Origin of the sequence: Alkalimonas amylolytica, assembly GCF_900107845.1 — a bacterium.
GTDB lineage: Bacteria > Pseudomonadota > Gammaproteobacteria > Enterobacterales > Alteromonadaceae > Alkalimonas > Alkalimonas amylolytica.
On sequence record NZ_FNRM01000013.1, the window covers coordinates 1 to 56,157 of the forward strand.

57 protein-coding genes, 2 rRNA genes and 1 pseudogene (1 of these 60 only partly in view) are annotated in these 56,157 nt (G+C 53.0%); 37 read left to right on the top strand and 23 right to left on the bottom strand.

Going from position 1 to position 56,157, the window contains the following annotated elements:
* Both BLW37_RS17225 and rrf read left to right on the top strand, forming a co-directional pair.
* Positions 1-165: ribosomal RNA gene (locus tag BLW37_RS17225) — 23S ribosomal RNA — on the top strand; the annotation flags it as partial.
* Between the two features lie 74 nt (positions 166-239).
* Positions 240-354 (top strand): 5S ribosomal RNA (rrf, locus tag BLW37_RS17230).
* 72 nt (positions 355-426) lie between these two features.
* On the opposite strand, the gene BLW37_RS17235 is transcribed toward rrf, so the two are convergent.
* A complete protein-coding gene (locus tag BLW37_RS17235) occupies positions 427-1,356 on the bottom strand; it encodes a 1-aminocyclopropane-1-carboxylate deaminase/D-cysteine desulfhydrase (protein ID WP_091345130.1) in 930 nt (309 codons plus the stop codon).
* 90 nt (positions 1,357-1,446) lie between these two features.
* Here BLW37_RS17235 and BLW37_RS17240 point away from each other — a divergent pair, with 90 nt between their 5' ends.
* The 26 genes from BLW37_RS17240 to BLW37_RS17365 all read left to right on the top strand — a co-directional run bounded on the left by BLW37_RS17240 (position 1,447) and on the right by BLW37_RS17365 (position 29,674).
* Positions 1,447-2,403, top strand: a complete 957-nt coding sequence (locus tag BLW37_RS17240) for a hypothetical protein (protein WP_091345132.1) — start codon at positions 1,447-1,449, stop codon at positions 2,401-2,403.
* Positions 2,387-2,980, top strand: a complete 594-nt coding sequence (locus BLW37_RS17245) for a hypothetical protein (protein ID WP_091345134.1) — start codon at positions 2,387-2,389, stop codon at positions 2,978-2,980. Before BLW37_RS17240 ends, BLW37_RS17245 begins: the two co-directional genes overlap by 17 nt.
* Complete coding sequence (locus tag BLW37_RS17250; protein WP_091345136.1) at positions 2,977-3,615, top strand: hypothetical protein; 639 nt, start codon at positions 2,977-2,979, stop codon at positions 3,613-3,615. The genes BLW37_RS17245 and BLW37_RS17250 overlap by 4 nt, the downstream gene beginning before the upstream one ends.
* Positions 3,593-3,901: a hypothetical protein gene (locus BLW37_RS17255; protein WP_091345139.1), complete on the top strand. Its 309-nt coding sequence runs from the start codon at positions 3,593-3,595 to the stop codon at positions 3,899-3,901. Before BLW37_RS17250 ends, BLW37_RS17255 begins: the two co-directional genes overlap by 23 nt.
* A complete protein-coding gene (gene mshL / locus BLW37_RS17260; protein WP_245785769.1) occupies positions 3,891-5,558 on the top strand; it encodes a pilus (MSHA type) biogenesis protein MshL in 1,668 nt (555 codons plus the stop codon). Before BLW37_RS17255 ends, mshL begins: the two co-directional genes overlap by 11 nt.
* 9 nt (positions 5,559-5,567) lie before the next feature.
* Entirely contained in the window at positions 5,568-6,461 is an 894-nt protein-coding gene (locus BLW37_RS17265) for an ExeA family protein (RefSeq protein WP_091345142.1), read from the top strand.
* Positions 6,458-7,552 carry a tetratricopeptide repeat protein gene (locus tag BLW37_RS17270; RefSeq protein ID WP_091345143.1) on the top strand — a complete coding sequence of 365 codons (1,095 nt, stop codon included), beginning with the start codon at positions 6,458-6,460 and terminating at the stop codon, positions 7,550-7,552. The genes BLW37_RS17265 and BLW37_RS17270 overlap by 4 nt, the downstream gene beginning before the upstream one ends.
* Before the next feature lie 3 nt (positions 7,553-7,555).
* Positions 7,556-9,289, top strand: coding sequence for a GspE/PulE family protein (locus BLW37_RS17275; protein ID WP_091345145.1), 1,734 nt, complete (start codon positions 7,556-7,558; stop codon positions 9,287-9,289).
* On the top strand, positions 9,282-10,505 hold the full coding sequence (locus tag BLW37_RS17280) for a type II secretion system F family protein (protein WP_091345147.1): 1,224 nt from the start codon (positions 9,282-9,284) through the stop codon (positions 10,503-10,505). The genes BLW37_RS17275 and BLW37_RS17280 overlap by 8 nt, the downstream gene beginning before the upstream one ends.
* A gap of 70 nt (positions 10,506-10,575) precedes the next feature.
* On the top strand, positions 10,576-11,130 hold the full coding sequence (locus BLW37_RS17285) for a type II secretion system protein (RefSeq protein ID WP_091345149.1): 555 nt from the start codon (positions 10,576-10,578) through the stop codon (positions 11,128-11,130).
* Between the two features lie 19 nt (positions 11,131-11,149).
* Positions 11,150-11,626: a prepilin-type N-terminal cleavage/methylation domain-containing protein gene (locus BLW37_RS18970; RefSeq protein ID WP_091345150.1), complete on the top strand. Its 477-nt coding sequence runs from the start codon at positions 11,150-11,152 to the stop codon at positions 11,624-11,626.
* Between the two features lie 13 nt (positions 11,627-11,639).
* Positions 11,640-12,098, top strand: coding sequence for a type II secretion system protein (locus tag BLW37_RS17295; protein ID WP_091345152.1), 459 nt, complete (start codon positions 11,640-11,642; stop codon positions 12,096-12,098).
* Positions 12,092-12,634, top strand: coding sequence for a type IV pilus modification PilV family protein (locus BLW37_RS17300; protein WP_091345154.1), 543 nt, complete (start codon positions 12,092-12,094; stop codon positions 12,632-12,634). The genes BLW37_RS17295 and BLW37_RS17300 overlap by 7 nt, the downstream gene beginning before the upstream one ends.
* Positions 12,634-13,434 (top strand): PilW family protein, encoded by an 801-nt coding sequence (locus BLW37_RS17305; RefSeq protein WP_091345157.1) that lies wholly within the window; start codon positions 12,634-12,636, stop codon positions 13,432-13,434. Before BLW37_RS17300 ends, BLW37_RS17305 begins: the two co-directional genes overlap by 1 nt.
* Positions 13,424-13,873, top strand: a complete 450-nt coding sequence (locus BLW37_RS17310) for a hypothetical protein (protein WP_091345160.1) — start codon at positions 13,424-13,426, stop codon at positions 13,871-13,873. The genes BLW37_RS17305 and BLW37_RS17310 overlap by 11 nt, the downstream gene beginning before the upstream one ends.
* The gene (locus BLW37_RS17315; RefSeq protein ID WP_091345162.1) at positions 13,873-17,916 is read left to right on the top strand and encodes a DUF6701 domain-containing protein; all 4,044 of its coding nucleotides are present in this window, start codon (positions 13,873-13,875) and stop codon (positions 17,914-17,916) included. The genes BLW37_RS17310 and BLW37_RS17315 overlap by 1 nt, the downstream gene beginning before the upstream one ends.
* 206 nt (positions 17,917-18,122) lie before the next feature.
* The gene (locus BLW37_RS17320; RefSeq protein ID WP_091345165.1) at positions 18,123-19,166 is read left to right on the top strand and encodes a rod shape-determining protein; all 1,044 of its coding nucleotides are present in this window, start codon (positions 18,123-18,125) and stop codon (positions 19,164-19,166) included.
* 42 nt (positions 19,167-19,208) lie between these two features.
* Positions 19,209-20,057: a rod shape-determining protein MreC gene (gene mreC, locus BLW37_RS17325; protein ID WP_091345168.1), complete on the top strand. Its 849-nt coding sequence runs from the start codon at positions 19,209-19,211 to the stop codon at positions 20,055-20,057.
* Positions 20,057-20,539: a rod shape-determining protein MreD gene (gene mreD, locus BLW37_RS17330; protein ID WP_091345170.1), complete on the top strand. Its 483-nt coding sequence runs from the start codon at positions 20,057-20,059 to the stop codon at positions 20,537-20,539. Before mreC ends, mreD begins: the two co-directional genes overlap by 1 nt.
* A 10-nt stretch (positions 20,540-20,549) precedes the next feature.
* Entirely contained in the window at positions 20,550-21,122 is a 573-nt protein-coding gene (locus tag BLW37_RS17335) for a Maf family protein (protein WP_091345172.1), read from the top strand.
* On the top strand, positions 21,119-22,582 hold the full coding sequence (rng, locus tag BLW37_RS17340; protein WP_091345174.1) for a ribonuclease G: 1,464 nt from the start codon (positions 21,119-21,121) through the stop codon (positions 22,580-22,582). Before BLW37_RS17335 ends, rng begins: the two co-directional genes overlap by 4 nt.
* Positions 22,582-24,525: a YhdP family phospholipid transporter gene (locus BLW37_RS17345; RefSeq protein ID WP_091345176.1), complete on the top strand. Its 1,944-nt coding sequence runs from the start codon at positions 22,582-22,584 to the stop codon at positions 24,523-24,525. Before rng ends, BLW37_RS17345 begins: the two co-directional genes overlap by 1 nt.
* 11 nt (positions 24,526-24,536) lie before the next feature.
* A complete protein-coding gene (locus tag BLW37_RS17350) occupies positions 24,537-26,264 on the top strand; it encodes a YhdP family phospholipid transporter (protein ID WP_091345179.1) in 1,728 nt (575 codons plus the stop codon).
* On the top strand, positions 26,242-27,090 hold the full coding sequence (locus BLW37_RS17355) for a carbon-nitrogen hydrolase family protein (RefSeq protein WP_245785770.1): 849 nt from the start codon (positions 26,242-26,244) through the stop codon (positions 27,088-27,090). The genes BLW37_RS17350 and BLW37_RS17355 overlap by 23 nt, the downstream gene beginning before the upstream one ends.
* A complete protein-coding gene (tldD, locus tag BLW37_RS17360; protein ID WP_091345181.1) occupies positions 27,087-28,526 on the top strand; it encodes a metalloprotease TldD in 1,440 nt (479 codons plus the stop codon). Before BLW37_RS17355 ends, tldD begins: the two co-directional genes overlap by 4 nt.
* Positions 28,527-28,678: 152 nt before the next feature.
* Complete coding sequence (locus BLW37_RS17365) at positions 28,679-29,674, top strand: branched-chain amino acid aminotransferase (protein ID WP_091345183.1); 996 nt, start codon at positions 28,679-28,681, stop codon at positions 29,672-29,674.
* Between the two features lie 159 nt (positions 29,675-29,833).
* Here BLW37_RS17365 and BLW37_RS17370 read toward each other — a convergent pair whose 3' ends face one another.
* The 4 genes from BLW37_RS17370 to yjgA all read right to left on the bottom strand — a co-directional run bounded on the left by BLW37_RS17370 (position 29,834) and on the right by yjgA (position 33,869).
* Entirely contained in the window at positions 29,834-31,102 is a 1,269-nt protein-coding gene (locus tag BLW37_RS17370; RefSeq protein WP_091345185.1) for a hypothetical protein, read from the bottom strand.
* A gap of 37 nt (positions 31,103-31,139) precedes the next feature.
* Positions 31,140-32,711 (bottom strand): PH domain-containing protein, encoded by a 1,572-nt coding sequence (locus BLW37_RS17375; protein ID WP_091345187.1) that lies wholly within the window; start codon positions 32,709-32,711, stop codon positions 31,140-31,142.
* The gene (locus tag BLW37_RS17380) at positions 32,704-33,246 is read right to left on the bottom strand and encodes a PH domain-containing protein (protein WP_091345189.1); all 543 of its coding nucleotides are present in this window, start codon (positions 33,244-33,246) and stop codon (positions 32,704-32,706) included. The genes BLW37_RS17375 and BLW37_RS17380 overlap by 8 nt, the downstream gene beginning before the upstream one ends.
* 89 nt (positions 33,247-33,335) lie before the next feature.
* Entirely contained in the window at positions 33,336-33,869 is a 534-nt protein-coding gene (gene yjgA / locus BLW37_RS17385) for a ribosome biogenesis factor YjgA (protein ID WP_171907668.1), read from the bottom strand.
* Between the two features lie 106 nt (positions 33,870-33,975).
* Between yjgA and pmbA the strand changes: the two genes are divergently transcribed.
* On the top strand, positions 33,976-35,334 hold the full coding sequence (pmbA, locus tag BLW37_RS17390) for a metalloprotease PmbA (RefSeq protein WP_091345193.1): 1,359 nt from the start codon (positions 33,976-33,978) through the stop codon (positions 35,332-35,334).
* Positions 35,335-35,397: 63 nt separating this feature from the next.
* On the opposite strand, the gene BLW37_RS17395 is transcribed toward pmbA, so the two are convergent.
* From BLW37_RS17395 to BLW37_RS17415, 5 genes are all read right to left on the bottom strand, one after another.
* Positions 35,398-35,958: a CBS domain-containing protein gene (locus BLW37_RS17395; protein WP_091345195.1), complete on the bottom strand. Its 561-nt coding sequence runs from the start codon at positions 35,956-35,958 to the stop codon at positions 35,398-35,400.
* An 82-nt stretch (positions 35,959-36,040) separates the two neighbouring features.
* The gene (locus BLW37_RS17400; RefSeq protein WP_091345197.1) at positions 36,041-36,355 is read right to left on the bottom strand and encodes a hypothetical protein; all 315 of its coding nucleotides are present in this window, start codon (positions 36,353-36,355) and stop codon (positions 36,041-36,043) included.
* 163 nt (positions 36,356-36,518) lie between these two features.
* Complete coding sequence (locus BLW37_RS17405) at positions 36,519-36,659, bottom strand: DUF3149 domain-containing protein (protein ID WP_091345199.1); 141 nt, start codon at positions 36,657-36,659, stop codon at positions 36,519-36,521.
* A 94-nt stretch (positions 36,660-36,753) separates the two neighbouring features.
* On the bottom strand, positions 36,754-37,206 hold the full coding sequence (locus BLW37_RS17410) for a TIGR02444 family protein (RefSeq protein WP_171907669.1): 453 nt from the start codon (positions 37,204-37,206) through the stop codon (positions 36,754-36,756).
* A complete protein-coding gene (locus tag BLW37_RS17415; protein WP_091345202.1) occupies positions 37,199-39,100 on the bottom strand; it encodes an ATP-binding cassette domain-containing protein in 1,902 nt (633 codons plus the stop codon). The genes BLW37_RS17410 and BLW37_RS17415 overlap by 8 nt, the downstream gene beginning before the upstream one ends.
* Before the next feature lie 110 nt (positions 39,101-39,210).
* Here BLW37_RS17415 and BLW37_RS17420 point away from each other — a divergent pair, with 110 nt between their 5' ends.
* A complete protein-coding gene (locus BLW37_RS17420) occupies positions 39,211-39,417 on the top strand; it encodes a YheV family putative zinc ribbon protein (protein ID WP_091345251.1) in 207 nt (68 codons plus the stop codon).
* A gap of 15 nt (positions 39,418-39,432) precedes the next feature.
* Here BLW37_RS17420 and BLW37_RS17425 read toward each other — a convergent pair whose 3' ends face one another.
* Complete coding sequence (locus BLW37_RS17425; protein WP_091345253.1) at positions 39,433-39,660, bottom strand: SlyX family protein; 228 nt, start codon at positions 39,658-39,660, stop codon at positions 39,433-39,435.
* A gap of 46 nt (positions 39,661-39,706) precedes the next feature.
* A pseudogene (locus BLW37_RS19035) lies at positions 39,707-40,704 on the bottom strand (WD40 repeat domain-containing protein).
* 80 nt (positions 40,705-40,784) lie between these two features.
* Between BLW37_RS19035 and fkpA the strand changes: the two are divergent.
* Positions 40,785-41,522 carry an FKBP-type peptidyl-prolyl cis-trans isomerase gene (gene fkpA, locus BLW37_RS17435; RefSeq protein WP_091345204.1) on the top strand — a complete coding sequence of 246 codons (738 nt, stop codon included), beginning with the start codon at positions 40,785-40,787 and terminating at the stop codon, positions 41,520-41,522.
* 68 nt (positions 41,523-41,590) lie between these two features.
* On the opposite strand, the gene rsd is transcribed toward fkpA, so the two are convergent.
* On the bottom strand, positions 41,591-42,076 hold the full coding sequence (gene rsd, locus BLW37_RS17440) for a sigma D regulator (RefSeq protein ID WP_091345205.1): 486 nt from the start codon (positions 42,074-42,076) through the stop codon (positions 41,591-41,593).
* A gap of 163 nt (positions 42,077-42,239) precedes the next feature.
* Here rsd and nudC point away from each other — a divergent pair, with 163 nt between their 5' ends.
* Positions 42,240-43,055, top strand: a complete 816-nt coding sequence (gene nudC, locus BLW37_RS17445) for an NAD(+) diphosphatase (protein ID WP_091345207.1) — start codon at positions 42,240-42,242, stop codon at positions 43,053-43,055.
* 234 nt (positions 43,056-43,289) lie between these two features.
* Positions 43,290-44,363 carry a uroporphyrinogen decarboxylase gene (hemE, locus tag BLW37_RS17450; protein ID WP_091345209.1) on the top strand — a complete coding sequence of 358 codons (1,074 nt, stop codon included), beginning with the start codon at positions 43,290-43,292 and terminating at the stop codon, positions 44,361-44,363.
* Between the two features lie 61 nt (positions 44,364-44,424).
* On the opposite strand, the gene sthA is transcribed toward hemE, so the two are convergent.
* Positions 44,425-45,846, bottom strand: coding sequence for a Si-specific NAD(P)(+) transhydrogenase (gene sthA, locus BLW37_RS17455; RefSeq protein WP_091345210.1), 1,422 nt, complete (start codon positions 45,844-45,846; stop codon positions 44,425-44,427).
* Between the two features lie 304 nt (positions 45,847-46,150).
* On the opposite strand from sthA, the gene BLW37_RS17460 reads away from it, so the two are divergent.
* The 3 genes from BLW37_RS17460 (at position 46,151) to BLW37_RS17470 (ending at position 48,966) form a co-directional block, all read left to right on the top strand.
* Positions 46,151-47,440 carry an erythromycin esterase family protein gene (locus tag BLW37_RS17460; protein ID WP_171907670.1) on the top strand — a complete coding sequence of 430 codons (1,290 nt, stop codon included), beginning with the start codon at positions 46,151-46,153 and terminating at the stop codon, positions 47,438-47,440.
* 26 nt (positions 47,441-47,466) lie between these two features.
* Positions 47,467-48,309, top strand: a complete 843-nt coding sequence (locus BLW37_RS17465; RefSeq protein ID WP_091345213.1) for a LytR/AlgR family response regulator transcription factor — start codon at positions 47,467-47,469, stop codon at positions 48,307-48,309.
* Between the two features lie 108 nt (positions 48,310-48,417).
* On the top strand, positions 48,418-48,966 hold the full coding sequence (locus tag BLW37_RS17470) for a cytochrome b (RefSeq protein ID WP_091345215.1): 549 nt from the start codon (positions 48,418-48,420) through the stop codon (positions 48,964-48,966).
* A gap of 235 nt (positions 48,967-49,201) precedes the next feature.
* Here the strand turns inward: BLW37_RS17470 and BLW37_RS17475 are convergent, their stop codons facing one another.
* The gene (locus BLW37_RS17475) at positions 49,202-49,990 is read right to left on the bottom strand and encodes a TonB family protein (RefSeq protein ID WP_171907671.1); all 789 of its coding nucleotides are present in this window, start codon (positions 49,988-49,990) and stop codon (positions 49,202-49,204) included.
* On the bottom strand, positions 49,990-50,265 hold the full coding sequence (locus BLW37_RS17480; RefSeq protein ID WP_091345218.1) for a hypothetical protein: 276 nt from the start codon (positions 50,263-50,265) through the stop codon (positions 49,990-49,992). Before BLW37_RS17480 ends, BLW37_RS17475 begins: the two co-directional genes overlap by 1 nt.
* A 235-nt stretch (positions 50,266-50,500) precedes the next feature.
* Here BLW37_RS17480 and BLW37_RS17485 point away from each other — a divergent pair, with 235 nt between their 5' ends.
* A complete protein-coding gene (locus BLW37_RS17485; protein WP_091345255.1) occupies positions 50,501-51,262 on the top strand; it encodes an SDR family NAD(P)-dependent oxidoreductase in 762 nt (253 codons plus the stop codon).
* A gap of 18 nt (positions 51,263-51,280) precedes the next feature.
* On the opposite strand, the gene BLW37_RS17490 is transcribed toward BLW37_RS17485, so the two are convergent.
* From BLW37_RS17490 to leuC, 7 genes are all read right to left on the bottom strand, one after another.
* Complete coding sequence (locus BLW37_RS17490; RefSeq protein ID WP_091345219.1) at positions 51,281-52,456, bottom strand: serine hydrolase domain-containing protein; 1,176 nt, start codon at positions 52,454-52,456, stop codon at positions 51,281-51,283.
* Between the two features lie 2 nt (positions 52,457-52,458).
* On the bottom strand, positions 52,459-52,731 hold the full coding sequence (locus BLW37_RS17495) for a hypothetical protein (RefSeq protein WP_091345221.1): 273 nt from the start codon (positions 52,729-52,731) through the stop codon (positions 52,459-52,461).
* A 2-nt stretch (positions 52,732-52,733) separates the two neighbouring features.
* Positions 52,734-53,054: a heavy metal-binding domain-containing protein gene (locus BLW37_RS17500; protein WP_091345223.1), complete on the bottom strand. Its 321-nt coding sequence runs from the start codon at positions 53,052-53,054 to the stop codon at positions 52,734-52,736.
* A gap of 147 nt (positions 53,055-53,201) precedes the next feature.
* Entirely contained in the window at positions 53,202-54,125 is a 924-nt protein-coding gene (locus BLW37_RS17505; RefSeq protein WP_171907672.1) for an alpha/beta hydrolase, read from the bottom strand.
* 113 nt (positions 54,126-54,238) lie between these two features.
* The gene (locus BLW37_RS17510) at positions 54,239-54,733 is read right to left on the bottom strand and encodes an energy transducer TonB (RefSeq protein WP_091345227.1); all 495 of its coding nucleotides are present in this window, start codon (positions 54,731-54,733) and stop codon (positions 54,239-54,241) included.
* Between the two features lie 207 nt (positions 54,734-54,940).
* Positions 54,941-55,555 (bottom strand): 3-isopropylmalate dehydratase small subunit, encoded by a 615-nt coding sequence (gene leuD / locus BLW37_RS17515; RefSeq protein ID WP_091345229.1) that lies wholly within the window; start codon positions 55,553-55,555, stop codon positions 54,941-54,943.
* Positions 55,552-56,157: the 3' end of a 3-isopropylmalate dehydratase large subunit gene (gene leuC / locus BLW37_RS17520; RefSeq protein ID WP_091345231.1), read on the bottom strand. The gene runs 801 nt beyond the window's last position; the window shows 606 of its 1,407 coding nt (coding positions 802-1,407); the start codon falls outside the window, past its right edge; it ends in the stop codon at positions 55,552-55,554. The genes leuD and leuC overlap by 4 nt, the downstream gene beginning before the upstream one ends.

The following is a 56,157-nucleotide window of genomic DNA, read 5'->3' on the forward strand; positions in this document are numbered from 1 at the left end:
AACCGCTGAAAGCATCTAAGCGGGAAGCCGGCCACAAGATGAGTTATCCCTCAGACTTTAAGTCTGCTAAAGGGTCGTTGGAGACCACAACGTTGATAGGCAGGGTGTGGAAGCGTGGCGACACGTTAAGCTAACCTGTACTAATTGCCCGAGAGGCTTAACCATACAACGCCCAAGTGGCTTGTATGCACGCTATCGAAATCAGCTTGCTAGTTAAAGACAGACAAAACCAGTTTACGCCTGGTGGCAATAGCGCTGTGGAACCACCTGACTCCATTCCGAACTCAGAAGTGAAACGCAGCTGCGACGATGGTAGTGTGGCATTCGCCATGCGAGAGTAGTACACCGCCAGGCACCCATTCCATAGAAAAGCCCTACTCGCAAGAGTGGGGCTTTTTTATTGACCGTGATTTGTGGTGGCTTATTTCAGTCTGAAGCTGTTAGTGCCTTATAATCCGCTTCGGCGATTAAACCCCGGTAGCGTAGCCCCGCCAAGCCTTGTAAGCCGCCAGTATGAAAGAATGTTAAGGTGCTGCCTCTAGGGAAGATGCCGGCAGCAATCAACTGATAGAGCGCCGACATGGCTTTGCCAGTATAGACCGGCTCAAGCGTGATCTGGTGGCGTTGCCGAAAATCCAGACAAAACTGCAGCAGCTTTGCATCAAAACGGCCATACCCCTTGCCGGTATAACCAGTTATCAGCTGCCAGTTGTTTGCTTGCTGGCAAAAATGCTTCACCTTCTGCTGCAAGGTCACATCCTTGACTACCGCAATGCCTACCACTTGCGCATTTGGGTTGCCAAGGGCAAGCCCAGCGATAGTGCCACCGCTGCCGCTTGCCGAGACAATAAACTGGCTGTTGCCATCCGGGGTGCTTGTTAAATTAAGCTCACTGACACCTTGCACGCCAAGCTCTGAACTGCCGCCTTCCGGCACAATCACGAAATCAGGGTATTGTTGCTGCAGCTGTGCTAACCAGTCGGGGTGGTTGCGTAAGCGATATTCAGTTCGGCTAAGGGGCAGCAGTTGCATGCCTGAAGCATGGCATTGTTGCAGAGTTGGGTTCTCAGTATCCAGCTGGTCGGTACGTACCAGGCCAATTGAAGCCATACTCAGTTGTTCACAAGCAATGGCAGTAGCAGCCAGGTGATTGGAAAAAGCGCCTCCAAAAGTGAGAATACCCTTTTGGCCTTGTTTCTGAGCCATTTTAAGCGGATAGTGAAGCTTCAGTTGCTTATTGCCTGATAGTGCATCGAATGGTTGGGCAGCCTGGTATAACCACAGCCGCAGTTGATGCCGATCAAATAAAGGATCACAGATTTGTTGCCAGTTATTTGCTGGCTTCTTGTTCATCATGCTAAGCTAAACCAGACAGTTACCTGAATACAATGACAACAATAATAGGGTCGCTCATTATAGCGGCTTTGCAAACAGGTTATAGCGTTTATGTGGGCATCGCTACGAAAGCTTTTCGATAAACAGACGCATCAGCAGGCCGTTGCTGCTCTGCATTGGCAGGACGATGGCTGTAGTATTATCGTGCTGACAAAACAAGGTGACTCCATGAAGTGCACCTTTCGGCGTACTCTGAATTTTCAGGGAGCAGACTGGAGTAAGCCACTGGAACAGTGCTTAAAAGAACTGCCAATGGTGACTGATGTTGTGTTGGTATTGGCACCGGAGTTTTATCAGTTGGTGCAAGTGGATAAACCGCAAGTACCCGAAGCAGAGTTAAAAGCAGCCTTACGTTGGCAGTTAAAAGAGCTGGTTAGCTTAGAACTGGATGATATGCAGTTCGATTACCTGGACTTACCAAGCTCACATCAGCAACAAGCTGCGCGCTTGCAGATGGTTGTCAGTAGTCAGGATTTATTGCAACAACTGGTTGGCAGTTTGCACCGGGCCAGGCTTCCTATCACGACTATCCTGCCGGAGGAGTGGCTGTTAAAAGATCTTATTCCTGCCCAGCCTCAACCGACTCTGGTGCTCTCGCATCGCAGTGGCCAAGATGTTGCTATGATGATTGTACGGGGGGAGCAGGTTTGTTTTTCCCGTCGTATCCGTGGCATACAACAGCTGGAGCAGCTGAGCCTTGATGCTTTGCATCAAGGCTATCTGGATACACTAGGGCTAGAGGTGCAACGCTCTGTGGATTATTTTGAAGGCCAGATGAAGCAAGCACCTGTCAGGCACATGTTTCTGGCACTGGATACCGAACTGCAAGAGGATATTGCTGGTTTTTTCCGCGAACTGGGTTTTGCCAAAGTCGAGTTATTGGATTTTGGTCAGTGGCTTCCTGACGTGCCGCTAACGCAACAGGCGCAATTTGCAGTGCCCTTAGCTGCCGCTATGGGTTCTGAAGTATTCGCTCTGCAGGAGGCCAGGCTTGAAAACGCAAGTTAATCTGTTTGATCCATCCTTGCTCCCGGTTGCAGAGCAGTGGAGTCTGCCACAGCTTAGTCTGCTGCTTGGTAGCTGTGGAGTGGTATTGCTGCTGCTGTTTGGGAGTATTAGTTATCAGCAACAACAGATCAACAGCCGATTACAACAAGCACAGCAGCAATTGACACAGCAGCTGCAGCAACAGGAACAGTTTCAGCAATTACTGCAGCAACGAACTGCCTCCACAGAATTACTGCAAACCCAGGCAGCATTGCAAGCACGTATCCAGCGTACCGAGCGTATCAATTTGCTATTGCAACAACAGCAGCAACCCCAAGTCCATTTTTCTGAGGTGATGGTGCATTTGCAAACGGCCGATGCACCTGAGCTGTGGCTCAGTGAGTTTCAGTTGAAGCAGCAGCGCAGTAACTTTACTGGTTATGCTTTACGTTCTGCTGAAGTGCCGGGTTGGCTGTCCCGTCTGGCTTTGCACCCTTACTTTAAAGGGCAGCGCTTTCAACGACTGACCCTGGAACACACGGATGATGCCGGACTTTTGTTGTTTCAGGTAGAGGGTAAGCCGGGGAGTACACCATGAACTGGCAGCAATTAAAGAATAAATTTCAACAGCTGCAACTGCGTGAACGTCGCCTGCTTTTTTTGGCTAGTCTGGGTTTGTTGATTTGGTTGATGGTTATTGCCATGCTGGAACCTGCATGGTTGTCACTGCAGCAGCAAAAGACACAGCTGGCCAGTGTCAATGAGCAAGTACGGCAAACGGAACTCGGTATTGCCGCTCTACAAAATGAGCTTGGGCGGGACATCAATCAGCAGCATAGGGAACGGATACAGCGGCAGGAGCAGCGTTTGAGCCAGTTAGAGCAGCAGTTGGCAGAGCGAACCACCCACTTTGTCGGAGCCGATAAAATGCTGTCCATGTTGCAAAGTCTGTTACTACAGGATAGTCGGGTTCGTTTGATGTCATTAAATAGCATGACACCGCAGGTAGTGGCCTATGACGAAGCGCAAATTCCACTGCTGTTTGAGCACAGTATCCAGCTGGTGGTACAGGGTAACTTTCAGAACCTGACGGAACTAATCAGTAGCCTGGAGCAGTTACCATGGCAGCTGGGTTGGCGCAGCTTGCATTATCGGGTGATCGACCATCCTGCGGCTGAACTTTCGATTGACCTTGTCACGGTGGGGGATCATGCGGATTTTATTCAGCTTTAGTGTGCTGCTGTTGGGAAGTTTTGCCGTTTGTGCGGACCCTACCAGGCCTGCCAGGGGAGTATCGAGTGCTGCGCAGCAACAAGCGACTACCAGTCTGCAGTTGCATTTGATCCGCTGGCAGGAGTCTGATTCGCTGGTGGTGATTGATGGTCAACTTCTTAAAACTGGCGATGTGATTCATGGCTATGTGCTGCAAGCCATTCATTCTGATCATGTGGTGTTGGCACGGGCAGATGAGCAACTTCAACTATTTCTATTCCAAAAGATGACGCACAATGACGAATAAACCCTATTTCAAGCAGTTAACATTGAGCTGTGCCGTTGCATTGGTACTAAGTGGTTGTCAGGGGATGCAGGTTGGGCACCAGGCGCAGCAAGCGAAGGCCGAGCTCGAACAAGCCGCTGCAGCGCGTCAGCAGCCTGCAAGTGCTGAGCCGCGGGCTAGTGTGCCGCCTTCGGTAACGCAGGATTTGTTAAATACTGCCAACGCTCTGCCGGAGCCTGTAGTGATGCAGCCACGCTTTAATGTGGCGGCGACCCAAGTGGAGCTGGCAGATTTCTTTGCTTCACTGGTAGCCGATACGGACTACAGCATCGCAGTGCATCCTGAAGTGCAAGGGCGTATCAGTTTGAAGCTACGTCAGGTGACACTGCCTGAGGCTTTAGCAGTGGTGCAGGATCTATATGGTTTTGATATTCGCCGCCATGGCCGGGTGTATCAGGTGATGCCAGCTGGGCTCAGAACGGAAACCATCGCGCTGAACTACCTGATGTTAAAGCGCAGTGGCTTTTCGGCCATTTCGGTAAACTCTGGCGGAGTGTCGCAAGACATGCGCAGTGGCAACCAGCAAGCAGGGCGCTTTGGCCAGCAAACGGGTGCGCTGGCACAAAATCAAATGTTGGGCAGTCAACAAGGCATGCAACAGCAGTTTAGTGGCAGTAACATTCATAGTGAGAGTGAAACTGATTTTTGGAAAGATTTGCAAAGCGGCCTGCAGCAGATGTTGGGCTCTGGCCCGGAGCGGATGGTGGTCGTTAGCCCTCAGGCAGGCTTGGTTACGGTACGAGGCATGCCGGATGAAATCGCCGCCGTGCGAACTTTCCTCGGGGTTGCCGAACAGCATCTGCAACGTCAGGTGATTCTGGAAGCCCGTATCATTGAAGTGACCTTGAGCGATGAATACCAACAAGGTATCAATTGGAGCAATGCGCTGGCGTCTGTGCGTTCTACCGACTTTAATTTTACCACCAGCGGCGTCACTCCGGGCAACCCAACCAGTGCAGCTTTGGGCGGTGTTACCGCGATTTCATTTAGCAATGCTGATTTTAATGGCGTGATCAATCTGCTGGAAACTCAGGGGAGTGCTCAGGTGCTATCCAGCCCAAGGGTAACTGCTATCAACAACCAGAAAGCGGTGATAAAAGTAGGCCAGGATGAGTACTATGTGACCAATATCAGCAGCGATACCACTGCCACGGTTGGGGGGACTATCAGCACTCCATCGATTGAGTTGCAACCCTTCTTCTCAGGGATCGCGCTTGATGTAACCCCACAGATTGATCAGCACGGTCAGGTCATTTTGCATGTACACCCTTCGGTCACTGAAACCGCAGAGCAAATCAAAACCATTCGGCTTAGCAATGAAGAAGTAGTGCTGCCACTGGCCAGAAGCAATATTCGAGAGTCAGATACCATTATCCGGGCCCGCAGTGGTGAGATTGTGGTGATTGGAGGATTGATGCAGTCGGTCAGTACCGATATGGTATCTCGTACCCCAATACTGGGTGCCATTCCATTCCTCGGGCAACTTTTTACCAGTAAGAATACGTTGGAGCAAAAAAAAGAGCTGGTGATTTTATTGCGGCCTGTGGTGGTGGAACCGGAGCAATGGCAGCCACATATTCAGCAGTCGGCCGACAGTCTGAATCGCTGGTACCCATAGAGGCTATGCATGTACCTTCAGCACTTTGCCCTGACGCAGTTGCCATTTAGCCTTACACCCAACACGGCGTTTTATGTAGGCCTGGCACCGCATCAGCAGGCTTTTGAAGTGTTGCAGACGGCTTTGGCTGCCGGGGAAGGCTTTATCAAGATAAGTGGTGAGGTCGGTACTGGTAAAACCCTGTTATGCCGCAAGTTGTTGCATACGGCACCGGCCCACTGGCGTCTGGCTTACTTGCCTGATCCGGCGTTATCACCCATGGAACTCCGTTGGGCCCTGGCTGCAGAACTTGGCTTGCAGTATTCCGGCAATATCGATCAACAGCAATTGCATCAGCTGCTGCAACGGCATTTGTTGTTACTGGCCGCCAGAGAGCTGCAGGTGATCCTGGTGATTGATGAGGCCCAGGCACTGCCTGATGAAACCTTGGAAGCTTTACGTTTACTGACCAACCTGGAAACAGAACAACGTAAATTATTGCAAGTGGTGCTGTTCGCTCAGCCTGAGCTGGATCTGCGACTAGCCAAGCATCAATTTCGTCAGCTGCGCCAACGCATTAGCTTTTCCTACCGCCTGAGGCCGATGACCGTTGCTGAAGTTGCTGCCTATGTGCAGACACGATTAAGTATTGCGGGGAATCCACAACTTCGTTTTAGTCCCTTTGCGCTCAATCGACTGGCAAGTGGTAGTCGAGGTATTCCCCGGCTGGTGAATGTGTTGGCGCATAAGGCCATGATGCTGGCGTATGGGCGAGGTCAACAGCAGATCAGCTGGTGGCATGTCCGCGCTGCAGCAAAAGATACGGAAGATGTACAAGCAGAACCTGCTTTCATTTGGTTGTCTGCTGCGCTGATGGTTGTTGTTATTTTTGGGATGTTATTTTGGCAGTGGGGTCCTTTATGAGTGTGATCAATCAGATGCTCAAGGATCTGGATCAGCGCAAAGCCGGGGTGGGGTCCGCCCAATCCTTACCGCCACCGGTCGTAGCAGTGCGGCATCGCTTGCCACTGCGGCTGTTGATTGGCCTGGCGGGCATCGTTATTGCTCTGGCACTGTGGTGGTTTGGGCCCGGTATCAGCAGCAAGCCAATGACACCTGGTTTGTTGTCGCAGGCCGAGCTACCTGCAGACGCTTTGCAGCAGCTGCCGACGGAAGGGTTAGGAAAACCGCAGCTCAATGAGACAGATTCGAAGCAACAGTTTGTCACCGAGCAGCGTTCAGAGCTTCCCTATGCAACAGAGCTGCCAGAGTTGACCTCAGATCCAACACAAACAATAAATCCGGAGCTCGAGATCGTGGTGGCAGAACAAGCGCCTCAGTCTGAACCGTCTAAGCCGGTGCAAGCTGCCATGACCAGCGGTGAGAGCGGTGAGGCCAGCGAACCGGCGTTGCCTCAGCTAAGAGTAGAGCGAGTGGCGCTAAGTCCCGTTGAGCAGCAACAACGTCTGAGTCAGCAAGCCCGGCAAGCAGAGCAGGCGGGCCGCGCTTCAGAAGCCCGTGCGTACTGGCAGCAACTGCAAGCTATGGCGCCGCAGCAATCCGAGGCCTATGTGGCGCTGGCCAGGATGGCGCAGCAGGGCGGTCATGAAGCCGGCAGCCAGTATTGGCTGCAATTAGGGTTAGAGCAAGGGGCTGATGTTCATCAGCTGGTTCCACTGCTGGCGGCTAGTTATGCCCGGCAGCAGTTGTGGCAACCCGTATTGCAAGTGCTTGAGCTACTGCCTGAAACGGGGTTGCGCCCAGCAGAGCTCGCCATGCGGGCGGCCGCCTGGCAACAGCTGGGCCAGTATCAGGCTGCTTTGACTGCTTTTGAGCAACTTGGTCAGTTGGAGCCACATCAAGGTCGCTGGTGGTTAGGGATGGCCATAAGCTCCGATGCTCTGGGGCAACGGCAACAAGCAGCCCTTCAGTTTCAACGCAGCTTGCAATTCGGGGAGGATCTTACCCCAGCAAGCAAAGATTATATCCGGCAACGGTTACAGGAGCTTAACTAGGCGATGGCTAAACCTAAACTGAAAATGCGGCTGGGTGATTTGCTGGTGCATGAGCAGATGATTACCGAGCAGCAGCTTGAGCAGGCTCTTGCAGAGCAGCGTTTGACCGGCCGCAAGTTGGGTGCCACGCTGATTGATCTCAACCTGCTGCAGGAAGATGAGCTGCTGCATTTTTTAGCGCAGCAGTTAAATGTACCATTTCTCGACTTAAGTCAGCAGCGATTGGATCCTAAGGTAGCGCAACTGTTGCCCGAAGTGCATGCCCGCCGTTCCAGAGCTTTGGTATTGGAGGCCAATGAGCAGCATGCCCTATTGGGCATGAGCGACCCGGCTGATCTTTCAATCTTAGACCAGCTTGCCCCCATGCTGGCCCCGCGGCAAATTCAGATCGCCGTGGTGCGTGAAAGTCAGTTGATGGAGGCCTTTAACAACCTGTATCGCCGCACCAAAGAGATTGAAAGCTTTGCCACGCAGTTAAAAGAAGAGTATGCCGAAACCGGAGAGTTTGATTTTAATGCGCTGAACCTGGATACAGAGTCCGATACCACCATTGTCAAACTGTTGCAGTCGGTGTTTGAAGATGCGATTCAGGTCCGGGCTTCGGATATTCATATAGAGCCGGATGAAAAACTAATTCGCATTCGTCAGCGCGTGGATGGGGTCTTGCAGGAAAGCACCCTGAATGAAGTCAGTATTGCGTCAGCATTGGTGCTGCGACTAAAGCTGATGGCCAATTTGGATATCTCGGAAAAACGTCTGCCGCAGGATGGCCGTTTTCAGATCCAGGTGAAAGGCCATAAGATTGATGTGCGCCTGTCTACCATGCCGGTGCAATACGGCGAGTCAGTGGTAATGCGGCTGTTGGACCAAACCGCTGGCTTGCTGTCGCTGGAGCAAACCGGCATGCCGGCTGACTTCATCCGTAAGTTGCGTCAGTTAATAAAAAGCCCGCACGGCATGATCTTGGTGACTGGCCCTACTGGCTCAGGCAAAACGACTACCCTGTATGGCTTGCTTAGTGAGCTGAACCAGGAAGGCAGTAAAATAATCACCGTGGAGGATCCGGTCGAATACCGCATTTCCCGCATCAATCAGGTGCAGGTGAATTTCAAGATTGGTCTGGGTTTTAGTGAGGTGCTAAGAACTACCTTGCGGCAAGACCCAGATATTATTATGGTCGGGGAAATGCGCGATCAGGAAACTGCTGAAATGGGACTGCGCGGAGCTTTGACCGGTCACCTGGTGCTCTCTACCCTTCACACCAATGATGCAGTGACCAGTACCTTACGATTAGTGGACATGGGAGCCGCGCCTTATCTGGTGGCCAGCTCACTGCGGGCAATTCTGGCACAACGGTTGGTGCGGCGGATTTGTGACAATTGCAAGGAGCCCTATCAACCCGATGAGCTGGAGCAAAACTGGCTACGGCATAGTAAGGCGAACCCTGCGGCTCAGTATTGGCATGGCAAGGGCTGTCAGTCCTGTCATCACACAGGATTCAAAGGTCGGGTTGGCGTGTTTGAGTTGTTGATCCTAACCAAGCCACTGGCCGATGCGCTCAGGCGAGGCGATAACGAAGGCTTTGTCTCGCTGGCTTATCGCAGTGAGCATTTTCGTAGCCTGGGTCAGATGGCACTGGATTATGCCCAGCAGGGCGTCACCACACTGGATGAAGTGATCCGGGTCTCTGAATACCTCGATACCGAGGCTGGTGCTATGGGTAAGGCGCATGGCTGAGTTTCGTTATCAGGCCCGTGACAGTCAGGGCAGAGCAGTACAGGGGCAGATTGAGGCTGGCTCCGAAGGTGGCGTGGCCGATATGCTGCGTCAGCGCCAGCTGATCCCGGTAGCCATCGAAGCGGTGCCACAACAAGCAACCACAGAGATACGTTGGCTGCAGTTGAGCCGGGGCATCAGTTTGACTGAACTGACCATGTTTTGTCGGCAGATGTATGCCTTAATGAAAGCTGGCATACCAATGATTCGTGCTATCGAAGGGCTGGCCAACAGTACCAGCTCTTCTCGTCTGCAGCAGGTCCTGCACGAACTCGAGGGGGAGCTGGAGAAAGGCCGCACATTATCCGTCGCGATGTCAGCTCATCCCAAGGTATTCACTCGTTTGGTGGTCAGTATTGTGCATGTGGGTGAAAATACCGGTCGATTGGATGAGGCTTTTTTACAGTTGTCCGAATACCTGGAGCAAGAGCAGGAAACCAGAAAACAAATCAAACAAGCGACCCGTTACCCAACCTTTGTTCTGATTGCGTTGGCGGTGGCTATGGTGATCCTGAATCTACTGGTGATCCCACAGTTTGCCTCAATGTTTGCCCGTTTTAATGCTGAGCTGCCCTGGTCCACCCAGGTCCTGTTGGCAACGTCTTCATTTTTCCAGAATTACGGCTGGCTGTTGTTGCTGACTTTACTGTTAGCGGGTGGGGTGTTGCGCTATAGCATTGAAACCGACAAAGGCCGGGTGCGCTGGGGGCATTTCAAACTGCGGGTCCCTTTGGTTGGCGATATCATCAACCGGGCTACGCTGGGGCGTTATGCTCGTAGCTTTGGCTTGATGTTAAAAGCAGGCGTGCCGATGACCACAGCCCTTAGCCTGGTGGCAGAAGCGGTGGATAATGCGTACCTTGGCGATAAAATTCGCGAGATGCGCCGCAAAATTGAACGCGGTGAAAGCCTGTATCGGGTCAGCGCCCAAAGCCAGATGTTCACCCCTTTGGTGATGCAGATGGTGGCTGTGGGGGAGGAAACCGGTCAGGTGGATGAGATGCTGGCCGAGGTCGCCAGCTTTTACGAACGTGAAGTCGCCTACGATTTAAAAACCCTGACAGCGCGAATCGAACCCATATTAATTACCATTGTGGCTGTGATGGTATTGATTTTGGCACTGGGGATTTTTACGCCGATGTGGGATATGCTCAGCGCCTACCGGGGAGGGAACTAGCACAGTCGAAAAAGCGTGTAATTTTAACAAGTCGCTCTATACTAAAACAAAGCAACTCAGGAGATTGACGATGAAAAAGCAAGCAGGTTTTACTCTGATAGAACTGGTGATAGTGGTCATCATCTTAGGTTTACTGGCCGCCACTGCGCTGCCACGATTTTTAAATATTACCGAACAAGCAGAAGAGGCTGCGGTTGAAGGCATTGCCGGTGGCTTTGCATCTGCCGTAGGGTTAGTGAGAGCTCAGTGGGAAGTCGCGGGCCGGCCGGTTGATAATGTGGGCGCCAATATTACGTCAGTCAACGTTGATGGTGCTGTGGTGGGGATCAATACCGAAGGTGCCGTCCGTGGTTATCCGACCGGTGAACCCGTGACCAACACCAATGTCAGTGCCATGAGTGCGGATCGTTGTCTGCAGACACTGAATCTGATTTTGCAAAATCCACCGTCGGCCAATACGACCTTTGCAACGTCGAATACCTTATTTGTTCGCTACGAAGCACCGAGCTGCTTCTACCATCAGACTACTGGTCTGGGAGCAGCGCCAACAGATACCACTGCCAGCAATGGCTTTAGTTACAACCCGGCGAGCGGGCAAATCAGTATCTTTTTAAATAAACCATAAGGGTTCGAAGAGGCCATCTATGCAAAAGCAACAAGGTTTTACATTGGTAGAATTGATCATTGTGATCGTAATTCTTGGCATTCTCGCTGTGACGGCAGCCCCGCGGTTTTTAAACATCTCAGGGGATGCACGCGCCAGTACGTTAAATGCTGTGAAGGGCTCTTTGGAGTCAGCATCTGCGTTGGTCTATGGTAAAGCCATTATTGCCGGCGTTCAAAACCAAGATGAAGGTGAGGTAACTGATCCTGCAGGGACTATTGCTACCGCTTATGGTTACCCGGCAGCGACCACAGCAGTGATGGCGATTATTCTGGATCTGGATGACAGCGAGTGGACGGTGGCTGCAGTGCCTGCTTCCGATCCAGCGAGTATTGCCATTACTCCAGCAGGAACTGTGTATACAGCGACAGCTGCTGATGCCTGTCAGGTTCTTTATACTGAGTCGGATGCACCTGTCACTAAACCCACCATTGTTGTGCAAGCTGCTGGTTGCTAGTTAAGGAGCCAGTATGATCAGGCAGTACGTGTCACTCAAAGGCTTTACCCTGGTAGAGCTGATTGTGGTGATGGTGCTGCTTGGTATCCTAAGTGTGACCTTGCTGCCCCGCTTTTTAAGCGGGGCAGGTACGTCCGAGTACCATTATCGTGACCAGGCTCTGGCACTACTTCGACGTGTGCAGATCCAGGCTATGCAGTGCACCGATGCGACTTTTTGTCCGGGCAGCGTTCTACAGCTAAGCAGTTCTGCCATCGGTACCAGTGCAGATTGTCGTAACGATGCCACTCACCTTTGTATTGCCAGTCGCGATGTTGTCACTTTGTCTGCCAACTTCAGCCAGTTAAGCTTTGATGCCCTGGGGCGCCCGCAAGGGTGTGCGGCTGCCACACCTGCCTGCACGCTGACCATCACTGGTAGTAATAGCCTGCAGATTTGCCTTGAAAGTGAGGGGTATATCCGGCCATGTTAAGCAGCTGTCAGCGAGGAGTGACCCTGATCGAGCTGGTGATTGGCATCACGGTGTTAGCGGTGGCGTTGACGCTTATCACAGCCGTTTTGTCGCCGTTGTTTGTGCGTAGTACCGACCCCTGGCATCAGGTGCGGGCATCGGAACTTGGTCATAGCCTGATGAATGAAATTCTGGCCCGCGCCTTTGATGAACAAAGTGATCGTAGTGGTGGTTTGCTACGCTGCGATGAGTTAGCCCTTGGCGCTGAACCCTGCACCGCTGAGGCGAATTTTGGTCCGGATGGTGCGGAAACCCGATTGTGGTTTAATGACGTGGATGATTTTGATGGCTTTGGTGTTGAAGGTGCAGATATTTTCACCAATATTCTGGCGCTGGATTTAGCCGAGGCCTACCGCAATTATCGGGCTGAGGTCCGGGTGCGTTATGCTGGTTCAGAGCTGGGCTTGTCCAATCGCTCAGTCAAACGTATTGACGTGGTGATTACCACCCCCACTAATAGTGTTATTGCGTTTAGTGCTTATAAGGGGAACTGGTGATGATCAGCCGCGGTTTTACCCTGATTGAGCTGATTACCAGCATTGTCTTGTTGAGTATTTTGGCTATTTCAGTCACCAGCTTTATTGGCTTTGCAGCCCGGATGTATGTCGATGTCAGCGAGCGTGAGCAAGTACTGGGACAAAGCCGTTTTGCCATTGAGCGGCTTAGTCGTGAATTGCGGAGTGCTGTGCCTAACAGCGTCCGTATTGCTGGAAGTGGCGCTTTGCAATGTGTGGAGTTTACGCCCTTTGTGATAAGTGGTTTGTATTTGCAGGCGCCAATCAGTCCGGATGCAGCCACTGAGCTTGAGCTGGCGAGCGCCACTGGCTTTGCCGAGGTGCAGGGCAATGAACGCTTGGTGATTTACCCGCGTGAAACAGCAGATATTTACGATGCAACGCGGGCATACAATGTGCTACTAAATGGCATAACCCCGGATGCTTCCGGCTCAGATGCCGTCGCTCATCTGGCTGCAAGCCACAGCTTTCCAAAGCACTCCCCTGAGCGGCGCTTTTACTTGCTGGCCACACCGGTTAGTTATTGTGTGCAGGGCAATCAGCTATGGCGTTATACCGGCTATGGTTTTGCTGCCACTCAGCCTGAACCTGCAGCCATGGGGACAGGTGTCTTAATGGCAGAGGGATTACGTATATCTGCCCTGCCTGCAGGGCAGGTGTTTCGTTATGATGCCCCTGTGCTAAGCCGTAATGCCGTGGTGCATATTGTATTGAACTTTGGTAATACGCTGTCCGAGGACTTGTTTTTTAATCACGAGGTGCATCTGCCTAATGTACCCTAACCCCCGGCAACACCAAGGCAGTGCATTGGTGGTGGCAATTTTTGTCATCGTGGTGATCTTTGGTCTCTTGCTAGCCATGAGTCGGATCCTGCTGAGCAGCAGCGAGTCTGTAGTTTATGAAGTGCTGGGAACCCGTGCGCTTTTGGCCGCACAAAGCGGACTGGAGCTTGCTGCAACTCAGTTATTTCCATTGGAGCAAGAAACCGCCGGGTGCAGTGCTGTCTCTGCGCAATTTTTACTGGCAGGGAGCGGTCTGAGTAATTGTCGTGTTCGACTTTCCTGTTCAGCCTCAGAGCCACTTGATACCGGCACCAATCAGGGACAGCTTTTTTTGTTACAAAGCATTGGCGAATGCCGTAGTCAGGCCGACTGGTCAGTACCATGCCAGCATGGTGAGCTTTGTGCCAGCCGTGCGGTGCAGATGGAGGTTGGGTTCTGATGCAGCGATTACTGAACTTGTGTTGTGTTTTTCTTTGTCTGCTCTTTGCCAGTTCGTTGTGGGCACAGCCAAATTGCCAGGAGCTGTATGCCAGCCCCAGTGGCATTAATCCGAATTTAGGGGCTAATGGCATCAGTCCATTTGACCTGGCCAATGTGCCCTGGCAAACGACGCCCTGGCCAGCCAGTGGCACCACTTTAAATAGTGGCAACTATTATTTTGGTACATTAAATACCAATAACTTTTATCAGTTATCCATTGCCAGTGGCGCCCGGGTTACCATCTTTGTGAATGACAACCTGGTTACGAATAATTTTCTGCGATTGAATGCCAGCGGTAACCCGGAGCAGCTCACCATAGTGGTGCGCAGCAATGTGTCCATTAACAATCTGGCTGAAATCAACGGCTTAATTTATGCTGCTGGTAGCATCAACATCAATAACAATGATGTGATTGTTGGTGGTCTGGCAGCTACAGGCAGCATTAGTGTTGGTACCAATACCGTGGTCACCCGGGATGATACCGCTATTGCGCAGCTTGAGTTACCTGGTTTATGCACAGCAAGCCCTGTCACAGTGCCTGATCCCAGAGCTTTGTATCCGCTGGATTTATGCAGCACACTAAATAACAGTGTGGTGGAAGATTTGATGCAGCAATACCCAGCGACCGGTTATCAGTTAACACCCGCCGATGGGAAGGTATTGGCTGGCGCTAACTTCAGCTCGACCGGTATGAGCCGGGTAGAATTACCGTCTGGGCTGCTCAATGGCCTAACGGACTTTAGCGTGTCTTTGTGGTTTAAGGCCGATGCCAGTAATAGCTTTCGGCAGATCCTGTCGGCATCTAATAACAGCCAGGATACGGTGCTGGAACTCTATGTTCGCAATAACAATGTACTGCGGGCTGGCTTGTTAGGCGTTTACTATGCCTTTGGTTCGCCCGAGCCGGTATTAAACAACAACAGCTGGTACCATGCCACTTTAACCCGCAGCGGCAATCAACTGTGCCTCTATCTGGATGCCAACCTGGTGCAGTGCCAGACAGCATCGGCAGCAGCGCTGTCGGTAACCCGGGCAGCTTTGGGGGTTTGGTGGCAAGCCAATGGCACTATGTCGGATCCATTCCGGGGTGATCTGGATGAAGTGTTGTTTTTTTCATCGGCGCTGTCTGTCAGTCAGATCCAAACCATCTACAACAATCAGAATGATGGGCGCAACTACGATGGTGCCGTGCGCGAGGATACCTGCCTGGGTTGTTTTAGCGATAATTTCTCCAGTAGCGTTTTATCGGATGATTGGGTCACCTCTCGCAGCAGCGGTAGTTTTACCCCTTCCATCGTCAATGGGCGCTTGCGTATGACACAAGCAGTCGGCAATCAGTCAACGGCGGCAACCTATCAGCGTTTATTCCCTGCTGCGGACAATTTAGTTGTGATTGAGTTTGATTACCTGGCCTACGGCGGCAGTGGGGCTGATGGGTTAGCGGTTGTTTTGTCTGATGCGAATGTGACGCCGCAACCGGGGAGTTTTGGTGGGCCCCTTGGTTATGGCAGCAGGGCTAATCAGAATATACCAGGCTTTGCAGGTGGTTGGCTGGGGATAGGGCTGGACGAGTTTGGCAATTTCTCAACGGAAGGTGGCCCAGGCGGACCAGGTCGACGGCAACAGTCGGTTGCAGTCCGGGGGTCAGGTTCAGGTACTTCCGGTTATCGTTATTTAAGGGGGACCTGCAATAATGGCGCGACGAATCCTGCTGGCGGCTGCCTTAACCCAAGGGTGGATGGCAATCAAGCGAATCCGCACCGTTATCGCATCACCGTGGACTCTCGCGCCGCTGGCAGAGCATGGGTGTCAGTAGAGCGTGATCATGGTACAGGTTTTATTAGCCTGATTGCACCGTTTGATGTGTTGGCACAGCCTGGTCAGGCCAGTGTTCCTGAAAACTTTTTACTCTCATTAACAGGCTCAACCGGTGGCTCGACCAATATTCATGAGCTGGATAATGTCAGCATCTGTGCTCTGCGCTCCTTGCCGGTCGGGGTGCAAATCGATCACTTCGAATTTGATCACAGTGGCCAAGCGTTGACCTGTCAGCCTGAAACCCTGACGATGCGGGCTTGTCTCAATGCGGACTGCAGTCAATTATACACAGATCCAGTCACTGCAACCTTAAGCCCACAGCCGGTGCCTGGTGGTGAATGGCTGGGAGGCCATGTGATCAACTTTAGCGGCGGTAGCACCACAGTACAGCTGCGTCGCAGTACAGTGGGAGCGGTCACTGTCGGTGTGACTGGCTCGGTGCCTGGCACCCGGCCACTGAGTACCACCTTGTGCCGTGCAGGCAGTGGCCCAAAAAATACCACCAGCTGTACGCTTAACTTTGCCAATAGTGGTTTTGTGTTGGAGGTGCCGGATGGGATTGCCAATCAGCCAGCAACCGATGTGCGGCTGCGAGCGGTACGTGAGAGTGATCCGGGGCAGGCTTGTGTGCCGGCTTTCGCCAATGTAAGTCGCTCGGTGCAGTTCTGGTCGGGTTATATCACGCCGGATGCTGCGGGCAGACCGGTGTCGATGCCGGTGCAAGTGAATGGCCAAGCTATTAGCCTGAGCAATGCAACGCCATCAACGCGTTCACTCACTTTTGATGCCAATGGTGAAGCTCTGCTTAGCGTGAACTATGCCGATGCCGGACGGGTGCAGCTGAATGCCCGTTATCAGGGGGCTAATGTGACCGGTGACGCAGGCCTGGTACTCCAAGGTGCGACTCAATTCAGTAAACGGCCTTATGGTTTGTGCGTTCAAACAGCAGCAAACTGTGCCGCTGGTAATGCCAGCTGCCCGGCATTTGTGCGTGCGGGCGAAGCCTTTAATGTAGAGCTAAGTGCTCATGCCTGGCAGGACGGAGGCGCAGCCATTTGTGATATGCCGGTCACGCCAAACTTTACCCTGGCTGGCATTTCACTTGAGCACGAGTTGTTGACACCCGCTCAGGCTGAAGGTGCCGTACCTGGTCAGTTGCAGCCAATGACATATCAGCATCAGCGCGCTGTAACGGGTACCACTGTGGTGGATGCGCTCTTGTCCGAAGTCGGGGTGTTTCGTATCACTGCCCGGCCTTCGCCTCTGACCTATCTTGGCATGACGATACCGCCAGCCAGCAGTCAACCGGTCGGGCGCATTACACCAGACCACTTTGCCTTGTTGTATGCTGATATTGAGCCGGGCTGTTCAGGTTTTAGCTACATGGGTCAACCAATGCGTTGGTCGATGGCCGTGCAGGCAAGAGCCTTATCCGGACAGCGAACCCATAACTACTTCGGGGATTTTGTCCGCGCCCCACAAAGCAGGCAGTTGGTGGCTGAGCAGGCTGCAAATGGGCAGGACCTAGCGGCCCGGATCAGTACCACGGCTGGCGATTTTAGCTGGCAATTCGGTGAAGCAGTTTGGCTGGAGCAGGCAGTTACTTTTTTACGTTCAAGCGAACCGGATGGTCCTTATAGTCAACTGCAGTTTGGACTGCGTTTTCAGGATGGAGATAGTATCGGCCTGAACGGGCTTGATATGGATCCACAATCAGCCGGGGACTGTGTCGCTTCGGAAAGCTGCACGGCGGTGCAACTGGCTGGTTTACAGGACCTGCGCTATGGCCGCTTGACACTGGAAAACGCCTTTGGGCCAGAAGACATTCCTTTGCCTCTGATGCTGCGCGCCCAGTACTGGGATGGCCAGCGTTTTCGTTTATCAGAGCTGGATCAATGCACTGCGTTCAGTGCGAGCGCAGCCAGTGTCGAGGCCAGTGCAGGCCTGCCATCGATCACAGTACAAGGGCCTGGCGGATTGTTGCAACACGGTCAGAATGAAGCCCAGTCGCTCTGGTTATCTCCGCCTATGGTTCCTGGTTTCTGGCGGTGGCAATTAAGTACCGATGCATGGCTGCAATTCGACTGGAAAGGTGATGGTGAGGAAGACCCAGGTGCAGAGGCTGTCTTTGGTCGTTATCGTGGCAATCCACGGCGAATATTCTGGCGTGAACCTTTGCCTTGAAGACAGGTCGAACCTCTGTTCTTATCGAAATTAGTCTTTCTGTAAGGAATTCAGCAAAAATGCTGGATAAAGCTGTTTTCTTGCGGCATTGTTACATAGAATAACCACAGAATTTTTGTCTATCCGATACCCGAGACTGCAGTCGGTCCCTTTGGTCCTGGCTTGCAGCATCCGGGCTTGAATGAGCATAAGGATCAATCAGTTCCATGTTTAATAAACTGCGCGGTATTTTTTCCAACGACTTATCCATCGATCTGGGTACAGCAAACACACTAATTTATGTGAAAGATCAGGGTATTGTACTGAATGAGCCTTCTGTGGTGGCGATCCGGCAAGAGCGTGCCGGTGGTCCTAAGAGTGTGGCTGCGGTCGGTCATGCGGCGAAGCGCATGTTGGGCCGAACGCCTGGGAATATCAAAGCCATTCGGCCGATGAAAGATGGCGTGATTGCCGATTTCTATGTGACCGAAAAAATGCTGCAGCATTTTATCAAGCAAGCGCACAGCAACAGTTTTTTACGACCTAGTCCCAGGGTGCTGGTTTGCGTACCTTGTGGTTCTACTCAGGTTGAACGCCGTGCTATTCGTGAGTCAGCACAGGGCGCTGGCGCCCGCGAAGTCTATTTGATCGATGAGCCGATGGCAGCAGCTATCGGTGCTGGTATGCCGGTGTCTGAAGCGACGGGTTCTATGGTGGTGGATATTGGTGGCGGTACCACAGAGGTGGCCATTATTTCTCTAAACGGTGTGGTCTATTCATCGTCAGTCCGCATTGGTGGTGATAAGTTTGATGATGCCATCATCAATTACATACGCCGCAATTACGGCATTCTGATTGGTGAAGCCACAGCAGAACGTATTAAAACAGAAATTGGCTCTGCCTATCCCAGCGATGATGTGCTGGAAATTGAAGTTCGCGGCCGCAACCTGGCTGAAGGGGTACCACGCAGCTTTACTATGACCAGCAATGAAATTTTAGAAGCGCTGCAAGAACCACTGGCTGGTATCGTGAGTTCGGTCATGGTGGCGCTTGAGCAATCACCTCCAGAGTTGGCTTCAGATATTTCTGAGCGTGGTATGGTCTTGACTGGTGGTGGCGCCTTGTTGCGCGATTTGGATCGTTTGTTGATGGAGGAAACAGGTATCCCGGTAGTGGTGGCTGATGAGCCGCTCACCTGTGTGGCCCGTGGTGGTGGTAAAGCGCTGGAAATGATCGATATGCATGGTGGTGATGTCTTCAGTTATGAGTAAGTCACAATTCTGGTGGCAGCCCTGCGCTTTTAGGGTTGCCTGATGAATCCTATCTTTGAACGCGGCCCTTCGTTGCGGCTGCGCCTTTTTTTTGCGCTGTTACTGAGTATCGGCCTGATGCTGATTGACCGCTATACCGATAGCTCTACGCAACTGCGTAGTTATCTGACTGCAGCCGTCAGTCCGCTTTTTTACGTCGCCAGCCTGCCTCAAGTGATTTTGACGGGTGCTTCTGAGCAGTTTATGTCACATCAACGTTTGCTGGCAGAAAATGATCAGCTGCGTGAGCGCTTGTTGCGACAAAGTGGCAATCTGCAGCGGCTGGAGTTCTTACAGCAGGAAAACAACAAGTTACGTGAGCTGCTGGGCTCAGCGCCGGTGACCGAAGGTCAGCGGCTGGTAGCGGAAGTGTTGGCCGTGTACAGTCATCCGTTCAGTCACCAGATAGTGCTGAATAAAGGCAGCAACGATGGGGTGACTGAGTTTCAGCCCATCATTGATGAGCTAGGCATTTTGGGCCAGGTGGTTAGTGTTGGTCCCACCAGCAGCCGGGCGTTGTTAATTACCGATACTACTCATGCCATTTCACTGCGGATTGAACGTACTGGCGTTGCTGTAATCGCCGAAGGCTTGGGGCAATGGGATCGCATCCGGTTGGTGCATCTGCCGCACAGTATTGATATTCAGGATGGCGATCGGCTGGTGACGTCCGGCTTGGATGGACGCTTTCCGGAGGGCTACCCAGTAGCACGGGTAAACCGGATCCAACGTGATGTCAGTCAGCCTTTTTTGCAAGTACAGGCTGAGCCTTATGCGCAGTTAGATCGCATCCGCTATGTGCTGCTGCTCTGGCCACAGACGGAGCTGGACCAGCAAGGAGACTCCGACTGATGCAACGAGCTAAAGGCATAAGTGTGATTTATTTGTCCTTGTTGCTGGCGCTGATCCTGATGGTTATGCCCATGCCGGCTATGGTGAAGCTGTTCCGACCGGATTGGGCACTACTGGTTTTGTTATATTGGGTCTTGGCTTTGCCATTTCGCGCCAACATTGGTACCGCCTTTGTGGTAGGCTTTTTGGTCGATGTGCTGGTAGGAACGGTGCTTGGTGTCAATGCACTGGCTTTTTCTGTGGTAGCGTTTGTGATGGCTGCCAATCATCAGAAAATCCGCAACTTCTCGATTTTACAGCAATCATTATTGGTTGGGTTATTACTGGCTTTATACCACTTGCTGATTTTTTGGCTCAGCCACTTCTTGACCGGTGTGTATTTTTTACCGGATTACCTTTGGCCAGTACTAACCGGTACGCTGGTTTGGCCCTGGTTGTTCTGGTTGCTACGCAGGGTTCGACGACAATTTAAAGTACGGTAAGACAAAGGCTATGAAAACAACGATTGGATTGGCTTCAGCCTCCCCGCGTCGGCATGAGCTGCTAAGCTTACTGCAACAGCCCTTTGAGCGGGTGAGCATTGATGTGGATGAGCGTTTGCTGCCAACGGAGGCAGCTGTGGACTATGTGCAGCGATTGGCCCGCACTAAAGCTGAAGCGGGCTTTGCCGCTATTGGCGGCCGGATGCCGGTACTCGGTGCCGATACCATCGTGGTGATTGACAACAAGGTACTGGGGAAACCAGTGGATGAAGCTGACTTTAAGGCCATGATGCAATTGTTGTCTGACAAGGTTCACCAGGTGCATACCGCGGTAGCGATTGCATGGCAGGGGCGGCTGCTTGAACAGTTGGTGAGCAGCCGGGTACATTTTGCACCCTTGTCCGAACAGATGATCGCTGACTATTGGCACAGTGGTGAGCCTGCTGACAAAGCTGGTGGCTATGGTATTCAGGGTATTGGTGGCCGTTTTGTGCGATACCTGGAAGGCAGTTACAGCGCTGTGGTTGGTTTGCCCTTGTATGAGACCGATCAGCTGTTGCAACAGCTGGAGGCAGCCAAATGAGTTCTGAATTGCTGATCAATGTCACGCCGAGTGAAACCCGGGTTGCGCTGATTGAAAACGGCGTTTTGCAGGAGGTGCATATTGAGCGCCAGGCCAAGCGAGGCATTGTCGGCAATATTTACGTCGGCAAAGTAAGCCGGGTGCTGCCTGGGATGCAGGCCGCTTTTGTCGATATAGGTTTGGACAAAGCCGCTTTTTTGCATGCGTCCGATATTGTGCAGCCGCAGGTGGCGGATGATGCCGGACAGGCCGCAATGAACCGGGACATCCGGGGCTTGGTTCGCGAAGGCCAGCTGTTGTTGGTGCAGGTGGTCAAAGATCCGCTAGGTACCAAAGGTGCCAGATTGACGACCGACATTACCCTGCCTTCCCGTTATCTGGTGTTTATGCCCGATGCCAATCATGTTGGTGTGTCCCAGCGCATTGAAAGTGAAACCGAGCGCACGCGTTTAAAAGCCGTAGTGGCAGAGTTTGTCGATGAACACAGCGGCTACATCATCCGTACAGCTGCCGAAGGGGCCGGTGAAGAAGAGCTAAAGCAGGATGCCCGCTTTTTAAAAAAACTCTGGGCCAAAATCAGCAAGCGCAAGCAGAAAACCCGCAAAGAAGGGCGGGTCTATGAAGATCTGAACCTATCCTACCGTATCTTGCGTGATTTTATCGGCACCGATCTGGAGCGTATTCGTATCGACTCCAAGTTGACCTACCAGGAGTTGCTGGCGTTTACCGATGAGTTTATTCCGCAGATGACGCCACTGCTGGAGTACTATCCTGGCGAGCGGCCGATCTTTGATATGTTTGATGTGGAAAGCGAAATCCAGCGTGCGCTGGAGCGCAAAGTGATGCTAAAAAGTGGTGGTTATCTCATCATTGATCAGACCGAAGCCATGACCACAGTGGATGTCAATACCGGCGCTTTCGTAGGGCACCGTAATCTGGAAGATACCATTTTTAACACCAATATCGAGGCTACTCAGGCCATTGCCCGCCAGCTTCGGTTGCGCAATCTGGGCGGTATCATTATTCTCGATTTCATCGACATGCAAAACGAAGAGCATCAGCGCCGGGTGCTGCACAGCCTGGAACTAGCCTTAAGTCGCGATCGGGCCAAAACCAACATCCATGGTTTCTCAGCCCTTGGACTGGTAGAGATGACGCGCAAAAGAACCCGGGAAAGTCTGGAACATATCCTCTGTTCGGATTGTCCAGTATGTAAAGGGCGTGGCAGTTTGAAAACGGTGGAAACCGTTTGTTTTGAAGTGCTGCGTGAAATTGTCCGGGTGAACCGCGCTTATGATGCTGATGAATTTGTCGTGTATGCCTCGCCAGAAGTAAAAGATGCACTAAGCAACGATGAGTTTCATAACCTGGCAGAGGTGCAGGTATTTATCGGCAAGCAAATCAGTGTTCAGGTAGAACCCTTGTACAACCAGGAACAATTTGATGTGGTGATGATTTAGTGCAAAAAGTGGGGCGGTTGTGTTTATTTTGTTTGCACAAGCTATGGCTATTGGCGGCCATTAGTCTGGTGTTACTGGCGGCGCTGGTGTCTATCCTGCGCTACAGCCTGCCGTATGCCGATCATTACAAATCTCAGATTGAACAACTATTATCCAATCAGTATGGTACTGAAGTCCGTATAGGTGAGCTCAGTGCCAGTTGGCAAGCCAGAGGTCCCGCCCTGTTGCTGCATGATCTGGAATTTGCCAGCGAAAGTCAGCAGCTGGGTTTTTCGGTTGCCAGAGCCAGGGTGCACCTGCACTTTTGGCATAGCTTACGCAGTTTGCAACTGCGTTCCAGCCATGTTGAGCTTTCCGGCGTTGAACTCCGGTTAGTGGCTGAAAGCCTGGTTGGCGCGACTGAAAATGGAAGCCGGCAAGAGCCTCTGACTGACGCGTTGGAACAGCTTTTTTTCAGGCAATTACAGCAATTTACTATTCAAGACAGCAGGGTCTTGCTCGAGCTGGCGCACAGTGATCCTCTGGTGTTGTCGGTGCGTCAGCTCAGCTGGCGCAACCAAGGTCAGCGTCATCAGGGGCAAGGTGCGATAGCGGTCGAAGGGGTCACGGGTAATAGCTTGTCCTTTGTGCTGGATCTGTATGGTGAACGCCTGGACGCCACCTTTGGGCAGCTATATCTGCAAAGTGAGCAACTGGATATTCAGCCTTGGTTGAGCCAGTTTTTGCCTGAGTTGGTCGAGCTGGACTATGCCAATGTTAATTTGCAAGCCTGGGGGCGGGTTGAGCAAGGTGCCATTCAGCGCATTCAGGTGGATTTGGCGGATAACACCCTTGGATGGCAACTCGAGCAACAAGAACATTGGTTGAAGCTAAGCCAGGGGCAATTGCTCTGGCATCCGGCTGATAGTGGCTGGTCACTGTTTTCTTCCGAGTTACAGCTCAGCAATTCAGAGCAAAGCTATCCAGGTATCCTGCTGCAACTGCACCGCATCGATGAGCAGCTGTTGGGCCAGCTGCAGGGGCTGGAGTTGGCTGCTTTGCAACCATTAAGTGCCTTAATCGCCCAGCAACGGACCGAGTTGCAGCTTCTGACGAAGTTGCAGCCAGCTGGACAACTGACTGAGCTGGCCTGGGCTCTGCAGCCGAATGACTGGCAGCTGCAAGCAAAGCTGGATCAACTGCACAGTCAGCCCTACGCCGATATCCCCGGTGTGCAGCGGCTCAATGGCCACTTAGTTGCAGCCACTAATTTTGCTGAGTTACGTCTGGCTAGTCAGGACAGTGCACTAGACTGGCAAGGTGCTTTCAGCCAGCCGATGCAATTTCGGCAGCTGCAGGCAGAGTTGCAGCTTCGCTATCTGGACGATGTCTGGCAATTGCGTATGCCAAAATTTCAACTGCAAGGCAATGATGTACAGGCTGAAGCGCAGCTGGTGCTAAACTTTTCTGAGCAGGCCGAATTGTTTTTACTGGCCACTGCGGATGGGGTAGCCGTGGCCAATGCGATGCATTTTTATCCGCGCCACTATATGCCTGTCAGTATTATCGATTATTTGTCCTGGTCTTTGCTCGGTGGTGAGGTACGCAACGCGGCTACCCTTTGGCATGGCCCCTTGGGTCAGTTTCCGTTCCCTCAAAATGAAGGTGTTTTCCAATCAACCGGCCAGGTGACCCAGGGACGGATGCGCTTTCAACCGGACTGGCCAGAACTGACAGAGGTAGAAGCCTTGCTCTGGTTCGAAAATAGCCAGATGCAGATTTCCAGTTCAAAAGCGCGGTTGCAGGGGCTGGCGGTCAGTGAGTTGGTTAAAGTGCGTATCGATGATCTGTTTCAGGCCGATACTCTGTGGATTGATATCGCGACCACGGCTGATGCGACTGAGGTGCAAAACCTGATGCAGCAGTCGCCGCTGGCCGGCTGCGGTTTGATAACGATCGGATAGATGCCAACGCTATGCAGGCCAGCTGGTCTGGGTTGCCGTTCGCGCTAAAGCTGTCTGGTCAACAAGGCAAGGAGCACTACCAACTGGGACTGCAGCTGGATGGGCAGCAGGAGGCCGCTCAGATGCTAAGCCGAGTGCCCGTCAAGTTGCCTGAACTGGCTCATGGTGATACCAACTGGCAGCTGCAGTTGGATGTGCAATTACCGGGTGATGGTTTTGCCTATCAGGCCCAGCTGCAGGCTAACTTTGATCAGACGGCACTGGCCTTGCCGGCTCCTTATAACAAAGCTGCTGGCGATGAGTCTGCTCTGGAGGTCTGGGTGCAGGGCGATGCTGAGCAGAGCTTGATCCGAGCTGCTTACTCCGAGCCATTGTACTTTCAGGCACGACTGCAACACGACAGCGGCACTATGGATCAGGTGCTACTTCGACTGGGCGGGCGCCATTACGGCGTATTGGAGCCTGGCTTAGTGGTGGATGTTGAGCTGGATGCCACTGAATTACTGCCTTGGTTTGAATTATTGCTACCACCACTAACAGCTGCCAGCGAGCATCGGTCTGGGCTATGGCCTGCACTTAGTCGGGTGCGGGGGCGGGTGGCTACGTTGCACTTGCCCGAGCAGCTGGCGTTGCACCAGACGCTGTTTGAGTTGACGCCTGCCGATGATCACTGGGCCTTGCAGCTCAATGGCGCTGAAATGGCCAGCCAATGGCGTTTTTATCATGACTGGCAGCAGCGCGGTATCGCCATTGATATGGATTATTTACGTCTTAAAGCGCAGGATGCTGAGCTTTCCCAAACGGCGGCGTTGCCAGCGGCAGAGCGGCAGCCGATGGAGTGGCTAGAGCAGTTGCCTCCCATTCGGCTGCGCTGCCAGGATTGCAGCTACGGTTCCTATGCGCTGGGACAAGTGCAGGCCGAGCTGGCCAATACGGACCAAGGGCTGGAACTTAGGCGTTTTCAGGCAGAATACAAACGCAACCGGCTGCAACTGAGTGGGCATTGGCAGCCAGACGGCGGCCTTGGCCTGAGCCACTTTAAAGGCAGCTTGTACAGCCCAAACTTAGGCGCCTTGCTCAGTGAGTATGAGCTGAGCACCGCTATTAGTGGCAGCCGGGCGGATGTTCAGTTTGATGTGCACTGGCAGGGCAGTCCTCTGCAATTTGGGCTGGCCAGTCTTGGAGGTACCGCCAGCTGGCAGTTGGGAGAGGGCTCTTTGTCCGAAGTCAGTGATAAGGGAGCCCGATTATTTTCGCTGTTTAGTCTAAACTCCCTGGTGCGTAAATTGCGGCTGGATTTTCGCGATGTTTTTGCTAAGGGTTTTTTCTACAACCGGATGCAAGGTGAGATTAGCCTGCACCAGGGGGTGGCGCAAACCAGCAACAGTACCATTGATGGTGTGGCGGGCAACCTCAGCATGCAGGGCTATGCCGATTTAGTGAACCGTAAACTGGATTATCAGATGACATTGGTGCCGAAAGTCACCTCTAGTTTGCCGGTGATCATCGCCTGGATGGTGAACCCGGTATCGGGTTTGGCCGCATTGGCACTGGATGAAATGTTTACCTCGGCTGAAGTGATTTCCCGTGTCAATTTTACCGTCACTGGTACCTTTGATGAGCCGGTGGTAACAGAAGTGAACCGCCACAGCACCGAAGTGCCGGTACCGGTGCGCGTTGCTCAGCCACCGAATGAAGCAGAGCAGGTGGAGCAAAATGGTCAACCTCATGGCGACTGACTGGCAGCTTACTGCTTTGCAGTGGTGCAGTGCGCCTGAGCCTGCAGTTAATCTGCAGCAAGTACGCAACTTTTTACAGCAAATACCTTTTTTTCAACGGCACCTGGTGGTGTTGCCGGAGTGTGCGTTGATTTTTGGTGGGCCGGAGGGCTGGCAGCATGGCTTTCAAGAGCCGCTAGGGCAGGGCCACTGGCAGCAGCAACTGGCTGCTTTGGCCCGTGAGTTTCAGCTTTACCTGTTACTGGGCTCTTTTCCAACCAAAAGCACAGATCCCACCCGTTTTTATGCCTCCAGCTTGTTGTTTGGCCCAGATGGTCGCCTGCTGGCGGATTATCAGAAACTGCATTTGTTTGATGTTCAGGTTGTCGATAATACCGGCAGTTACCGCGAGTCGGACAGCACCATGGCCGGTGAAAAAGTCACTCTGGCCGATTGCGAGGGGCTGAAGCTTGGCTTGACGATATGCTATGATGTGCGTTTCCCCGGCCTGATGCAGCAATTGGCGGCGCAGGGCATGCAGCTGCTGGCGGTGCCCTCGGCTTTTACCAAAGTCACCGGCGCAGCCCACTGGCACAGCCTGCTACGGGCCAGGGCCATCGAAACCCAGTGCTTTGTGGTAGCGCCAAACCAAACCGGTCAGCATGCCAATGGCCGTGAGACCTTTGGCCATAGCCTGATTATTGATCCCTACGGTCGGGTGCTGGCGGATGCCGGCGTTGAGCCAGGCTGGATTAGCTGCCGTATTGACCTGAACGAATTGATGGCCGTGCGTCAGGCCATGCCACTTTGGCAACACAACCGTTTTAACTGTGAGTTGACACCATGAACCGAGTCGAACAGAACCTGCTGCATGCCCATGAACTGACCGAGCAGCATCTGCAACAGAATTTAAGCTATTTGCTGCAGCACCAGCTGGACTATGCCGATCTGTATTTTCAATCCAGCGTGCATGAGTCCTGGGTGCTGGAAGACGGCCTGGTGAAAGACGGCTCGTTTAATATTGAGCAAGGCGTAGGCGTTCGTGCCATCAGCGGAGAAAAAACTGGTTTTGCCTATGCCGATACCATCAGCCAGGACGCGTTGTTGCAAACGGCCAGCGCCGCACGGGGTATTGCCAATCAGGGCCAGCAAGGCAGTGTCAAAGCCTTTAGCCGGCGCGAAAATCAGGCGATTTATTTGCCGTGTGAGCCACTGCAGAGTTTAAATAATACCGAAAAAGTGGCCTTACTGCATCACATCGAAGCCTATATCCGTACATTGGATGCTCGGGTCAAGCAGGTCATGGTTAGTTTATCCGGCGTGTACGAAGAAATATTGGTGGTGGCCAGTGATGGTACTTTTGCCACCGATATCCGGCCTTTGATCCGACTCAATTGTTCGGTGTTACTGCAGCAGGGGGATCGTCGCGAGCGTGGCAGTGCTGGCGGTGGTGGTCGCAGCAATTACGATTATTTCACCGCCGAAGTCGATGGTGGTCCGCGCTGGCAACACTATGCCCGTGAAGCGGTACGGATGGCGCAGGTGAATCTGACCGCTATTGATGCTCCGGCTGGTACCATGCCCGTGGTACTGGGTGCAGGCTGGCCTGGTGTCTTGCTGCACGAAGCGGTCGGCCATGGCCTTGAAGGCGACTTTAACCGCAAAGGCTCCTCCACCTTCAGTGGCCGTATTGGTCAGCAGGTGGCGTCCAAGCATTGTACCATCGTCGATGATGGCACCCTGGCACATCGCCGTGGTTCGCTCAATGTTGATGATGAGGGTACGCCTTCGCAGTACAATGTCCTGATTGAAAATGGCATTTTAAAAGGCTATATGCAGGATAAGCACAACGCCATGCTGATGAACACCGCGCCAACTGGCAATGGCCGGCGGGAGACCTTTGCCCACCTGCCGATGCCACGTATGACCAACACCTACATGCTGGCCGGCCAGCATGCACCGGAAGAGATTATCGCCAGCGTGAAAAAGGGCATCTATGCGCCGAACTTTGGCGGCGGTCAGGTCGATATCACCTCCGGCAAATTTGTATTCTCGGCCTCGGAAGCCTATCTGATTGAGCATGGCAAGATCACCGCCCCGATCAAAGGGGCGACCCTGATTGGCAATGGCCCTGCTGCGATGCAGCAAGTGTCGATGGTTGGCAATGACCTGGCACTGGATACCGGCGTTGGTGTCTGTGGCAAACAAGGTCAGAGCATCCCGGTCGGTGTTGGACAACCCACGCTGAAGCTGGATGCCATGACCGTTGGTGGCACTCAGTAAGCCTGAGGTAGCCTGTCGATGTGGAGGCCTTCTTGCTGGTGCAATCAGTTTGCCAGCCAGGCGGTCAGTGAGTACACTCAGGCACTTTCAATAGTCGTTTTATCAACCCGCCTCAGAGCGGGCTTAGACCCGAACCCTTACAGGAAGAAGTTATGGCAGCATTTGGTACCGTTTTTATGCCAGAAATGGCAATGGCCCGCTTCAGTGAAGGCGCCTGGAGCAGCGCAGAGATCGTTTCATCCAACAACATCAGCCTGCACCCGGGTGCCCATGTGCTGCACTACGCCAGCACCTGCTTTGAAGGTTTAAAAGCGTTTCGGCATGAGGATGGCTCCATTCATCTGTTCCGGATGGATCGCAACGTCGCCCGGATGCAACAAAGCAGTCAGCTGCTGTCTTTGCCAGCGTTTGAAGCACCAATGCTGGAGCAGATGATCATCGACATCGTGCGGCGCTTTGCTGCCGAAGTACCGGCCCCGCCGGGCTCGATGTACATCCGGCCCACCCATATCGGTACCGAAGCGGCTATCGGCAAAGCGGCGGCGCCTACGGCGTCATCTTTGCTGTATGTGTTGCTCTCCCCGGTAGGCGATTACTTTGCAGGTGGTGCCAAGCCGCTGCGCCTGCTGCTGGAAGAAAACGGTGCCCGCTGCGCTGCCCATATGGGCATGGTGAAAAGCGGTGGCAACTACGCCAGCGCACTGCAGCCCATTTTAAAAGCCCGCGCCAGTGTGCAGGCTGATCAGGTGCTGTTTTGCCCGGGCGGCGATGTACAGGAAACCGGCGCTGCCAACTTCCTGCTGATTGACGGCAACGAAATCATTACCAAGGCGCTCGATACCAGCTTCCTGCACGGGGTAACCCGCGATTCCATTTTAACGCTGGCGCGCGATCTGGGCATGACAGTCTCAGAGCGCGAACTAACGGTTGAAGAGCTGCTGGAGCGAGCGGCCAAGCCGGGCGCCGAAGCGGCTCTGTCTGGCACGGCAGCGGTGCTGACGCCGGTAGGCACCTTGATCCGTGGTACCCAGGAGCATCAGGTCGGCAGCGGCGAAGCCGGCCCGATCACCATGAAACTGCGCCAGGCACTGAATGCCATTCAGTGGGGCAAAGCCGAAGACAAGCACGGCTGGCTGCGCAAAGTCTAAAAACTGCGCTGCTGTATTCGCCAAAGGCCCTTGAGTGGGCCTTTGTTGTTTCCGCGCATTCAGCGGCCCAAAATCAAAGGCATTAAAGAGTACTTTTAGTAGTAACTTCGGCAGCAATAGGGCGAGGCTTGCTAAACTCACCTGCTATGAGAAAAGCTTTTAGTGTGGATTTGTGGTAGGTATTCTAGCGCAGATAGTCTCATTCAACTTGTGGCAGAGCATACCATCCTCCAGCCAGGGTAGTTCACCGGTATATGGGTTTGGATAATTGTGTGGATTAGGCAAGCTATCTTGCGGACGCTCTATAACGGCACGCAGTAATTGCAATCGAAGGTCTAGTTCCAGCACAGGGATTTGGATGTTTAAAAAGCGTGGAACCATGATTTGAAAGAGCAGCTCACCAGTGATGTTGCGGTAGTTGCGCAGCAGAAAAAGCCAATGAGGCTCCTGCGACTGACGCAACTTTTGGTTATGTGTCTGAATCCGATGATCCGCTTCATGGATGGCCGCAACAAGTTCTGAATGTGGAGTATCATCGACAATTATTTTCAATTGGTAGAAGGCGGCCATTCGGTTCAGAGTCATCTGGGGTTTATAGAGCAAACGATTGGTGTTGGGGTGTTTGCTTAATGGTAAGAGCATCGAAGCACTGTCGAGAAACATATGTTGCCACAGGGTGTTCATCAAGAGCTCTTCTGGTTTGAGTGGTGCCAGAGCGTTCTCAAACACAGACCAGTTTGAGTAGTCTGCTTGGGCAAGCTTAAGCAATAAGGGCTGGAAAAAAGCCTCCGCATAAATCACCGGGAGGATTTGCAGTTCCAGCTGATTCGTTCCTGCCATCAAGGTACGTTGCAGTTGGAACAAGGATGCAAGCTTTTGCGCCGCTACCTCCAATTGCCGGTCTTCAATCAGGTACAGAATGTCTAGAAAAGCGAGCTGGTAAAGCTGATCCAGTTGTTCAAAGTCTGTGGTCGCTATTCGGGCATCAATGTTAGTGAAGTTGTCCAAGTTACTGAGCTGATAGAGTCCGTCAAGTAACAGTGTGAATTCACTTAACTTAGCTGCTATTTGTGGGCGCTTTAGCAAGAGCCGCGCAACACAGGCTTCATCAAGGTGGGGATCACAGCTGGGTAGCGTTTCAGTAAAGGGTTTAAGCTCAGGTACGGTTGGGTAGCTATGTTTTATGCGCGACCACTCTCTGTACACGGCTTCCTGGGTATAGTGGGCTAGCCCTCGCTCGTAATTAAGTCCTTGCACACTGAGTCCCATTAAGTGTATGTGAACATTGTTCTCTAGCATAATGGGTTTTTCAGCCTGTTTTAACCAGGCTTGGGTATCTGGATGAAGTGGGTCATCACGCAGGAGTTGAATGGTGCCGTATAGCAGGATGCTGAGCACAAGCAGTCCAAGCCAATGCATTTTCTTCATCATCGCTCCTTAATAAGAAAGGCATACCACCCAGTGGTTACATCCAACCTTTGTTGCTGCTTTGTGCCTGATACAGGGCGTCATTGGCGATCTGTTCTGCATCCTCTGCCGGCATGTAGGGGATGGTCAGGCTGCCGGAGGCAAACACCAACTGCAGATGGCGTAGCCTGGCGCGACGCATCAGCCAGTGCTGCTGACGGGAGACTTGCTGCAGTTTGTACAGCGGCACGCAGAAATAATCCACCCCTATGACGCCGCGGCGCAAGTACAGGTAGTGGTCGTCGGTGGCATAGCCAAAGCGGCGCCAGCGCAGCAGCAGGAGTCCCAGTAGCAGCACAAAAAGTGGTAACAGCAGATTGGCCAGCAGTGCATCGTCCGGCCGCAGCGCCCACTGGCTAATGCCAAGCGCAGGCAGCCAGAACAGCAGCAGGCTGGGTAAGACAAAGCGCCAGTTCACCGGCCGAAAACGTACGCGTGGCAGTTGCTGATCCGAGTATGCTTCGCTCAGTAATTGCTGCGCCTCGCTCGGGGGCAGGGCAGGTACCATGATTTTGCCATGTTCAGCGTGGCTTTGGGCGGCGCTCATCGGCGCCTGCACCTGCTCGTAGCGAAGATTGCAACGGCCAAAGACTTTATCCAGCCAGTCCTGCTGCAGCCGGATCCACTGCAAACGGGAAGGTTTCATACTGATTTCATGCCGGGTCAGCAGGCCACTACGGCGGACATAGCGATCTGCGCTGCGTACCAACCGAAACTGGTAGTAGCTGAGCACCGAGGCGGCAATGGAAAACAGAGTGATCAGCAGCATAATTAGCATGGTGAAGGCAAGTACCGCCAGCCCAAGCCAGAGCCAGGATTGCTGCTCTGGGTTAAACCAGTGGCTAATGTCCAGCCCCAGGCGTTTAAACAGATCACCAAGTATCATGGTCAGCTGGTTGTAAAACGGAGCCGCCAGGCCAAGAGCCAGCATTACTCTGTTGTTGCTGATGCCATAAAGTACCAAATCGCCGACCGAGCGACTGCAGAGCAAGGTTTCATTGTTGGCTGCTTTGGCGGCATTTTGCTGATGATGCTGCTCAGGATCAGTTGGTGTATGTGGGCTAAGCTGCTGCACCGCATAAATAGCTTGTTGCAGCTCGGTGGCTAGCGCCTTGGGTAAGGCGGCGAGTTGCGCTTCCTGCTGGTTGGAGCCTGCTGTATCCAGTTGCAGGCAGAGGTGCCCGGTAGGTCGGTAATACAGCGGCTGCTGCAGCCGTACATTCTGGATACGGTTAAAGGGTAGATTCAGTTGTTTTTTGCGCAGCACACCGGAGCGGATTTCCACCGTCTCGCCGGTGACACGAAAGCGAAATGCCAGATAGCGCAGCAAGGCAATGGTGAGCAGCAGTGCAAGAATGGCCAGCAAAGCCAGTGCAAAATAACCAGGGTAGCGTTTGATGCCCTGATAAAACACCAGCAAGGTCGGTGCCAGATAAGCCATATTGCCAAAGACGGCTTTGATAAGGCGTAAACAAAAGTACAGCAGTGCGATCGGCGAGACCCGCTGCCATTGCTGCAGGGTCTGCAACTGGGCTGTTGCCGCCTGGCTGCTCACTGACTGCTTAGTCATGCTGGCGGCTACTCTTGTGCTGCAGAATAAACTGGCGGATTTTCTTCGCCTCTGCCAGCGGTAAGCCGGGAATTTCAAAGGTATGCAAGGCACCACCGGCACTGAACACCTGCAAGGTCGCCAGCCCGGCCCGGCGCTCTATCGGGCCACGTTTTAACTCAATGTGCTGAATGCGCAAAATAGGTTGGGTAACACTTTTTTCAAACCAGAGACCACTGTGAAAGCTGAGATCGTGCTCACGCAGCGCATAGCGCTTGCGAGGGAAGGCCAGGTAGCAATACAGGGTCACCCACAAGCTGCCGGCAATCAGCAGGCCAGCAAAAGCCAGCAGGATGTGCTGGTTGGGCTCGCTTGGTTGCCAGAACGGCTGCAACCAGAAAGCCAGCGCCAGCAGTACCAGCAACAGGCTGGTGGCACTGTTCAGCCACAGGGCTAAACGGCTGTAGCGGGGCGATAACGGTTGCCAGTCGAGCTGCTGTAGATCGGGCAGTTGCTCGGGCTGAACCGGACTATTGTGGAAAGTCGTCGTATCCATGCGGCAGGCTTCATGATCACCATCTGTAAGCAGAATGGTAACTGATTTTACCGCATGGCACTATCTTCATCTTTGGCTGCAGCTTCGGCTTAGTCTTCAGGCTGCTCTGCGGCGGTAATGTATGGGCGCAGCAATTGGAATAACTCGCGAAACGCCTTTGGTGGTTGCTGTTTCTGTTGTTCTTTTTGCGCCTGACGGATCAGCTGGCGCAGTTGCTGAACATCCACGTCCGGGTATTCGGCGACAAAGTGGGTAACGGCATCTTTTTCTTCAAGCAGACGATCACGCCACTGTTCCACTTGGTGGAACTTACGAGTGGCGGCCTGATTGGTGTTGCGAATCAGCGCCAGTGCCTGCTCGATGGGCTCGATATCCCGGCTACGCATTAGGCGGCCAATAAACTGAATATGGCGACGCAGGGCTTCACGCTTGCTCGATAACTTATCGGCCAGCAACAAGGCATCTTTCAATTCGTCGTCCATCGGTACCTTGGCGCGGGAAGCAGGCGCCAGTGCCAGCAGTTCTTCGCCCAGTTTTTGCAGCGCTTCCATTTCGCGCTTTACCAGGCTTTTACTCTTGAGCTCTTCGTCTTCATCCCAGTCGCCGTGGAGAAATTCTGTCATCTTGTCACTTATCTGAGTACACTATATGGCATCATTATAACGTATCGCAGTGGGAAAGAGCAGCGCATTGCAAAGAGTGTGCTCTTTATTGCAGGAACGAGGGGCTATGCAAGTAACGCAGCAGCAAATACAGCAAGACATCCAGCAGGAAATTTCGGAAGTCAAAGAAGCAGTCAGCCAGGTGCTGGCGCATGCCAAACGGCTGGGAGCCAGCAGCGCTGAGGCGTCGATGAGCCGCACCCGTGGCCTGAGTGTCGAAACCCGTCATGGCGAGGTGGAAACGCTGGAGTTTAATCAGGACGGTGGCCTTGGCATCAGTCTGTACTTTGGTCAGCGCAAAGGCTCGGCCTCGACGGCTGATTTAAGCCCGCAAGCACTGCAGCGTGCGGTCGAAGCAGCGGTAGATATTGCTCGCTATACCTCGGAAGACCCCTGCGCCGGTGTTGCTGAAGCAAGTTGGCTGGAGTTTAGTCCGCCGGAGCTGGACTTGTTTCACCCCCATGACGTGGATACAGCCGAAGCCATTGCCAGCTGCGCTCGCGCCGAGCAAGCCGCTTTTGATTACGACAGCCGTATTGTAAACTCGGAAGGGGCTTCGTTTTCGTCGCATCAGGGCATCAAGGTCTATGGCAACAGTCATGGCCAGTTGGTGGGGTATCCCAGCAGCCGGCACAGCATGAGTTGTGTGATGATCGGTAAAACCGAGCAGGATATGCAGCGCGATTACAGCTACAGTGTGCATCGTGATTTTACCAAACTGCTCAGCCCGGAGCAGGTGGGTCGTGAAGCTGCCGAGGAAACCGTCGCCCGGTTGGATGCGCGCCAGGTGCCGACCGAAAAAGTGCCGGTGATTTTCCGCGCGGATATCGCCAGCAGCTTGTTTGGTCATCTGGTCAGTGCCATCAGCGGTGGCAGCATCTATCGACAGTCCAGCTTCTTGCTGGATAAGTTGGGGCAGCGGATTTTCCCGGAGCATTTGAACATCATCGAGCGGCCTCATCTATTGCAGGGGCTGGCATCCAGTCCTTTTGATGGCGAAGGGGTGAAAACCCGTGATTTAGCCGTGATCGAACAGGGTGTACTGACCAGCTGGTTGCTGACCAGTTATTCGGCCCGCAAACTGGGCCTGGCCAGTACCGGCCATGCCGGTGGTATCCATAACTGGCAGGTACAGCATGGCGAGCAGGGTTTAGCAGCGCTTTGTCAGCAAATGGGCCGTGGCCTGTTGGTGACCGAGCTGATGGGGCAAGGGGTGAATACTGTAACCGGTGATTATTCGCGCGGTGCTGCAGGTTTTTGGGTAGATAACGGCGAAATTCAGTTCCCGGTGGCAGAAGTCACCATTGCCGGCAACCTGAAAGAGATGTTCCAGCGCATTGTCGCCATTGGTAAGGATGTAGATGTGCGCGGCGGCGTGCAAACCGGCTCGGTATTGATTGAATCGATGCAGCTGGCTGGAAATTAATGGTGCATGCAGTAAACACAGACCCGCGATTGCGGGCCTGTTGCTTTTTACACGCGTCCTGGGTCAGGCCAGCACTGAATCAAACAACTGCAAAAAAGTGGGCGCAGGGGTGACCTTCAGCGGTAGTTGCAAGCGCTTAGCAATGGCTTCACTGCTTAGTACGCCGCGGATTTGATGACTGTTGCGATCCAGCACCAAACAAAACGCCTCACCTTCGCGCTGCAAGGTGCTCAGCACATCACTTATTTTGCTGCGCAGCAGATCCTGATACGCCACTGCTTTTAACCGGCTGCGTGGCAGCATCAAGTCCCGGACGGTGATCTCATCGCGGGCTTCGCCCATCACCACCCGGCGCATAATGCTTTGCGCTGATACTTGTTGTGGGCTGATCAGGCCAATCAGTTCTTCGTTAGCATCTACCACAAGTTTGAGCGTGCTGTGTTCGCGTTCCAGCATCATCAGTGCCTCGGTGGCTGGAGTTTCGGCTTCCAGTAGACTGGGTTGATGCTGCTGAAAATCGGTCAGCCAGTGGATAGCGGCTGTGCTAAGTTCCTGCTGATGGCATTCATTGGGTTGCACCAGATGATCGTTGGCATCCAGTGAGTAAAGGGTCAGGTGTTTCATGGTCAATCCTCCGCAGCAGCCGTTCAAGCTGCTGCAACAAAGCAGTTGGACTCCGTCGCCGGAGCAAAAAATGACTGTTGTGTTAGCAGGATAAAACCGGAGGAGCCCTGGCAAGATTGGCACTTCGAACCGTGGCCAGTGCCATGCGAGCAGCTGAGTTAATGGTGCTGAGGAGGCTGGTTACCCGCTGTGGCTGGGCGCTTGTGGTAGCAGCATCACTATCATCGTGATTGTCATCGTACGACTTGGAGCGTTGTACCCAGTCACTGTTGTGTTGCAACAGAGCAGCAATGCTGTTCTGCTGCGCCAAAACCGAGGCTTCACTGCTGGCATAGGGCTGTGACTGGCTAAAGCCAGTAACCAGCAACAACAACCAAAGTGAACGGATCAGCTGCATGACAGTGCCATAAAAGAACGAACGATCTTAAGATGGCGCTCGGCTGCGGAAAATGCAAGAGGGACCTGTTAAAAAAAGACCGATTTGCGATAGTCGGCCCCTGCCGCTCCATCGAACAAACAGTAAGCCGCAAAGTTTGATTTGCGGCTGAGGCGCTAAGGACTTATTTGGCTTCCTGTTTGTCGTGGTCAACCTTGTACAAAAAGTACACTGCATAAAAAATGCATAGGCCTATCACCAGGGCGAGGCCAGTAAAGGAAATAAAGATCACCGGATCGGATATAAATTCTTGCCACAGGTTCATGGGATGCTCCTCCTGTCTGATAACTGCATTCAGTGTAGAAGCAAGTAGCTGGGTAAAAACTGACCTGGATCAAGCTTTGCGGGGGCTGTGTGATTTAGCGGGGTTGGCTTTGACGCAGATCAAACAAGATGTGCTGCCAGCGCCCAGTTTGTGGTGCCAGCAGCTGCAAGTAGCACCCCACTAAATCGGCACTCCTGCTTTGGGCTGACTTGGGGCAGGCAGCCAGCAGCGCTTGCTGTTCCAACTGTTCGGCTGCCAGCTCGGCCTTGAGCAAGGCAGCTTTGATGGTCGGTTCGGTACTTAGCTGGCGGCGCAACTGCCGAATAGGCAGGGTGACCTGCTGATTGGCCGGCAACACGGCCTGGTGCAGCTGGGCTATCTCTGCTACAGACCAGTGCCAGTGCTGCTGCTCGGCATACAGCAGCAAAAGCAGCAGGTTGATATTGGCACCAAGCTCATCCTGTAAGCTCAGCAAAGGCTGCTGCATGCCAGGGTAGCACTGCAGGCAGAACTGCCAAAACTGTTCGGCGCTTGGCAGCTTAGCCATGCTGCTGCCAGAAGGCTTGCTCGGTTTGCTCCAGTTCATCCTGCAGCATGAACCAGTCTTCTTCCACCTGGGCCAGGGTTTTGCTGGCACTGGCTTGTTCGGCCAATCGTTCCGTCAATTCCGCTTTGCGGGCGGCTTCGTACAATGCTGGCTCGGCCAGTTGCTGCTCCAGCTCCGCCAGCCGGGCGGTCAGTTGCTCTTGTTGGGCTTCGGCTTGCTCCAACTTTTTCTTCAGTGGCCGCAGCAGATTCCGTAATTCGGCTTCCAGCCGTTTTTGATCTTTACGTTGGCTGGCACTGTCTGGTTTTGCTTCTGCCTGGGTGCTTTGTTTGCGGCTGTCTTGCTGCAGCCACTGATAGTAGTCCTGCAAATCACCGGCAAAAGGCGCTACCTTGCCATCGGCTACCAGATAAAATTCATCGGTGGTACTGGTTAGTAAGTGGCGATCGTGTGACACCACGACGATGGCACCCTCAAACTCCTGCAAGGCCATCACAATGGCTTCGCGCATGTCCAAGTCCAGGTGGTTGGTCGGCTCATCCAGCAGCAGTAAGTTCGGGCGCTGGTACACCAGCAAGGCCAGCACCAGGCGGGCTTTTTCGCCACCGGAAAACGGTGCGCAGGGCTCCAATGCTTTATCACCATGAAAGCCAAAACCACCGAGAAAATCGCGCAAACTTTGTTCGCTGGCGGTAGGGTCAAGCCGTTGCAATTGCAACAGCGCCGAATCGGTTGGCCGCAGTGTTTCTAATTGGTGCTGGGCAAAATAGCCCAGACTGATGCCGCTGGCGGTCCAGAGTTCACCGGCCTGGGCCGGCAGATTGCCAGCCAGGTGCTTAATAAGCGTTGATTTGCCGGCGCCGTTACGGCCCAGTAAGCCAATGCGGCTGCCCGGCAGCAGCTGAAAATTGATGTTGTGTAAAATGGTGTGATCGCCATAGCCGAGTTGCACTTTCTCCAGCTTAAGCAATGGATTGGGCAAGGCTTTCGGTGGGCGAAAAGCAAAACTAAAGGGCGAGTCGACATGAGCTGGGGCCAGCAGAGTCATGCGCTCCAGCGCTTTCACCCGGCTTTGCGCTTGCTTGGCCTTAGAGGCTTTGGCTTTAAAGCGGTCGATAAACTGCTGCAGATGGGCAACTTGCTGTTGCTGTTTCTCGAACATGGATTGCTGTTGGGCCAGTCGCTCAGCACGTTGGCGCTCAAACTGACTGTAGTTGCCTTTGTACAGCTGCACCTGCTGGCGCTCGATATGGATCATGCTGTCGGTGACGGCATCGAGGAAATCCCGGTCGTGGCTGATCAGCAGCAGGGTGCCATCGTAGTTTTGCAGGTATTTCTCCAGCCAGAGCACTGCATCCAAATCCAGGTGGTTGGTCGGCTCATCCAGCAGCAGCAATTGCGAGGGCTTCATCAGCGCCCGCGCCAGGTTCAGCCGCATGCGCCAACCACCGGAGAAAGATTTCACCGCCTGTTGCTGCATGGCACCATCAAAGCCCAGGCCAGCCAGCAGAATGCCAGCTTTGGCTTCGGCACTGTAACCGTTTAACTGCTCAATTTGTTGATGGGCTTTGGCCAGCTGTTCGCCATCGCCGCCTTGTTTGAGGAGTTGCAGCAACGGATACAAGGCTTCATCGCCCTGCAATACATAATCCATTGCCGGGCAATCCAGCGCCGGTGTCTCCTGCGCCACCGTCGAGATGGCCCAGCTGGCCGGAATGCTCAGCTCACCGGCATCGGGTGCCAGCTGGCCCAAAAAACAGGCGAACAAAGACGACTTGCCGCAGCCATTGGCACCAATAATGCCAATTTTCTGGCCGGGAAAAATGGTCAGACTGACGTCGCTAAATAAGGCTTTGCTGCCACGGCGCAGTTCAAGTTGTTGCAATTGGATCATGAAGACATCTCTGTTGCGGCTTTGCACAAAGCAGGCAGTATACCTGAAGTGCACTGATCACAGCGAGCCTGGCTGGTGTATAATGCATGAAACCGGAGGAATTAAGCTGTATGACAACCCGCAAGAAAAAACGCTTTATCGCTGGTGCTACCTGCCCCAAATGCCATGCCATGGACAGCATGATGCTGTTTTTAGAGCACAATGTAGAAAAGGTGGAGTGCGTGCAGTGCGGCTACCAAATGACGCAGCCGGATGCCGAGGTGAGCAAAGCGGCGCGCGCCAGTGAACAACTGATCGGGGTGTTTAAACCGGAATAACCGGCTGATGTCGCATCAATAATGCGGCGGTGGTGGTTCCTGATCCTGTGGCATTATTCCATCCTGATCCTGCCGTTGCAGCTGCTTCGCCAGCAGTAGCACCTGCTGCTGCAGTAACTTAATTTGTTTTTGGTGTTCCAGCAGCTCTTTACTCAGATGCTGCATGGCATCATCCTGAAAGGCCATTTTACTTTCCAGCTCGATAATATGAAGTTCTAATTCATCCGGCTTCGTGCTGTTCATGCTGTCACTCATTTTAAATTGCGGGCGGCAAGTTTACGGAATTACATCAATAGCTGTCTAGTTGGATCTGCCAGACTTCAGCCAAACCGCTGGAGCTTTCGCTGATCAGTTGATTGGGGCCAAAAAAAGCCACAGCATGCACGGCTGCGCTGGGTGGCCGGCTGCCAACTCGGGGGGAAACCCGCCAGCGCTGCAACTCCCGGCCCGTTTGCACATCCCACAAAGCTAAATTACGACTGGGCGCACCGGTGGCCAACCATCGACCATCCTCGCTAAAACGTACTGCGCTAAATATTTGCTGCCGGGCGATAAATTGCAACCGGCTCACCAGTTGGCCAGTTTGGATATCCCAAATCTGCGCTGTGCTTTGGCTGTCGGCAGTAAAAGCAAAACGACCTTGTGGGTCCAGGGCGACTTTAGTAACACGGCTTGGATGTGGGAAACTGTGGATGATCTGGGCGGTTTCGGTATTCCACAAGAAGGCCATGTAATCGTTGCCACCGGTCAGAGCAAAGCGACCATTGGGTGACAAGTCGACACTGTTGATGCGCTCACTGTGGCCTAAAAACTCCAACCGCCGACCGCTGGCAAAGGAATGTGCTGCACACCGCCATTGCCTTTACCAATGAGCAGGTGCTCAGCATTATGCGAGACAGCAATATCACGCACTGAAGATTCGTCCAGTTGCCAGAACCCGACATTCTCGCCATCGGCAATGCGCCACAAAGCAAAGTTAGTTCGGTCGGCGCTCAGTACATGGCTATTGTTCGGGCTAATGGCCAGTGCAAACACAATGTTGTCTGCGGCATTGCCATGATTCCATTGGTACATCAAACCCTGTCGCTCGGTATCCCAGATGGTAATACCATGCTGCACCGACGATTGCACTGCGTAACGGCCGTCGCTGGAGATGGCGGCGGCATAAGTGGCCTGAGCAGCATGTTTCCATTGCTGCACCGGCGTGGTTTCCACCCTGCTGCAGGCTGCTGTTAGCAGTGCAAACAGGAAAATTGGCAGATATTTGCTGCTATGGCTTAACCTCATCTCCACAAACCGTTAGTATAGGATGACGATTAAAATCATAACACAGTGCGCAGCTTAGGCTGCCCGATTTGGAGAAAATAATGCGCGTAACAACCAAACTCAGCCTGGTGGCTGCATCTGTACTCACTTTGGCCGCTTGTCAGCCTGCTTCTGTTTCTGATGAAGGCCCGGTGAAATTGGATACCGATACCCAAAAGCAATCTTACAGCTTTGGTGTTTCTGCCGGCTACTACATCGAAAATGCGGTGGCCGAGCATAAGGCTATGGGTATTGAGTTGGATGCCGATCTGATTGTACGTGGCATGAAAGATGCCATTGCAGGCAAGGCGCTGGTAACCGAAGAGGATATTCAGCAGCATTTAACCGCCCTGGATCAAAGCTTCCGGGAAAAACAAGAGCAACAGGCTCAGGCTGCTGCAGCAGAAGCCAAGGCTGTTGGGAAGGCTTTCCTGGCCGAGAATGCCGGTAAAGATGGCGTGCAGGTGACCGAATCTGGTTTGCAGTATCAGGTGCTGGAGCAGGGCGAAGGGGCTAAACCAGCGGCTGCTGATACGGTGAAGGTGCACTACCAGGGCACCCTGATTGATGGCACTGTGTTCGACAGCTCGTACGAGCGTGGTGAGCCGATTGAATTCCCATTAAACCGGGTGATTCCAGGCTGGACTGAAGGTGTGCAGCTGATGAATGTAGGTTCTAAGTTCCGTTTCACCATTCCATCTGAGCTGGCCTACGGCGAGCGTGATATGGGCGTGATCCCTCCGAACAGTGTGTTGGTGTTCGAAGTCGAGCTGCTGGATATCAAAAAAGCCGGCGAATAACGGCTAACGTAACCACGAAAAAGGGCAGCCATGAGCTGCCCTTTTGCTATTTGCACCAATACACAGTGCTAGGCTGTGGTTTGCCGATCGCTGTGCTTGTGATGCAAGGTATGGATCAGCTCATCTTCTAACTCGAAGCGCTCTTCCAATGCCTGCCCCAGATCGGATAGCTCCAGATCAAAGGCACCACTTTGCCGGGTGCTGAAGTGATCGGCATATTTATCATTGAAATCCAATGCTAAATCGGTAGAAACGGCAATCTTTGGATACAAGCGATTGGCCAGTTGCCGGCTATCGGTGCCATTGACAGCACACTCAGAAACGATCTGTTCATAGACTTCAAAATGACCAGCCGACAGGTAATCCATCAGGATCTGACAGAACTCCTGCACCGCTTCCTGACTAGGTTTAGCGCGCTGTTTGTCGTCAAAGGGAGGCAAGCCTGCCAGTTTGCAGTAGCTGATGATCAATTGCTGGCGTTCTTCCAGCCAATGATCGATTGCGGTTAAAGCGCCGCCCCACTTTTGTTGTGCTGCCTGAACCCGCCTGTACATGACCTGCTCCTTACCCTGTCTGGTCTATAGTCTACTTAAAAGAATTCTGCCGCTAAAATCAATTGTTTTTTCATTGGTCTGAACTCTTTGACCATTTATCATACCCCCAGACAGGCAGCAGGCCAACCATTGTTGCTAAATGTTCCTAAAACAAGGATAAACGATGATCAGTCACAGTTTACCGCTTCAAGCCGACACTCAGGGCTACTGGTTGATAGTCAACCAGCAGCGGCTTTACTGGCCCGAAGCGCAGCATGGCTTGCATTTTAGTCGCATGGCTGAGCTGGTGCCCTTATTTGGTGAGCCAGAGCAAAGCGGTGCCCTGGGTGAGTTCGAGGGTAAGCCGGTGTATTACTGGGTGGTCAACGATCAGCGCGATGATGAAGAGAACTGGCAAAACCCCAGGCAGTTGTTGCGTTATGGTGATGCAGTATTTGAACTGGCCGCCAGGGCGGTGCAGGTCGCGCTTTTTATGCAAACACACCGTTTTTGTGGTCAGTGCGGTTCGGCCATGCATCTGGTAAGCTGGGAGCTGGCAGCGTTATGCCACCGTTGTGGCCATCGTTGCTATCCGCGCATCGCCCCTTGTGTGCTGGTAGCCGTGGTGAAAGGGGAGCAATTATTGCTGGCGCGTTCCAGCCGGCACAAAGCGGGGTTCTTCTCCATTCTGGCAGGTTTTGTCGAGTCGGCTGAAACGTTAGAACAGGCTGCCATAAGAGAAGTGAAAGAAGAAGTGGGCATCGATATCGACCAACTGGAATATGTCGGCAGCCAGCCCTGGCCTTTCCCGCACTCTTTGATGACCGGCTTTATTGCTCGCTATGTGGGCGGAGATATTCGTTGTCAGCCCAATGAAATTGAAGAAGCACACTGGTTTGAACCGGATGCATTGCCGGAAGTACCACCGGTGCAAACCTTATCAGGGCAAATGATTGAGCAGGTGAAACAGCAAATTGCAGGCAATAAAAAAGCCACATAATGTGGCTTAAATCACCGAAGTGATTAGAAGGTCCCGTGAACGGGCTTCTTTATTCTTATTCTTCACTAGCGCCTTCATTTTATAGCAGATGTTTTTCTGGCATACAAGCGACATTTTGAACTTTTTTTGCAAAATTCAGTCTGTAGTCAGTTTGATTCGGATCAGCATTGGAACTAGAGCCCTTGCCGTAGCAATGCTAAGATAGCACCATTCATTCCGAGGACAGATCCCATCATGCAATTAAAAAATGATCGTTACCTGCGCGCCTTGTGCAAAGAACCTGTAGATCGTACCCCCATCTGGATGATGCGCCAGGCCGGTCGCTATCTGCCAGAGTACCGCGCTACCCGAGCGCAGGCTGGCGACTTTATGTCGCTGTGCAAAAACCCGGAGCTGGCGTGTGAAGTCACGATGCAGCCACTGCGCCGTTATCCGATGGATGCAGCTATTTTGTTCAGCGATATTCTGACCATCCCGGATGCGATGGGGCTGGGCTTGTACTTTGGTGCTGGTGAGGGACCTAAGTTTGAACGGCCTATTCGTGACTTTATGGAAGTGGTTAACCTGCCTATCCCGGATCCGGAGCAGGAGTTGCGCTACGTGATGGATGCGGTGCGTACCATCCGACGTGAACTGAATGGCGAGGTGCCGCTGATTGGTTTTTCCGGCAGCCCCTGGACTTTGGCGACCTACATGGTAGAAGGCGGCAGCAGCAAAACCTTCAGCATCATTAAGAAAATGATGTACAGCGAGCCAGAAGTACTGCACATGCTGCTGGATAAGCTGGCACAAAGCGTCATTTTGTACCTGAATGCCCAAATTGCTGCTGGCGCTCAGTCGGTGATGATTTTTGATACCTGGGGTGGCGTGCTGACTCCGCGTGATTACAAAGAGTACTCGCTCAGTTACATGCAGCAAATTGTCGATGGTTTAACCCGCGAAGCCGACGGCCGCAAGGTACCGGTGACCTTGTTTACCAAAAATGGTGGCCTCTGGCTGGAACAAATCGCCGCCACTGGTTGCGACGGTGTTGGCCTGGACTGGACCATGGATATTGGCCAGGCGCGCGCGCGCATCGGTGATAAGGTGGCACTGCAAGGCAATATGGATCCGAATATTTTGCTTGGCACGCCAGAGCGCATTCGCCAGGAAGTGCAGACCATCCTGGATGGTTATGGTCAAGGCACCGGCCATGTGTTTAACCTGGGTCATGGTATTACGCCGGATGTGGATCCCGAGCGGGTTAGTGTGTTTGTCGAGGCGGTGCAGTCGTTTAGCCCGACCTATCACATGAATACCGACGATTAAACGGTAAAAAGTAGCAAGCCCGGCAGTGCCGGGCTTGCTACTTTTAAGAACCGCGAAGGGGTTAAAACAAACGGTTCAGGCCATTCAGGGCTGCTACCCGGTAGGCTTCGGCCATGGTCGGGTAGTTGAAGGTGGTATGGACAAAGTACTCAATGGTATTGCCTCCGTCTTTTTGCATCATAATGGCCTGGCCGATATGGACGATTTCCGCCGCCCGCTCGCCAAAGCAGTGAATGCCCAAAATTTCTTTCGTTTCCCGGTGAAACAGCAGTTTCAGGCTGCCGGCATTGGTGTTGGCTATTTGAGCCCGGGCTAAATGCTTGAACTGCGCCCGCCCTACTTCGTAGGGAATGCGGGCTGCGGTTAGCTCCTGCTCGGTTTTACCCACAGAGCTGATTTCCGGAATGGTGTAAATGCCAACCGGAATGTCTTCAATCAAACGGGTTTCGCAGTTGCCTTTGACAATGGCAGTGCCGACAATGCGGCCCTGATCGTAGGCGGCGCTGGCCAGGCTTGGGTAGCCAATCACATCGCCAACCGCATAGATATGCGGCACTTCGGTCTGGTAGTTGTCGTTCACTTTCAGCTGCCCACGGCCATCGGCTTTTAGCCCCACGGCAGCCAGGTTCAGGCTGTCGGTATTGCCGGTGCGGCCGTTGGCAAACAGAATGCAGTCGGCCTTCATCTTTTTGCCGGACTTTAAATGCATCACCACACCATCGTCCCGGCCTTCAATGCTATCGAACTCCTCGCCATGGCGGATATTGATGCCGGAATTCCAGAAGTGGTAGCTCAGTGAGTCGGAGATCTCGCTGTCCATAAAAGCCAGCAGCCGGTCGCGGTTATTCACCAGATCGACCCGCACCCCCAAGCCACGGAATATGGAAGCGTACTCACAACCAATCACACCAGCACCGTAAATAATGACATGGCGCGGATCATCGCGCAGCGACAAGATGGTATCGCTGTCGTAAATGCGTGGGTGGTTAAAGTCGACATTGGCGGGCCGGTACGGGCGCGAGCCACTGGCAATGACGATGTTGGCGGCACTGATCACTTGCTTGGAGCCATCGGCTTCGGTGATTTCCAACTGGTGCGGGCCAACCAAGGTGGCATCGCCATGGAAAATGGTCACCCGGTTGCGATCGTAAAAGCTGCTGCGTAGCCGTACCTGTTTGCGGATCACGCCAGCGGCATGCTTTAAAATTTCATCAAAGGTTAGATGAGTTTTGTTTTCATCCAACTGAAACAGCGGGTTTTCTTTGTATTCAATGTAGCGGCTGACCGAATGACGCAGCGCCTTGGAAGGGATGGTACCCCAATGGGTGCAGCCGCCACCGACCGACTGATAGCGCTCAATCACCGCCACTTGCTGACCGCTTTTGGCCAGGCTCATTGCTGCGCCTTCGCCGCCAGGGCCGGTGCCGATAATAATGCTGTCAAAATCGTACTTGGGACTACTTTTCTTGGTTTTCGTTGCCACAACCGGCTCCCATCAGGCTTAGTGAATCTGCAGTATAACAATAGCTTGAATCATTCACGAACAAAAGCCGACCTTGGTCGGGGGCTGCGCATTCTGGTTATGATGTGCGGTGGATGTAGTCTGCAGCGTCGAAACAAGCCCATTTCGCTGTGGCCGATCTGCAAGTTAGATTTTATGCCTTAGGTAACTGTATCCATATTTTTGTCTGTTGATCACGCTATCAGGACACTGGTCACTGCGTGCTGTCGTTTCAGCACGGACCATGGCAGGGTCTGGGGATGACTGCAAAAGTAAAGAGATAAACATGAGCTTAAAACGCATTTTGGTGGTTGCATGCTGGTGCTGTGGTATGGCGGCTTTGCCCGTGGTGGCAGCCATGGTGTTCCATCCGTTGCAGATGCCTGATACTGCGGTTGTAGCTGAGGATGATTTCTCAGATCTTGCACCGCTTGGTCAGGCCATTGGCGACAAAAGGGTGGTTATGCTGGATGAACTGACACACGGCGAGGGCAATGTGTTTGCCAGCAAAAGCAGAATCGTGCAGTACCTGCATCAACAAAAAGGCTTTGATGTGCTGGTGCTGGAGAGTGGTCTGTTTGATGTCGATCGGATCTGGCAATCGCAGCAAGACATTCAGCAACAGGCTCCGGGCAACATTTTTTACATGTACGCCCGAAGCAGCGAGATGCAATCCTTATTTCAATACATTCATCAAGCAAGGCATAGCTCACAACCGTTAGCATTGGCTGGATTTGATGGACGTTTCAGTGGTGAGTTGTCCCTGCAGTACCTGGTGGCTGAGTTTCGCGATTATGTGGCAGCTCAATTATCTGCAACAGGACCTGAAGCGTATTTTTTGCAATTACAGCAGTTACTGGAAGGGCAGTTTTCGGCTGAGGATCCCGGCAGTCAACAGCAGTTTTTGAGTCGCAATAAGCATGTTGCTTCGCTCTTACAAGCCAAAATGCAAGCCGATGGTGCCATGGAGGCAGGCTTTTGGTACAGAATAAATGCCAGTTTAAGGAAAATGGCGCAAGTGGCCTGGCAACAGCGCCGTTTTGATGAGCACGATCTGGCTATGGCGGCTAATTTGCAGTGGTTAATCGAGCAGCAGTATGCCGGACACAAGATCATAGTGTGGGGCCATTACATTCATCTGAATCGGCAGGGTGGATTTGAGCATGCCCTGCATAAACCGGAAACCCCAATTGAACAACGCAGTAAGGTAGCGAATATGACATCGGCGCTACCTGAAGCTATCCGGAAGCAAACCTATGTCTTGCACTTTGCTGGCGCGCAGGGAAGTTACATTGATTTTCGTGATATGCAAGAAATTCAGGTTGAAAGTGGCGATGACATGATGGAGCAGTTCTTGACAGAGCAGGCGGGTGGCGATGTGTTTGTCTCGCTTCAGCAAGTGGCACCTGCAGCTAATCGGCTGTTATGGGGGCATGAGTATAAAAGTACGCTTAGTTGGCAGCAGGCACAGCAGCGCTTTGACGGCATGATTTTATTGCACAGTCTAACACCAACGCAACAACTGGACAGAGAGCAGTCCGATGTTGCTTCCCCGGAGCTGGATAAGCTACAGTAACGATAAGTAGCCTTGCGGATGAGGTAATGCAAAATGGAGTGTTCTTTGTGGGGGCAGTAGCGAAGTTGGTGCCATATCAACTGAACAAAAGTATTGGTTTTCCGCTGGCGGGTTGGGGCATGTTTCTATGTGCTGCGGCCCTGTATTGCATCATGTTCAATCAGATTGTGCTGTTAAATACAGAAAGTTTTTTAAACGCTTTGCTCTGGAGTTTAAAGCAATATGTCCATTGGTTGTTGTTGACGCCCTTGTTATTTATGGTGCTGCCATTGGTATTTCAGGCTCGACTTGTCAGGTGCGCCATCTTGCTGATAGCACTGGCGGTCGCCTTACTTTCCCGGGTTATACCGGTCCTGCACACATCTTCACTGTCAAGCTGGCCAGCGGCTTTGATTGATGCGCTTCCTGAACAAGCAGTGGTATTAACGGTTGTGGTACTTTGCTGGCAATTGCAGCAACGATTTAGTAGCAACGAGCGTCAGGCAGACCGGCCGGTAACGTCTCCTGGCACACCATGTCAGCCGAAACCAGAACAAACTGTGCTGGTGACTAAGGGGCAGGGCGAATGTTTAATTCGCTGGAGTTCGGTCGATTTTATTAGTGCTGCCGGTAATTATGTCGAGCTTAGTAGTAACCAGGAAACTTACCTGCTACGTGCCACCATGAAACAATTGGAGCAGCGTCTGCCTGCTGGTGACTTTATCAGGATCCATCGCTGTCATATTGTGAACCTGGCGGCGATAGATCGCATTGCAACTCAGCCAGCAGGGAACGGCTCTGTCAGCTTACGTGGCGGAACCGTATTACCACTCAGTAAAAGTTATAAACCGCTGCTGCGCACCTGTAAATTCACAACAGCACAGTCATAGTGCTGTGGTTGATCACATCCAGCAGACACTAATCCCAAAATACCTGCTTTTTTGTATCTCCTGGTTTAAATACAGCGTCTGTATTATTTACTTCGCTGAGGAAACGTTATGATGGGGAAAGATGTATTCACTGCCACTTGTCGTCGGTTGCACTGGCTGGTTGCGGTAGGTTTTATTGTGGTCAGTCTGGTCGGGCTGTATATGGCGAATACCGATACCTGGTATTTGTACCCATGGCATAAGTCTGCTGGTATTGTACTCTTTAGTATAATCGTGCTCAGAGTAGGCTGGCGACTGTGGTGTGGCTGGCCAGCATCTGTTGCGCATGACCGGCAGGCAGAGCAAAGGCTGGCCAAAATTGTCCATTGGCTGCTGCTTATTGGTACTGTTTTAATGCCGGTGACAGGTATGATGTATTCAGGTTTCAGCGGGCACGGTTTTGGCGTTTTTGGTTGGCAACTGGTGGCTGCAAACCCGGATCCATTGGAGCTCGGGCAGGTACTGCCGTACAGTGCCTACTGGTCAACACTCAGTAGGCTGGGGCACATGATGGCTGGCTACACCATGCTGATTGCGATTGTGTTGCATATTGCCGCGGCATTAAAACACCACTTTGTTGATCGGGATCCGACCTTGCTGCGGATGTTGGGCCGGTGATGGAATCTGCCAGTCGCAGCGAACCCCTGTACCGTTGTTGCTGGCAGCCGCAGCACAGGCCGTGCTTATTTCTTGACCTGGCTGCCGGGGGCGCTCGTGTTTCTCTTCATGCCTGTGGCGAAACAGCACTGGGCAAAACGAAGCATGGACTGGTTTAGTAAGGTTTTCAAGTCACTGCCGGGAAACCGTAGTGTGACACTAAGCCTTTGCAATCTTGATGGTTGGCGAGGCGGGCCTACCGGATAAAATAACCAATCGCTCGCCACTCACCTTGCTCAAAGCTCAGTGTCAGGGTTTCAACTGCTGCGGCTTTGTGCTCAAACTGGCTTTGCATGATCAGCACCAGGTAGCGACCATCCGGCACACCGGGCAAGGATCTGTGCTCTTGCTGGCTCAGCACAGTGCGGCTTTGCAAGGCACCAAAAGACTTCCGCGTGTTGTGCAGGGTATTCTGCCATTGGCTTGCGCTCAGTTGTTGTTGCACCATTGAGCCTGCTTGCTGCCAGCTGGTTTCATACTGGCCTTGATCAATCAGTTGCAGCCAGTTCAGGGCAATGGCTTCTACTTCATTGACAGTGGCATTCTCATTGTCTGCAATAAAACAAAATGCCCAGGCTTCATCATAGTTGCTGCCTCCGCCTTGCAGGGTAAAGTCCAACTGGAAAGGGATCCTGGCTGACTGAGCTTCCGTGTTTCTCTTTCCAGGCTGCCACTGAAATTTTGCCAGCGCTCGCCGTGCTGACTGATCAAACACCCCGGCCGGAAAAGACTCAATCAGCTCAATCTGCTGCGGGCGGCCATGGCTGTCAATGGTCAGATGAAAACGAACGCAGCCATTGAGCTCTCGTTGCGCCGCTTGTCTTGGATACTCAGGTACTGCAGCCCGACTGACTTGCCAATAGTGATCTATCCAATGCTGTTCGGCGGTTAAGTCCAAAGCTGCCTTTAGTTCAGATGTTGGCGCACTGCTGCATGCCGTCAGAGCAATCAGAATCGATGGGATTGATAAAGTGCGGATGATCATTATTCTTCCTTGATAGTGGGGCGTAGCCATAGTTTCAACAGTGCAGCTACCGTCAGGATTGCTAACAGGGCCGACACTGTTGGCGCTGTATTAAACAGTCCCAGCGCAAAGCCTCCAGCCACGCAGGGCAGGGCCCATGCCATGCGCTTTCGTTGTGCAATGGCTTTCTGCTGCGCTTTTTCCTGACGTTGCTTTTTGGCATCGATACTTGCCTGTTGCGGACTCAGCAGCGCATCGGCAACGGTTTTTGCCTGCTGCTTATTAAGCTTGGGCATACTCAGGTTCGCTGGTGGTAAACAACATCGTATAGTTCCTTTATGTTCCATCAGCATCAAGAGTAGCGAAACAGGAAGTAGAATTAAAGTAACTTTAGCGCATTATTTTGTAACTAACCATAAGGGGCGCAGGCATTGTTTTGGCCTCAGATCTTTTTCTAAAAAAGCCGCGATATAAAGCTTTTGTGTTAAACCCATCTATACTGTGGAAGGTCATTTCGTCGGGATGGTTGGCATGGATTTTCAATTAACAGGTAAGAACTGCATCGTGCTGGGTGGCAGCCGCGGTATTGGCCGTGCTATTGCCTTGGGCCTGGCGGCAGAGGGAGCCAATGTCGCCATCTGCGCACGTGATGAAGCAACGCTGCACAAAGCGGAGCGTGAACTGGTACAAAAAGGAGTGAAAGCTTACGCAGCCAGTTGCGATGTGGCCGATCAGCACGCCCTTACGGCCTTTCTTAAAGCAGCCAGAGCAGCTTTGGGTGGGGTTGATATTCTGGTGCATAACGCTTCCGCACTGGCGGTTGGGCCGGGACTTGACGATTGGAATGCCAGTTTAGCCGTTGATTTGATGGCGGCTGTCCATGCCTGCGAGCAAGTGATCCCCTGGCTGCTGGAACAGGGCAGTGGTTCTATTATTCTGGTGTCATCCATCTCTGGTCTGGAGTGCGATCCGACCCCCGATTATGGCTACACAGCAGCCAAAGCAGCATTAATCGCCTATGCCAAGAAACTGGCAGTGATGCATGCAGCGCAAGGGCTGCGGGTGAATGCGATCGCACCGGGTTCAACGGAGTTTCCTGAAGGGATCTGGGCGCAGCTCAAAGTGCATCAACCAGAGGTTTACCAGATGGCAAAAAGCAGCATTCCGGCCGGCCGCCTTGGCTCTGCCGAAGAGATTGCGGATGTTGCTGTATTTTTGGCCTCGCCCCGTGCCCAGTGGATCAATGGCGAGTGCATTTCCATCGATGGCGCCCAGCATCGGGGCATGCGTTAGCAAGCGTCAGCATATTCGCTATTTGGCCTGGTGCTCTTCAATGCGGCTTTGTACTGCGTGCAACAAAGCATCACGATTCTGGCTGAAGTATTGATCCGAATAGTTGGTCATCCAAAGCAGCAACAGGGGTTGCTCTGCGGGCTGGTGGATACGAAAGTCCATGGTAAATAAGCCATTGGAGCCACCGTGGCGGATGACGATGCCATGCTCCGGGGTGCTGTTGTCGATCAGCCAGCCATAACCGTAGTAGAGCCCGGGCCGGGTTGTGGCCTGGTGCGGCGCAAACAGCAAGCCGCGCTGTTCATCACTTAAAACTTTGTCCGACTGCAACGCCTGATACCACAGATACAAATCACCCAGGGTGGAGAGCAAACCACCATTGGCGTGCAGGTTCCACCAGGGGCCATCGTCGGCCCAGCTGTGATCCAGCGGGTTGCCCCAACGCCGGGCAGGGAGCTCGCTTTTGCTCAGGCCATGCCTGATTCGCTGAAACCAGCGCCGGTCCTGATAGTAGCCGACAGCCAGCTGCTCAGCTGGCCACTTGGGCAGCACATAGCCGGTATGCTGCATGCCCGCCGGCTGAAACAGCCATTGCTGCAGGTAACTTTCGTAGCTTTGGCCAGACACCTGCTCAATGATTAAACCCAGCAGCCCATAGCCGGCATTGGAATAGGCAAACTGACTGCCCGGCGTGCTTTGCAAGCGGGAGGCGAACAATTGCCGCAAAAAGTCCTGCCGTGTTTTGGGGCTGTAATCACCGCCACGGAGATCTCCAATCAGGCCGCCACTGTGGGTCAGCAACTGATGCAGGCTTATGCCGGCTTTATCGGCTGGTACATCGCTAAAAAACTGCGCCAAGGTATCCTGTACCGACAGCAGGCCCTGCTGCTGCAACCTTAGGATGGCTGCCGCGGTAAATTGCTTGGTGACCGAACCGGTATCAAAGACGGTGTCGGTGGTAAAAGGGCGCTGCTGCTCGTAATCGGCCAGGCCATAAGCCTGTTGCAGCAGCACTTGTTCGCCCTCAGCAATCAGTGCCAGCCCGGAAAAGCCAGTCTCTATACTGGCCTGATGCCAGGCAGTCAGACTTGAGACCACAGCATGGTTATTGCTGGAGGCATCGGCAAGGGGCGACGTTTGGTGCGCGCAGGCCGGCAGCGCAAGCAGTGGCAGAAGCAGCAACAAGGTTCGCATGCCTAGGTTTCCTCCTTGCTACCGGCAGAGCTAAAGTACTGCCAGAGCACCAGAATCAGTGTAAAAAGGAGTAACACCGCGGATACGGCAGGAGCGCTGTTGAATAATGATATAGCTAGGATGACGCCAAGGCCAGGCAAGGCCCATTTGCGCTGTGCGCGCAATCTGGCTGCTGCATCACGCTGGCGCTTTTTTTCAGCGTCGAGTTTGGCTTGCTGGGGCCCTAACAGCGCATCGCTGATGGCATCAAGTTGTTTCTCATCCAGCTTATCCATGTTCAGGCCCGCTGCAATTTGACGGCCGTACCATAGGCCAGCAGCTCGCAAGAGCCGGCCAAAATCGCGCTGGTGGTAAAACGAATGCCGACCACGGCATCGGCACCCAGCTTGCTCGCATCGGCGACCAGTCGCTGAATGGCTGTGTCCCGCGCTTCGCTCATCATCTCGGTGTAGCCTTTGAGCTCGCCGCCGACAATGCCTTTTAAGCCCGCCATAATATCGCGGCCAACGTGCTTGGATTGCACCACATTGCCGGTGACGACACCAAGCACAGCCTGGATCTGGTAGCCCGGTAATGAATCGGTTGTTGTGAACAGCATGGCAGGTCTCCTCAGTAAGGTGTTTTGCAAAAGAAACAAAGTCGCAAGAGTAACAAGGTCTCAACATAACCCAGCTTATGCCATGATGTAAGTGTTAGTGGTATGTGGTTTTGTAACGAAAAATGTATGCAACCAAAGCAATACCCATTACTCGGAGTCAGGCTGCTGCAACTTATGGGCGGTCTGAGCCGCCAGTGGTTCAAGCTGCTTAAGCCACCTGAAGATCATCTCATGTGTGTCTGGCGTCAAGGTCATCAATAAAAAGTGCGAGTATTCCGTCAGGTTAAACAGCTCAATATGCGGCAGGTCACTCCAGGCTAAGTAGTGCTCATAGGGGGCTATCGGATCCTGGTCTGAAAGTAAAACCAGCGAGCGTGACAGGGGCGGATAGTCCAGCAGGTTGGTCTGTGCCAGCGATATGTTGGCTTTTTTTAACGCCAGCTCAGCACCTTTTCGTAAAGAAGCTTCAGGCACAAGCCGGTGCCAGCGAGAGCCACTGAGTTGCGGGTACAACGACACTGCATCATCAAACCGGATACTGGGTGCAATCAAAATCATGCCATCCACATCCAACTGGTGCTGCAAATGCGCTGCGGTATAAGCCCCCATCGACAAGGCGGTCACCAACAAGGGTTTTGCTGGTTCATGATGCTTGTGGATGATTTGCTTGAGTAATTGCGCATCTTTGATCCCAAAGCCCAAGCCCGGGCTTGAGTCGCCATGGCCCAATAAATCCGGCAGCAACACATTGAATCCAAGATGCCTGAAATATGCAGCATGCCAGCCCATCGTTTCTTTGGTGCAGCTATAACAGGGTAAAATTAACATGGTGCCCTGAAATAGATTCTGATCATCGGTCGAGAGCTTTGTTGTCATGCTCCAAGCATCGGTAGCTGTCTGAACAGTTAGCTTGAAGGTATAATCGGTGGGCTCATCCGTCGGTTGAATATGCCAGTAACTGATGCAGGCGCCAGGTTCAAGGCAGTGCCGCTGATGGTTTGCCTGTAACAACTCGCCTTCATCCTGTGTGCCGGCTCTGGGTTGAATATGATCATTGATCTTAAATGCCACTAGCTGGGCGCAGCCTGTCAGCCAAAAGCACAGTACACACAAAAAAAATCGTTGGATGAAGCGGTTTGTTAAGTCGCTTACGCTAAACATAACACCTGAACTTCCGGGAAATGTCATAGCCTTTTCACCCGTGAGCCAATGGAAAACAATGCATCAGTCCCCTGACAGTGCCGCTCTTGCTGCAACACACTGACAGAACAGTCATCGTCATTGTTTTGCAGGCAAAACTCGAAGCGTGTTCTTGTTTTTACCGGTTCGGTTAAGTTACCGGGAGCTGCATTGGAAAAACTCAGGCGGGTAATGGCGTGCCGCGCTTGTTGTGCGAAGTACCTGCTGGTGGCGTGGGTGGTTTGGACATCGGTAATCTGGTAGTCGGGGGTAATGACGTACTCAATGGTCGCGCAGCCGTCATTTCCTGCACTTGCTTCCTCAATCGGATAACGCGCTTCATAGCGTTGGAGGCTGCGCCATTCAGGAGCCAGCAGCGCTGCCTCTGTCAGGGGTAAGTCGCTAAACTGCTTTGATGACTGGTTGCTGCTGCAGCCAACCAGCCCCGCTATTCCGACAAAAGTTCCGGCCAATGCAATTACCAACTGTTTTATAGTCATAGCTACCTATCCTTTGGCTATGTCACTGCTGTGACGCTAAGTAAGATTTTGATGAGAATGCATGACTTAACCTTGAAAGCTAAGTGACTGTTAAAATAACACGGTTTCATTGTGAATTAAAATTGAAATGTATATTTTGCATTGTCAACTGACTCAGGTGAGTGACAGGCCCTCACTTAGTGAGAGCCTGGTGAGTCATGGTATCAGTTAACCAAGCCAGGGCTGGCTGGTTTTGCGGCTTTGCTCAAAATCGCTGATTTGCGGCGCGAACTGCTCGCTGCTGCCGATAAAATCCAGTCCGCTTAGCAGGCGCTGCTTGATGTCCGGGTCAATGTCAAAGCCGAGCGCCGCATTGTTGCCAAAGCGGATTTCCTGATTTTTCAAATCAATTTGCCACTGCTGCGGCCCTTCACTGCAGCGGGTGAACAGGCTGTCGATGTTGCCTTTGCTCAGCGCAATCAGCAGCATGCCGTTGTTGGCGCAGTTGTTGTAGAAAATATCGGCGAAGCTCTCGGCTATAATCACCTGAAAACCATACTGCTGCAGAGCCCAGGGCGCATGCTCCCGGCTGGAGCCGCAGCCGAAGTTGGCGCGACTGAGCAGGATGTTGGCACCCTGATACTGTGGGAAGTTCAGCACAAAATCCGGGTTCGGGCTGCCATCGGCCAGATAGCGCCAGTCGTAAAACAGCGCTTCGGCAAAACCATCGCGGCTGACCGAGGTCAAGAACTGCTTTGGAATGATCTGATCGGTATCAACGTTGTTTTTATCCAGCGGGCAAACCAGGCCGCTGGCAAATACCGGGTGGATGCTTGGATTCATGCCCAGTCTCCTGTGGTGATGTCTACAAAACGGCCGGCAATGGCAGCGGCGGCGGCCATGGTCGGGCTAACCAGATGGGTACGGCTGCCGCGGCCCTGACGGCCTTCAAAGTTGCGATTGCTGGTCGAAGCGCAGCGCTGACCGGCTTCAACCCGGTCGTCGTTCATGCCCAGGCACATCGAGCAGCCCGGCTCACGCCATTCAAAACCGGCGTCTTTGAAAATGGTGGCCAGACCTTCGCTTTCGGCCTGACGCTTGACCTGACCAGAGCCAGGTACAATCAGGGCACGCACGCCGGCAGCAACCTTTTTATCTTTCACCAGGCTGGCGGCAGCGCGTAAATCTTCAATCCGGCTGTTGGTGCACGAGCCAATAAAGACCACATCCACCGCCAGGTCGGTTAGCCTCTGGCCTGGTTCCAGCCCCATGTACTCGTAAGCACGGCGGGCGGCATCCTGCTTGCTGCTTTCGCTAAAAGACTCAGCAGATGGAATGGGCTGATCAACGGCGATGACTTGCTCCGGGCTGGTGCCCCAGCTTACCTGAGGCTTGATCTGGCTGGCATCCAGCGTGACCACCTGATCAAACACAGCGTCATCGTC

Excerpts from the sequence above, each read along its gene's own strand:
- BLW37_RS17465 (WP_091345213.1), top strand. The coding sequence starts at position 47,467 with ATGCAAAATGGAGTGTTCTTTGTGGGGGCAGTAGCGAAGTTGGTGCCA.
- BLW37_RS17335 (WP_091345172.1), top strand. The coding sequence starts at position 20,550 with ATGAAAACAACGATTGGATTGGCTTCAGCCTCCCCGCGTCGGCATGAG.
- BLW37_RS17280 (WP_091345147.1), top strand. The coding sequence starts at position 9,282 with ATGGCTGAGTTTCGTTATCAGGCCCGTGACAGTCAGGGCAGAGCAGTA.
- BLW37_RS17410 (WP_171907669.1), bottom strand. The coding sequence starts at position 37,206 with ATGGCTAAGCTGCCAAGCGCCGAACAGTTTTGGCAGTTCTGCCTGCAG.
- BLW37_RS17405 (WP_091345199.1), bottom strand. The coding sequence starts at position 36,659 with ATGAACCTGTGGCAAGAATTTATATCCGATCCGGTGATCTTTATTTCC.
- BLW37_RS17235 (WP_091345130.1), bottom strand. The coding sequence starts at position 1,356 with ATGATGAACAAGAAGCCAGCAAATAACTGGCAACAAATCTGTGATCCT.
- rsd (WP_091345205.1), bottom strand. The coding sequence starts at position 42,076 with ATGTACAGGCGGGTTCAGGCAGCACAACAAAAGTGGGGCGGCGCTTTA.
- BLW37_RS17355 (WP_245785770.1), top strand. The coding sequence starts at position 26,242 with ATGGTCAACCTCATGGCGACTGACTGGCAGCTTACTGCTTTGCAGTGG.
- mreC (WP_091345168.1), top strand. The coding sequence starts at position 19,209 with ATGAATCCTATCTTTGAACGCGGCCCTTCGTTGCGGCTGCGCCTTTTT.
- tldD (WP_091345181.1), top strand. The coding sequence starts at position 27,087 with ATGAACCGAGTCGAACAGAACCTGCTGCATGCCCATGAACTGACCGAG.
- BLW37_RS17400 (WP_091345197.1), bottom strand. The coding sequence starts at position 36,355 with ATGCAGCTGATCCGTTCACTTTGGTTGTTGTTGCTGGTTACTGGCTTT.
- BLW37_RS17275 (WP_091345145.1), top strand. The coding sequence starts at position 7,556 with ATGGCTAAACCTAAACTGAAAATGCGGCTGGGTGATTTGCTGGTGCAT.
- BLW37_RS17295 (WP_091345152.1), top strand. The coding sequence starts at position 11,640 with ATGATCAGGCAGTACGTGTCACTCAAAGGCTTTACCCTGGTAGAGCTG.
- BLW37_RS17310 (WP_091345160.1), top strand. The coding sequence starts at position 13,424 with ATGTACCCTAACCCCCGGCAACACCAAGGCAGTGCATTGGTGGTGGCA.
- BLW37_RS17240 (WP_091345132.1), top strand. The coding sequence starts at position 1,447 with ATGTGGGCATCGCTACGAAAGCTTTTCGATAAACAGACGCATCAGCAG.
- BLW37_RS17265 (WP_091345142.1), top strand. The coding sequence starts at position 5,568 with ATGTACCTTCAGCACTTTGCCCTGACGCAGTTGCCATTTAGCCTTACA.
- BLW37_RS17255 (WP_091345139.1), top strand. The coding sequence starts at position 3,593 with ATGCGGATTTTATTCAGCTTTAGTGTGCTGCTGTTGGGAAGTTTTGCC.
- BLW37_RS17510 (WP_091345227.1), bottom strand. The coding sequence starts at position 54,733 with ATGACTATAAAACAGTTGGTAATTGCATTGGCCGGAACTTTTGTCGGA.
- BLW37_RS17420 (WP_091345251.1), top strand. The coding sequence starts at position 39,211 with ATGACAACCCGCAAGAAAAAACGCTTTATCGCTGGTGCTACCTGCCCC.
- pmbA (WP_091345193.1), top strand. The coding sequence starts at position 33,976 with ATGCAAGTAACGCAGCAGCAAATACAGCAAGACATCCAGCAGGAAATT.
- hemE (WP_091345209.1), top strand. The coding sequence starts at position 43,290 with ATGCAATTAAAAAATGATCGTTACCTGCGCGCCTTGTGCAAAGAACCT.
- nudC (WP_091345207.1), top strand. The coding sequence starts at position 42,240 with ATGATCAGTCACAGTTTACCGCTTCAAGCCGACACTCAGGGCTACTGG.
- BLW37_RS17320 (WP_091345165.1), top strand. The coding sequence starts at position 18,123 with ATGTTTAATAAACTGCGCGGTATTTTTTCCAACGACTTATCCATCGAT.
- BLW37_RS17380 (WP_091345189.1), bottom strand. The coding sequence starts at position 33,246 with ATGGATACGACGACTTTCCACAATAGTCCGGTTCAGCCCGAGCAACTG.
- BLW37_RS17485 (WP_091345255.1), top strand. The coding sequence starts at position 50,501 with ATGGATTTTCAATTAACAGGTAAGAACTGCATCGTGCTGGGTGGCAGC.
- BLW37_RS17395 (WP_091345195.1), bottom strand. The coding sequence starts at position 35,958 with ATGAAACACCTGACCCTTTACTCACTGGATGCCAACGATCATCTGGTG.
- BLW37_RS17415 (WP_091345202.1), bottom strand. The coding sequence starts at position 39,100 with ATGATCCAATTGCAACAACTTGAACTGCGCCGTGGCAGCAAAGCCTTA.
- BLW37_RS17300 (WP_091345154.1), top strand. The coding sequence starts at position 12,092 with ATGTTAAGCAGCTGTCAGCGAGGAGTGACCCTGATCGAGCTGGTGATT.
- yjgA (WP_171907668.1), bottom strand. The coding sequence starts at position 33,869 with ATGACAGAATTTCTCCACGGCGACTGGGATGAAGACGAAGAGCTCAAG.
- BLW37_RS17490 (WP_091345219.1), bottom strand. The coding sequence starts at position 52,456 with ATGCGAACCTTGTTGCTGCTTCTGCCACTGCTTGCGCTGCCGGCCTGC.
- mshL (WP_245785769.1), top strand. The coding sequence starts at position 3,891 with ATGACGAATAAACCCTATTTCAAGCAGTTAACATTGAGCTGTGCCGTT.
- BLW37_RS17270 (WP_091345143.1), top strand. The coding sequence starts at position 6,458 with ATGAGTGTGATCAATCAGATGCTCAAGGATCTGGATCAGCGCAAAGCC.
- mreD (WP_091345170.1), top strand. The coding sequence starts at position 20,057 with ATGCAACGAGCTAAAGGCATAAGTGTGATTTATTTGTCCTTGTTGCTG.
- BLW37_RS17370 (WP_091345185.1), bottom strand. The coding sequence starts at position 31,102 with ATGAAGAAAATGCATTGGCTTGGACTGCTTGTGCTCAGCATCCTGCTA.
- BLW37_RS17460 (WP_171907670.1), top strand. The coding sequence starts at position 46,151 with ATGAGCTTAAAACGCATTTTGGTGGTTGCATGCTGGTGCTGTGGTATG.
- BLW37_RS17365 (WP_091345183.1), top strand. The coding sequence starts at position 28,679 with ATGGCAGCATTTGGTACCGTTTTTATGCCAGAAATGGCAATGGCCCGC.
- BLW37_RS17305 (WP_091345157.1), top strand. The coding sequence starts at position 12,634 with ATGATCAGCCGCGGTTTTACCCTGATTGAGCTGATTACCAGCATTGTC.
- BLW37_RS17470 (WP_091345215.1), top strand. The coding sequence starts at position 48,418 with ATGATGGGGAAAGATGTATTCACTGCCACTTGTCGTCGGTTGCACTGG.
- BLW37_RS17425 (WP_091345253.1), bottom strand. The coding sequence starts at position 39,660 with ATGAACAGCACGAAGCCGGATGAATTAGAACTTCATATTATCGAGCTG.
- BLW37_RS17495 (WP_091345221.1), bottom strand. The coding sequence starts at position 52,731 with ATGGATAAGCTGGATGAGAAACAACTTGATGCCATCAGCGATGCGCTG.
- BLW37_RS17475 (WP_171907671.1), bottom strand. The coding sequence starts at position 49,990 with ATGATCATCCGCACTTTATCAATCCCATCGATTCTGATTGCTCTGACG.
- BLW37_RS17500 (WP_091345223.1), bottom strand. The coding sequence starts at position 53,054 with ATGCTGTTCACAACAACCGATTCATTACCGGGCTACCAGATCCAGGCT.
- rng (WP_091345174.1), top strand. The coding sequence starts at position 21,119 with ATGAGTTCTGAATTGCTGATCAATGTCACGCCGAGTGAAACCCGGGTT.
- BLW37_RS17285 (WP_091345149.1), top strand. The coding sequence starts at position 10,576 with ATGAAAAAGCAAGCAGGTTTTACTCTGATAGAACTGGTGATAGTGGTC.
- BLW37_RS17250 (WP_091345136.1), top strand. The coding sequence starts at position 2,977 with ATGAACTGGCAGCAATTAAAGAATAAATTTCAACAGCTGCAACTGCGT.
- leuD (WP_091345229.1), bottom strand. The coding sequence starts at position 55,555 with ATGAATCCAAGCATCCACCCGGTATTTGCCAGCGGCCTGGTTTGCCCG.
- BLW37_RS17350 (WP_091345179.1), top strand. The coding sequence starts at position 24,537 with ATGCAGGCCAGCTGGTCTGGGTTGCCGTTCGCGCTAAAGCTGTCTGGT.
- fkpA (WP_091345204.1), top strand. The coding sequence starts at position 40,785 with ATGCGCGTAACAACCAAACTCAGCCTGGTGGCTGCATCTGTACTCACT.
- BLW37_RS18970 (WP_091345150.1), top strand. The coding sequence starts at position 11,150 with ATGCAAAAGCAACAAGGTTTTACATTGGTAGAATTGATCATTGTGATC.
- BLW37_RS17375 (WP_091345187.1), bottom strand. The coding sequence starts at position 32,711 with ATGACTAAGCAGTCAGTGAGCAGCCAGGCGGCAACAGCCCAGTTGCAG.
- BLW37_RS17315 (WP_091345162.1), top strand. The coding sequence starts at position 13,873 with ATGCAGCGATTACTGAACTTGTGTTGTGTTTTTCTTTGTCTGCTCTTT.
- BLW37_RS17480 (WP_091345218.1), bottom strand. The coding sequence starts at position 50,265 with ATGCCCAAGCTTAATAAGCAGCAGGCAAAAACCGTTGCCGATGCGCTG.